This is a genomic window from Saccharopolyspora sp. NPDC003752, assembly GCF_053605825.1.
Map to the genome: position 1 here is coordinate 170,505 of NZ_JBSGJZ010000014.1, position 50,417 is coordinate 220,921.

Below are 50,417 nucleotides of genomic sequence, written 5' to 3' on the forward strand. Positions count from 1 at the left end.
GATCCGCGAGCCCCGCGGGCCCGGCGTCGAGCGCGGTGGCCTTCGGCGCCCGGCGGACCATGCCCGAGGCGCCGTCCAGGCAGAGCACGCCTTCGATCCATTCGCCCAGGAGGTAGAACGGGCCTCCACCACCGGGGAGTTCGGCGCCTTGAGACTGCTCCCAGTCGACTTCCTTTAGTCCTGTCGCCGTCAGCGGCAGGGTGTTGAGGCCGAAGAAGAACTCGATCTCGGGGAAGCCGACTTCCTGCAGGAAGTCTCGTGAGGACTGATGGGTGAGGCTGTCCGGGATGCGGGAGCCGGTCAGCCTGTGCGTGCGGTCGGCGCCGAAGACCGCACGCAGGCGCTCGTAGGTGGGTCGGCAGTCGTCTTCACGGTAGGGGCGGGTGGCGATGCAACCGTGTGGGGCGAGCATCGGCAGCGCAAAGGCCGTTGCCGGGGAAGGCGCCGTACGCGCGCCGCTCTCCGGTACGGTCACGGCGTAGAGGCCCTGAGTTCCGCCCAGCACCACGACATCCCGAACCGCGGCTGCGGCGTTCACCCCGGGGATGCGCAGCGTGAGTCAGTGCTCGTCCGTGGCCGAAGCCCGGGAACTGCGTAGATCCACCTTGTTCCAGCCGGTGTCCGCTTCCCAGACGGGTGCGCGTGCCGGCGTCGCACCCTGCGACTCGCCAGGTGAATCGGCCGGGGTCCCGGTCAGGGCGTTCCACAGCCGCCGGGTGCCGGTGCTCCCTGTGCTCTCCACCAGGACCGCACCAGGCGCGGCCGCCAGGGACTCGACCTCTCCGACGTGATCGGGTGAAGGGGTGAACTGGCCTCCTCGCCGCCAGTGAGCCCATTCCGTTCGCCAGGGAAGGTCGACGGCTCGGTCGAGGGCTTGTGCCGCCTCAATGTCGTTGCGGCACATGGCGTTGCGGTGCAGGAACGCGATCCACTCCTCGTGCGAATCCGGTGCGACGCCCAGCTTGTCGAGGTAGTGGATATCCGCGGCGAGCGATCCCGCGGGTATTCCGTCGGGAAAGGCAAGCGGAAGTGGCTCCAGCAGGGCGGTTCGATCACAGGCGGCCAAGACGCGCGGGTCGGCGATCACCTGCTCGAAATTCCCCGCTCGGGCCGAATGAGCGGGCAGCGCGCGTTCCGCATACGTGGCGAGCGGTCCTGGCGGCAGTTGGTGCAGCGCTGCCACGATTCGGTCGTTCAGTTCCCGTCCTTCGTCCGCCATGGCGCGACGGATGCGGTGCGCGCATCCCTCGTGGAGGAAGCGGGCCGCATCACCGTCGAGCGACAGCGAACCGAGTTCCGCGGCGATGCCCCGCACTTGCTCGACGTTGAGGTCAACGCCGATGATTTCGCCCAGCGCGCACCATTCCTCAAGACGCAGGGTGCGAAGTTCCGCCTGCGCCAGGGTCCGGAGGGCAGCGCTTTCCGCGGTTCCCGGATCGGGGAGCGGCGGGTTCTCCTCCCGCATCGCCCCGGCACCGTCGAGGGAAATGGACGGGGCGTTCTCCGGCACCGGTGCGACAGCGGAATCCACCTCCGCGATCAGCCGGACGCCGGTGCGGGCGGCGCCGGCGCCGAGTGACCAGACGACGGACCGCATGACGCGGCCAGGTTCGGACGAGGTCCGCACGCTGCCCGCCAGATGCACATTGCTCACTGCGACGATCCGCCTGATCTTGGCACGTCGCAGCGCGTTGGCGTACTGGACGGGGTTGCGCTCGTGCAGGTCGTGCGGGACGTCCAGCAGCTCGACGATCTGGAGGAAGACCTGCTCGGCCGAGAGCCCTGCCGCATCGACCAGGAGGATCTCATCGGACCGGGAATCCAGGGACCGCAACAGGCGGGTCTTCCCTGAACCGGCCGCCCCGGTGAGGAAGACGAACCCGCTCGCCTGGGCCGCACCCTCGACCCATTCCTGCACTCCTTGGCAGGGCGATGTGCCGCCTGATTTCCCCGGTTCGAGGTCCGTCATGCTTCGCCTTTCAAGTATTGCCGTCGGGGTGGCGCCACCACACGGCCCGTGCTTCCCGTCCACACCACCGAGCTCAGGTCGAGGTTCACCGCACCTCCCATTGCACGGGGAGTTCGGCTGGGCCGCGCAGCGCGGTACCGACCTGGCTGGTGATGCGAGCGCGTTCGGTGGCGTTGTCCCGAATTCGCAGGCCGGGGAGGCGGCGTAGCAGGATCGAAAGGGCCGTTCTCAGCTCTGCCAGGGCGAGCCAGGTGCCGGCGCAGGTGTGCGGTCCTTGGCCGAATGCCAGCATGTCCGCCGCTCGTCGGGTGATGTCGTAGCGATGGGGGTTCGGGTAGGCGGCGGGATCGCGCAGAGCCGCGTTGATGGAGAAGATCATCGGGGTGGACGCGGGGATCTCGATTCCCCGCCACGTGGTGCTTTCCGGGCAGATGCGGGGTAGCAGGCCGACCGGAGGTTCCCATCGCAGGCCTTCCCAGATCGCCCACTGCACGTGCTCGTCCGGGGCTGAGCGGACCAGGTCGAGCTGGCCGGGATGGGTCAGGAGGGCGACCAAGGTGTTGGCGAGCGCCAGCATCGTGGTGTCGGCCCCGGCGGGGAAGAGCAGTCGCAGGAATGCCAGCACCTGGTCGTCATCGAGCCGTTCGCCTTCGGCGGTCGCGGTGACCAGCGTGGACATCAGGTCGTCACCGGGGTTGCGGCGGCGGTGTTCGAGGATCGGCGTGAGGTACTCGGTGAACTCCTGCGAAGCCGCCAAGGCGGAGTCGGGATCGAACGGGTAGCAGAACAGGTCGTGAGCCCAGCGCCGGACGATGTCTTCGTCCTCGACCGGGAGCCCGAGCAGTCGGCTGATGACCAGCACCGGGTACCGGGTCGTGAACTCGGCGACCAGGTCCGCCTCGCCGTGGTCTGCGAAGCGGTCGATGAGTTCGTGGGCGAGCGGTTCGAGCACCGGCTCGATGTGCCGGGCGACTTCGCCACGCCGGAACGGCGGTGACGCGATGGCGCGGTTGATCCGGTGCTCACGCCCGGACATGCACTGCAGGGTCTTGCCGAGCACGGGCCCGGTCGTCAGCGGGTAGATCGCCGAGGCGGGGAAGGTGGCCTCATCCCGGAACGCGGCACCGACCAGCTCGTGAGTGAGCAGGAGCACCGCGTGCTTTCCGGCGAACGGCACGATCGCGTACGGCTTCGCCGCGCGCAGCCCGGCGAGGATCTCGTGGAGGTCGGTGGTGTCGTCCACGGCGAAGTCGAAGCCTTCCAGGTCTGCTCCACCGGCGAGTGGCGAGGCGGTCATCGGAACCTCTTTCGCGTGCGACCCGAATATTCGTATCATCAACGCAAATAATTGTGTTCAGCAGATTAGGGGGCTGCATGGTGGTGGGCAAGGACCGATCGGCTTCGCCGCCGACGGAACGAGCGATCGCGGTGGTGGAACTGGTCGTGGAGCGGGGAGCGCCGATGACGGCCGCCGAGGTCGCCGACGAACTCGGCCTGAGCCGGTCCACCGTCGCGGCCGTGCTTTCTGCGCTCGACGAACGTGGCTGGGTGCGCCGGCTGGCGGATCTCAGCTACCAGCCGGGATCGAGGCTCGCCGGACTTGCGGCCACGGCGCGCCACTCGCTGGCGGCGCCTGCCGGGGTCGAAGAGGTGCTCCGCGCGTTGTCCCAGCGCGTGGGGTGTGGAGCGGCGTTGAGCCTGGTGACCAGAACCGAGTTGACGTTCCTGGCCGTCACCGAAGGCAACGGCAGGCTGCCGGCGGGAATCACCACCGGAACCAGTCTGCCGCTACGTGCGCCGGCCGGAGCGGCCGTGGTGGCCTTCGCCGATGAGCAGGGGCAGAGCGCGTGGTTGGCCACCGCGGCTCCCGGACAGCGCCCAGCGCTCGCCCAGGTGCTCGATCAGATTCGGGCCACTGGAACCGGTTTGTGGGGTATCGGGGCGGCCGATCCAGTCGTGCTCGACGTGCTCGCCGACGTGGTGGAGCAGCTTGCCGCTGACGCTGTTCCGCAGCACCTGCGGGGTCGCGTCCTGTCCCTGCTGGCCAGGATCAGCGGGCAGCCCTACGGATTCGCAGACCTGGGTGCCGACGAACCGCTGCCCTTGAGCTACGCGGTGGCTCCCGTCTTCGACAGTGCCGGCCGCGCGACCTGGGAACTTCAGGTCGGACCGCTGCGGGAGGCTGTCGGTCTCGCTGAACGCGAGCATTACGCCGGAGAACTCCGTCATGCGGCCGAGAAACTCAGCATGAGCCAGAAGAACCAGCCCAGCAGGCACTGACCCACGCGGCGGCGAAAGGGCTCATCGCGGCCCGTTGATCTGTTCGCGGGTGAAACTCTCGGTGGACTTCAAACCGATTCGGAACAGCCATTCTTCGAGGCCCGTGTCGGGAAATGCCCGGTTGCCCGCGGAGCCAACGGCAACCCCGCGCACCCCGCCGGCAAGCGCACCGAAAAGAACGTCACGCCCGGTGGTGCCCGGGTCCCGGCTGCCGTTCGCGATTCCAGCTGCCGACTGCGCGGCAGAGCCGGACGCGCCCTTGGCGATGTCGCGCACGCTCTCGTGGAAGACGATCGACTGCCAGGGCTTGGCGGTGCCGAAGGAGTCCCGCCAGTCGTTGTGCCGCCACACCTCTCGCAGCTTGTCGTCGAAGGTGCCATGCATGTTGAACTGGATCGCCGCCGCCCTGACTTCGTTGGACGCGGCCAGCATCCGCCGCAGCTCGTTGACCACGTCCTCGGTCTGCTCCACCTCGCGAAGCGCCACGCCCGCCGAGTCACGTGCCCTGTCGAGTGCCTGCACCGCTCCGTCGTGCTGCTCGTGCAATGCGGTCACCTGTTGGGTGGCGGCGTGGTGCTCCGTTCTGGCCTCCCGGACGGAAGTCTCCGCATCGTCCTGCCAGCGCTGGTTTCCCGATCGCTGGTAGACGGCGAGGAGGCTTTCCGCGCGCCACAGTCGCTGTTCGGCGTTGTCGACGCGGCTCCGCGCTGCTTGCAACGCCGTGTGGGCTTCCGCCCCGCCGATTTCCGCGTCCTGCAGCGCAGATCGTGCGGTGGAGAGCTTCTCGCGGGCGTCGGAGGCACGTTCGTGCGCGGCGCCCAATTCGTCGATGAGGTGGCGGTGTTCGCGCGGGTTTCCCCGCAAGCCAAGCACGCGGGCGTTGGCCCGAGCATCGTCGAGCCTCCAGATCGCCTGTTCTCGGTGTGCATGGGGGCGCGGGGCAGGCGGGTTCGGTTCCGGCGGCGTTGTGGCCTGCCGCCGACCCGGCGAGTTCCACCGCAGCGATTGCACAGCGGCGTCGATCTGACCGCTGAACGGGACGAAAGCAGGCCGCCCGTCCGGCGTGCGCAAGATCTCGCCCGAGCTGTCGACCTTCCTCTTCAGCCCACTGGCGCTCACTCCGCCGAAGACGCCCCCGACGCCGAAGCTGATCGCCGCGTTGGTGAACAGGTGCTCCGGGTTGATGTCTTTGCCCGTGATCCCCGCTGCCGTGCTGCTGGCGGCGATGTCGATGGCGAAGTCGCGGAAACCCTCGACCAGCGCGCGACCATAGCCGAAGCTGAAGCTCTCCCCCCGCCAGCTCGCCGCCGCCAGCCGCTGAACGGCGGCCCGCACCGAGGCGAGCCAACGGGTGAGCGTGGCGAGTATCTGGGCGAGCAGGGCGAGCATGCGGTTCGACTGCGCGATCAGCGTCGCGATGTACGCTTCCGCGGTCGCGATCAGTGCCGGAAAGAATGCCGCCGCGGCGATGTAGGCGATCAGTGTCGCGATCTGAATTGCGATTTCTTGGAGGATCTCCGAAATCTGCTTCTGCTGCTGCGCGTGGTGACCCAGCGCTTGCGCCATTTCTTCGCAGAAGGTGGACAGCGCGTCGATGCGCCCGGTGAGGCCGTCGGTCGCGTTGTGAAAGGCGTCCGCTGCGGGGCCGGTCCAGCCCTGCGAATGGGCAAGCCGGGAATGAAGGTCCGCTTCGTGGCTGCGCAGGGCTGCGGCGAGCGTGCTCCAGGCCTGCGCCTGCGCTCCGAGCACGGCGGGGTCGCCGGTCTTCGCCGCCGCGTCGTAGGCGGCGTCGTAGGTCATGAACCCTCTCCGTTGACCGCGTTCTGCTCGCCTTCCGAACTCATAGACCGAGGCCCAGCCTGGTGGCGGCCTGCTCGGCATGGTTCTCGGCCGACCGGTAGTCCGAGGCCTGCCGGTCCAGCGCGTCCGCGTGCCTCAACAACTCGTCCGCCTGCCCGCGCACCCCGTCGAGGACGGCCTGCACGACCGCCCAGGTCTGCGCTGCGGCCTCGTCGGATTCGGGCAGGTTCCCGTATCCGCTTTCCTGGAAGCTGCCGGCGAACTGATCACCCGAACTGCGCATGCCTTCGGCTACATCGCGGAGAGCCCTCGCCGTCCTCGCAATGTGTCCGGAGTCCACCGAAACGCGGTCCAACCTGCTGCCTCCTCATGCGCGTCGCGGTCTATCGACCGACACACCGGAAAAGGCTCCTGGAGAAGATCGTCGTGGCGCAAGCGAAAGGGGGGATGGGTGATCGTCCTAACATTCCCGCTTGCGGGCGTCGTCAATTGTTCAGCTTCTGGAAAGCAGCAATAAACCCGGCAGTTGCGGAATGTGCCTTGCGGAGATCGGCTGAGTCGGCCTTTCCGGGTACCGGTTCGTCGCCGGAGGGACGCGGTCCCCGCGAGCGAGGATCTGCTCCGCGATTTCGGGACCGATGCCACGCGAGGCGCTGGCGATGAAACGGGTTTTCGAGTGCTTCCGCCCCGCGTAGGCGTGGTCAGTTCAGCCCGGCGATGAATTCGCTGAGCAGCCGGTTCGCCGAGCCGGACTCGAACAGGCGCGCGATGTCCGCTCGGGCGATCTGATGCCGGAATTCACCTTGGTGCGAGGCGTCTCCGGCGTTGTGCACCAGTTCGGTCCACCACGTCGCGAAGGCTTGGTAGTTCCACACGTGACGAATGCACGTCGACGAGTAACTGTCGAGCAGGCTGAAATCGTGATCCTCGGTCTGGTAGTGGACTACGGCGTTGGCGAACACTTCGGCGTCGTGCAGGGCGAGGTTCATTCCTTTCGCGCTCATCGGGGGAACGATGTGGGCGGCGTCCCCGAGCAGGTACGGCCGGCCGTAGCTCATCGGGCTGTACACCACGCTGCGCAAGGGCACGAGTTTCGTGCCGACGATCGGGCCCTTGGCGGCCACGGGCTCACCGAAGCGGGTCTCGAGTTCGTCCCAGATGCGTTCGTCCGTCCACTGTGCAGTGACGCTGTCGAGCGGGCACTGCAGGTAGAACGCCGTGATCATTCGCTCGAGCGTGAGGGTGCGTGTCTCCCCGTCGACGCGGAAGTTCAGCACCGGCTCGGTCGGGACGCCGCCGACCACCCGGTCTTCGAGCCCCCACGCGCGGAACATGCGTGCCGCCCGGGTGTCGATGACCCCGGCTCGCTGTCGCTGCTCGACGTATTCACGGCTGTGCTTCTCCACGATGACGCAATCAATCCCGCGCCGCAGCAGGAAATTGCCGAGCGCCATCCGGCGACTCCCGCTCCCACGATCACCACGGTGGTGTCATCGTCCACTTCGGACGTCGCTCGGTTCGTTGGCATGCCCCCATGGTCACCCGCGCCAGGGCTGCCTGGTACCAGCATGTCGACACGATGTTCCGGAAACCCGCCAAGCCCGTGGTGGTCACCGGTCCCTGCGGCGCAGCTCCATCTGATACCGCCCAGGTGTCTGGCCGACGATGGCGGTGAATGCTTCGATGAAGCTGGTCGGGTTGGCCCACCCCAGCCGGGCGGCCGTATCGATGACCGCGGCTCCCTCGGCCAGCCTGATGAGCGCATGCTGGACCCGCAGCAGGCTCCGCCACTGGTGGAAGCTCATCCCCAGTTCGGTCTGGAACAGGCGGCTCAAGGTCCGTTCGCCGGCCCCGGCCACCCGCCCCAGCTCCGCCAACGTCAACGATGCCGCGGGATCGGCATGCAGCAGGTCCGCGACCGCACGAAGGCGATCATCGGTCGGCTCCGGAAGATGCAGCGCCTCCTCGTGGCCATCCACCAGCTCGTCCACGACCACCTCGCGAAGCCGGTCCCGCGCCTCCGGCCGAAGCTCACGACCACTGGTGAGCACCAGCAACGCCTCCCGCAGCAGCGGGGACACCGCGAACACCATCGGCTGATCCGGCAACGACGTGCACAGCGCCCCGGCAACCTCCAGCACCCGGACCTCGGTCTGTCCGTACGCGCGGTGGTAGTGCTCGAAACCCGGCGGCGTCCACGAGACCCGGTTGGCCGGGGCGACCCATGTGCCCCGCTCTGTCGTAGTGGCGAGAACGCCCGCCGAGGGATACAGCAACTGCCCCTCGGCATGACGGTGCGGCGCGATGCCGTCCCCGTGCACGAGCAGCCCCCGCTTCTCCACGATCTGCGTGACCAGAGAGGGCCTCTGGTGGATATCAGGCACGATATCGAGCCTACCGACCGGCGCGCGCTGCGCGACCTGATCACGCGCGGCACGCCGCCCGCGGCACCGGCCTGTCCGCCGTCGCCACCAACCCCACCAGAAGTCCACAGTGGAGCCGCCATGTCCGCGTAGGGCTGTGCTCATCGGCCAGCCGGCACCTATGACCTGCGGAGCCCGTGCTCCTGAAAGGAATCCCTACATGTTCGGTTCACCGCTGCGGCTCCGGAACCGGGTGAACGTAATCTCGGCCCTGCAAGAAACCGGCTAGGCCATTGTGGCCTCGTACATCAGGAGAGGTGTGTATGAAGGTGCGGCGTTCCCTCATCGCTGCTGGTCTGACCCTCGGCGCCGCCGTGGTTTCCCTTCCGCTGGCCGTCGGCTCCGCTGCCGCGTCCGGCTGGGAGACCGTCGGCGGTGGGCCCGCGGTGTATTCCTCGATGGACCAGTGCAATGCGGAGGCTGCGCAGCTCAAGGCCGACGGCACCTACAAGGACGCCAGGTGCTACGTCGGCGACAAGGGCTGGATCTTCCTCGAGGTGCTGAGCTGACGCTCGGCGCGCATCGGGGGCAGGGGCGAAGCCATTGCCCCGAAAGGCCCCCGTCGCGAACCCGATAGTCCCGGGCCCGCGTCCCGGACGTCCTGCTGCCCCGGTGTGCTGACACCGGGGCAGCATTGTGTCCGCGGTGCGTACGGGTGGTGGTGCGATCACGACCGAAACGCGCGAGCTGGTGCGGCTCGCAGAAGAGATCGGCCACGGGTCATCCCGATGTAGCAACGGGGACCGGTCTTCCCGTGGCAACGACCGGTGGGGCCCGGCCTTCTCCGGGGCCGAGCCGCGAACAGCTTGCAACAGTTTGTTTATTTTTCGGGCGGATGGTGCTAGCTTGCTGGCTGGCACCAGTTCGGGAGTGATCTGCGCCGGGTCCGTAGTCGCGTCGTCGACTTCCGGAGCGGGATGGCGTTTTCGGCCGTACCCCTCCCCTCCCGACCGTCTGTGCGAGGAGGCCGTCCATGGCTCCGGAACTCCTGGAACAACCCTGCGAAGACGAGGCCCTGCTCGACCTCTGGCACCCGCTGGGTGCCGTCGAGACGATGCCCCGGAACCGCACCTGGAAAGACCAATTGCTCGGCGTTCCGCTGACGCTGAGCAGATCGTCCGAGGGCAGGATCGCCGCGTGGCGACGGCGGGACGGCGATCCCGAGTCGGCGGCATGGCCGGCTGACGGGCCTCCCGCTTCGACCCTGCCGGTGATCGAGCGGTACGGCTACCTGTGGACGTCGCTGGGCACGCCACGCCCGTTGTTCGAGATTCCGGAGGCCGGCGAGAGAAATCGACGCGTGCTGCACGCCATCTCGGTCACGGCCCACACATCCGCACCCCGCGGCATCGAGAACTTCCTCGACATGGGCCACTTCCCGTTCGTCCACACCTCCGTCCTCGGCGCTGAGCCGCACACCGAGGTCAAGGACTACAACGTCGAGGTCTCCGTCGCCGGGGAGATCCTCGCCACGGATTGCGTGTTCTACCAGCCCAAAGCGGCTCTCGCCAGCCAGGGCGGGGCGGAGGTCGACTACGTCTTCCGGGTTCCGCATCCGCACTGCTCCGTGCTGTACAAGTCGAGCCCGGGGTCCGAGGGCCGGTTCGACGTCATCGGTCTGTTCGTGCAGGCCCTCGACCAGGAACACATCCGCGCCCACATGTGGCTGTGCCTGCTGGACGACGACCAGCCCGACTGGGCCCTGCGCCGGTTCCAGGTATCGATCTTCGGCCAGGACAAACCCATCCTGGAGAACCAGCTGCCGCGCCGCCTGCCGCTCGACCCGAGAGCGGAGACGCCGATCCGGGCCGACAAGTCCGGGGTCGCCTACCGCAGGTGGCTGGGCCAGTTGGGGGTTCGTTATGGCGTCATCCCGGGAGCCGCGTGATGCGTGAGGACCTGCTGCTGCGCGCGGAGAAGACCTGGCACCCGGTCGCGTCCGAAAGCGATCTGGTCTACCGGCACGTGTTCCACGGCCAACTGCTGGGACAGGAACTGGCCGTGTGGCGGGCCGACGACGACTACGTCAACGTCTGGGAGAACAGGTGCCTGCACCGCGGTGTCCGATTGTCGATCGCGATGAACGACGGCCGCGAGCTGAAGTGCCAGTACCACGGCTGGCGCTACGCCAACCGGACCGCGGCCTGCACGTACATCCCGGCCCATCCCGCAGATGCGCCCGCGCGGACCATCACCAATCGCACCTACCCGGTGCGCACCAGCGGCGGTCTGGTGTGGACCGCGTTGGCGGAGCCACCTGACGAGCCACCGGAACTCGGTGCGGGTCTCGTACTCCGCCCCATGCCGGTGCGGGCACGACCGGAGGACGTGTTGGCCCTGCTCTTGGAGCAGCCGCCCGCGCTCCCGAACGCCGAGCCGCCGGCGACGAGACGACGCGGGGACTTCGTCGTCGAGCTGGAAGGGGTTGGTTTCTTCGCGGTGCAGCCCACCGATGCCGATCGCGCGATCATCCGGGGAGTGCTGAGCAGCCCCGCGCCGGTGGGCGGGCGGCTGCGGCTGCTTCGGCACTTCGACCTCGCCCTGACCCGGCTTCGTGAGTTCGCCCAGGACCGGGCTGCGGAGGAACCCGCCCCTGAACCGCTCTTGCCCCGCTACGAGCCGGTCCCGAAGCACTTGGCGTCGATGCCCGCCCGCAGCGGCCACCACGAGCTGCCGACGCGGGTCCGGGTGGTACGGGTGTGGGAGGCGGGCGCAGGCGTCCGCGGCCTGGAGCTGGGGCCGGTGGGCGACGGTCCGCTCCCCAGCGGCCAGCCGGGTGCTCACCTCGACGTCGCCCTGCCCGGTGGCCTGGTCCGGCAGTACTCCCTGGTGAACGGGCCCGGTGAGACCGGGCATTACGTGATCGGCGTGAAGCTGACCGCCGACTCCGCAGGCGGATCGATATCCGTGCACGAGCGGGTGCGGAAAGGTGACGTGCTCGCGGTGTCCCTACCGCGCAACGGTTTTCCGCTGCGGCAAGACCGCGAACGCACGCTGCTGGTCGCGGGCGGAATCGGGATCACGCCGCTGCTCGCGATGGCGCAGGCATTGGAGCACCAAGGTCTCCACTACGAGCTGCACCACTTCGTCGCCCGCGAAGCCGACGTGTCCTTCGGCGACCGCCTGTCGCGGCTCGGCAACGTCCGGACCGTCATCGGCCTGGATCCGGTGGAGACCAGGGCCGAGCTGGAGCGGATCCTCCGCGCCGCGGACGATCCGGATCGCCAGGTCTACATCTGCGGGCCCCCGCCGATGCTCGACGTCGCCAGGGATGTCGCTCACCGGGCCGGCTGGCCGCGCGAGGCCGTGCACTTCGAGTACTTCCGCAACGACCAGGAGATCGACGAGAGCAGCCGTTTCGAGATCGTCCTCGCCCGGTCGGTCATGAACCTGACGGTGGAGCCCGGGCGCAGCATCTTGGAAACCGTGCGCGAGGCCGGGGTGACGGTTCCGTCCTCGTGCGAGCAGGGAGCCTGCGGTACGTGCCGGGTTGCGGTCATCGACGGCGAGCCGGACCACCAGGACGTCTACCTCGACGAGGCCGAAAGGGCGGCCGGAGGCTCGATCATGACGTGCGTCTCCCGGTCGCTCACCCCCCAGCTGACCCTGGACCTGTGAGGAGTTCGCGCCATGATCGTCCTCTACGACGACGAGACGTCCGCGGAGTGCTACCAGGTCCGCGCATTGCTGGGCGTCCTCGGGTTGGAATTCCGGTCGGTGGCCTTGGAGGAGTACGAGTTCGCCCCGGACGATCGCCGGCCGGCTCTGGTGCTCGTCGACGAACAGGTGGACCCCGCGGCGGTGGCGCATCATGCCGAGTCGGCCGTGCTGTACCTGGCGCGGGTCTACGACAGCGATGGCGCGCTCGTGCGCGGTGAGGACCCTGCTGGTCACGCAGCGGTGCTGGACTGGCTGGCGTTCGGCCGTGCTCTGGCCGCGTCCGCGGGCGCGGCGCGGAGGCACGAAGCCTTCGGCGAGCCGACGGACCTTCCGCAGGTTCAGGCAGAGGCGCATCGGCTGCTGCGCGTGTTGGACCGCCACCTGTGGTTCGTGGAACGGCAGGGCGAAGACTTCCTGGTGGGCGCGTTCTCGCTCGGCGACATCGCTTGTTTCGGAGATGTCGCGCTCTGCGAGGAAGGCGGCATATCCCGCCAGGACTATCCCGCCGTGCGGCGCTGGTGCGATCGGGTCCAGCGGGTACCGGGACTGCCCTTGATGCCCGGGATCTTCCGCGTCGCCGCGGGACATCCGTCATGAGCGGCGACGCGCGGCCTCGCCGCCACCCCGTGGACGAGGTGCCGTCGGTGGCGAAACTGGCCATCTTCGGGTTCCAGCACGTGCTGGCGTTCTTCGCCGGTGGGGCGATCGTCATCCCGACCCTGCTGGCGTCGTCCCTGGGCCTCGACGGCGGTCAGCTCGTGCACCTCATCAACGCGTGCCTGCTGACCTGCGGTATCGCCTCCATCATCCAGTCGGTCGGGTTCTGGAAGGTGGGCGTGCGGCTCCCGTTGCTCCAGGGGGTGTCGGCGGTGGCGGTGGCGCCGATGGTCGCCATCGGGCTGGGTGCCGGCGGTGGCGCGGAGGGGCTGCGGATGGTCTACGGCGCCGTGATCGTGGCCGGGCTGATCACCTTCGTGATCGCACCGGTCTTCGGGCGCATGATGCCGTACTTCCCGCCGGTCGTGACGGGGTCGGTCATCGCCATCATCGGGTTGAGCCTGCTGTCGGTCGCGGCGACGAGCGCGGCCGGAGGTGAAGGTGCCGCGTTCCATCCCGGCAGCGGCCGGAACATGGCCTATGCCCTCGGCACGTTCGCCGTCATCGTGCTGGTGCACAAGGTGTCGCGGGGTTTCCTGTCCACAGTGGGCGTTCTGCTCGGGCTGGTGCTCGGCACGTTCGCGGCCTGGGCGCTGGGAGACACCGACTTCGACGACGTGGGACATGCCTCCTGGATGGGGTTGTCGACCCCGTTCCAGTTCGGCATCCCGATGGTCTCGGTGGGCGGGGTCGTCTCGATGATGGTGGTCATGATGATCACGGCGATCGAGACCACCGGCGCCGTGACCGGGGTGTCGGAGATCGTCGACAGGCGGGTGCGGGGCGACGACATCACCCGCGCGATGCGGGCGGACGGGCTCTCGGGGGTGATCGGCGGGACCCTGAACTCGTTCCCGTACACCTGCTTCAGCGAGAACGTGGGCCTGGTGCGGCTCACCGGGGTGAAGAGCCGGTGGGTGATCAGCGCGGCCGGGCTTTTCATGATCGCGCTCGGTTCGGTGCCGAAGTTCGCGGCCGTCATCACGGCGATCCCCGCACCCGTGCTCGGCGGCGCTTCCCTGGCCATGTTCGCCATGGTCGCCGTGGTGGGGCTCCAGATCCTGTCGCAGGTCGACCTCCGCGATCAGCGAAACTCCGTGATCGTCGCGGCCAGCATCGGGATGGCCATGTACGTCACGATGGTGCCCGAGGTGAAGAACGCCGTCCCGGATTGGGCGCAGATCTTCGGCGGCAGCGGGACCACGCTGGGCGCCATCACGGCGATCGTCCTGAACCTGGTCTTCCACCACTTCGGCAGACGGCGCAAGGCCGCGGACGACGAGGCGTCCAGTGCCGCGTGATGGCCTACGAATGCCGCCGCGACGGGGTACGGCGTGCCCGGCGGGATCCGCTACCGGGGCTTGACTTGCCGACCTCCTCCGATACGCTCAAGCAAGCGTTTGGTTTTTTCGCCGTCGCAGTCGACTCGTGCGTCAGGGACCGGGAGCGGGTACATGGCCGATGAACGAACGTCCGGGCGGGCGATGCCGAGCGGTCTTCGCTCGGCGTTGATCACCGGGGTCAGGCGCCGCAAGCCGATGTCTTCGGCAGAAGCGATTCCCCGCTCGGATGTCGACGATCTCGCGGTCGTCTCGTGCGGTGGGCCACTCGGCATGGCGGGCGAGCTGTGAGCGGCGGCCGGGTCGCGGTGGTCACCGGCGCGAGCCGGGGCGCGGGCAAGGGAATCGCGCTCGCGCTCGGCCGCACCGGCGCCACGGTCTACGTCACCGGCCGGACTCGGCGGGAGGGCGAGGCGTCGCTTCCGGGCACGGTCTTCGCCACCGCCGAGGAGATCGACCGCAGGGGCGGCACCGGAGTTCCCGTCGTCTGCGATCACCGCGATGACGCCCAGGTCGCGGCGCTGTTCGAGCGGGTGCGCGCCGACCACGGCCGGCTGGACATCCTGGTGAACAACGCGTTCATCGTGCCGGACGAGCTCGCGACCAAGGGGCCGTTCTGGTCCAAGCCGCTGGCGTTGCAGGAGATGTTCGAGGTCGGGCTGCGTTCCAGTTACGTGTCCAGCTACTACGGTGCGCCGCTGCTCGTCGCCACTGGTGGTGGCCTGCTGGTCAACACCTCGTCCTTCGGCGCCACCTGCTACATGCACGGGCCCGCCTACGGTGCGGTGAAGTCAGGCGTGGACAAGATGGCGCACGACATGGCGGTGGACCTCAAGCCGTTCGACGTGGCGGCCGTGTCGATCTGGATGGGACTGCTGCGCACCGAGCGGACCGAGGCGGTGTTGAACTCGGATCCCGGGCGCTACGGCGAGCTGACCGCGATGGCCGAGTCGCCGGAGTTCACCGGGCGGGTCATCGCCGCGCTCGCCGAGCACCCCGATCGGATGCGGTGGACCGGGCGGGTGCTGGTCGGCGCCGAGATCGGCGAGGAACTGGGAGTGGTCGACGTCGACGGCACCTCCCCGGCGTCGCACCGGGAGTTCCTCGGTTCCCCGGTCGAGTTCAGCGACTCCGTTGTGGATTGAGGGCAGCGCGATCGGCGTTCGTCGCCTGATGGATCCGGGGCTCGGTCAGGACCCCCGCTGTTGACATGCTGAACCGCCGAACGCGGGATGGCCGTTGACGAGTCCGGCGGACGAGGAGGCAGAAGTGTTCGATGACGGCGACGTGGATGTGCGCGATCTCGCTCGCAGGGTCGCGCGCCTGGAGGCGATTCAGGAGATCGAACGCCTGAAGTACCGGTACTGGCGAGCATGCGACAGCAAGGATCCCGATGCCTTCCGGGAGTGCTTCGTGCGCGAGGGTGCCGACATCGACTACGGCCCCGGCCTCGGCGGCTTCGACGATCGCGAGAAGCTCGTCGAGCTGTACAGCGGGCTGGCCTTGCGCCGCGACGGCGACCGCTGGCTCTACAACGACATCCACCACGGGATGCACCCGGACATCGAACTGATCGACGCGAACACCGCGGTCGGCAGCTGGACCTTCTGGTTCATGAGGGTCAACCTCGCCGACGGTGTCGTCGAGCAGGCGTCGTTGGAATATCGCGACCGATACCTGGTCGAAGACGGGAAGTGGAAGATCCAGAGTTCGCACGTCACGCCTTTGACGGGGGTGAACTTCCCGATCCCGGAAGGGGCGAACGTCGCTCCAGGGCCCGCGGTGCCGGAATGATGCGGCCGGGCGGAACGCGCGCCCGCAGAGGCTGTCCCTGAGCGACCCCCAGCGTGAGTTGTCGGTTGCCGAGCCGGCTGATCGACGTCACCGCGAGGGGGCCGCCTGGGCGCGCCACTGGGCCATCTGGAAGTAGCGGGTCTCCTGGAAGTACTGCTTCGAGGGCTTGCGGCAGACGAGGACGATGAACGTGATGGTGCCGGTCAGAGCCAGTGCGCGGACGAGCCAGCCCAAGACGACCATCCCCAGGGGAAGTCCGAGATCCCACGGCATTCCGAGTGCCATGTACGCGACGGGTGCCAGGAGGCTGCCCAACAGTTCGAAGCACAGCCAGACCGCAGCGAGCACGATGAGTGTCACCCGGGCCCAGTTCCGGCCCGCCCGCAACTGGAATCCGAATGCGATCCACAGCGCGACCAGAACAGCGTACATGACTGCGGTGTAGATCCAGTCCGTGTCCTGGGCTGGTACCGGTTCTACGCCGTACTGCTCCAAGGCGGCGTTGAGACCCGCGGTGACCACATCGTTCGTCAGGCGGACGAAGACGGTGTCCAGCGCGCTGACCAGCAGCGGTACGACCATCGCGATCCAGAACGCCATCTCGATCGTTCGCGGCCGACGCGGCTCGGTCAATTCTTGCGCGGGCACCGGTGGAGCCGCGAACGGATTCCCGTGCGGCGCGTGCGGGAAGCCGGTCTGCGGTTGCGGCGACTGCCCGCCCTGGCCGGATGGCTCTGGCTCGGGAGGCCCGTCCTGGGGCTGTCCGCCTTGCCCTTGAATAGGTGGCAACGTCACGAATGAACAGTAAGAACGTCGCAGGACCCCGCCTACAGAATTCCGGCAATCGTTACAGAACCGCCGAATTCGATCGTATCCGCCGTCACCGTGCGGTCCTGCGACGACTGATCCGTCGACGGGGGAGTGCATTCGGGCAATGTGAGGGCTGTGTGGGCAGGGCGCCCGGTGACCGCTGGCGAAGGTCACGCCCTCGGGGCGGTGTGCACGGGCGTGAACGTCTCGGTCTGCTGCGGTGTCAGCCGCAGGAGGGTGAGGAATGGGGCCGTCATCGCGGTTGTGCTCAGCGCCATGAGCGTCATGAGGGTGAACAGGGGGCCGTCGATGATGTGCAGTTGGCGGCCGATGTCCAGGATGACGAGTTCGGTGAGACCTCGGGTGTTCATCAGCACACCGAGGCCCGCGCTGTCGCGCCAACTCATGCCGGTCAGCCGGGCGGGGACCACGGCGCCGACCAGCTTTCCGGCGCAGGCGGTGGCGAAGATGAGCAGGGCGTCGGCCGGGCCGGTGGCGCCGAGCGCCGTGATGTCCACCGACAGTCCGGTGACGATGAAGAAGATCGGCAGCAGCAGGGTGCTGGTGTTCCGGGCCGGGACCTCCACCGAGCGGCGCAGCAGGTCGGCCGGGGTTCGCGGCATGACGAGGCCGAACACGAACGCGCCGAAGATCGCGTGGACGCCGAGCAGCGACGTCGTGTAGCTGCAGAGCAGCACGCCCGCGCTGACGATGATGAACAGCGGCAGCGACGACGTTCCCCCGGCCGCGCGGCGCACGAGTGCCGCGAGCATCGGCCGGAGGATGAAAACGCAGGCCAGCACGAAGAGGGCCGTGCCGGCGAGCGCGACGACCAGCGAGCCGGGGCCCGACGACTGGACGATGATCACCACCACGGCCAGCAGGGACCAGGCGAGCACGTCGGCGGCCGCGGCGCAGGCCAGCGCCAGCGTGCCCAGGGGGCTGGTGTGCATGGCCTTGTCGGACAGGAGCCTTGCCAGCACGGGCAACGCCGTGACGGCCAGCGCCGTTCCCATGTAGAGCAGGAAGGCCGTCCGGTCGACCGGTTGTCCGTCCACATCGGAATGCGCTGGGTACAGCAGCAGTGCCGCGCCGATGCCCAGCCCGAACGGGACCAGCATCGAGGAGATCGAGGTGAACGCGATCGTGCGCGCTCGGCGGCGCAGGACGCCGAGGTCGAGCTCCCAGCCGGTGACGAACATGAACAGCATCAGGCCGATCTGGGAGATGGCGTGCAGGTACGGGCGGATGTCCGGGGGGAACAGCACTTCGACCGGATTTCCGGGCAGCATTCCCAGAACGCTGGGGCCGAGCGCGATCCCGGCGAGGATCTCGCCGACGACCGGCGGCTGGCCGAGCTTCGTCACGAGCGTGATGACGATGATGCCGGTCAGCAGGACCAGGGAGATGGTGGCGAGCAGGGCGGTTTCCGGTGGAACTGCTGAAGGCGTGGTCATGAGGTCCTTCCGGGAGGCGGGAGTCCCGGCGGCACCGGGCTCGGCGCGACCGGGAAAGCCGGCGTGGCGCATGAGCGATCAGGCGCGCGGGAGGGGGGAACCTCGTGTCTGAACGCAGACCCGTACTCGTGAATCTAGCAGTCCGGTTTGCGGAACCGGCCTATGGGGTGAATCACGACAATCGAGGTAACGATTTCACTTGGTCTCGCCGACGAAGCCTTTCAGGTCCGCTGTGGATTAATTGTGAAATGTGGCAACCATGATTCGCCGTGGCGCGCGGATGCTTTTTGTGTTATGCACTTAGGCTTTTCGGGTGGTATTCGTCGATCTGCGATCGCCGCGCGAAGAAGACGGCCGGGCGGTCTCCGCAGAATGGGTGGCCGGCCACTGCGGCATGTCGCCACGCCCTCTGGTCGTCAGGCCGCCGAGCCGATCAGTGGTGTCGTCACCAGCGGAGATCCAATCCTCAGGTATCGACCCCCGGTCGGGCGCGGGGTGCGGGGAGTCGCGCCATTCGCCACTCGATAGCGTTCGGAGTGCGAGTGCGCCGGCCGTGGCGGAGGGTGGGCGAAGGAAACGGTTGCTCTGATCGGGGCATTGTTGCGGATGTCCGCAATGTGGAACGGTTCTTGCCGGTTTGCGAGTGTGCTGCGACTGGGGAGAAGGGAACCTGTGCTGCTCGAACAGGGAAATTCTTCGAGAGCCGCTGCTGCGGTCAGGAAAATCGCATTATGGGGTATGGACGAATTGTCCAGAGCGGGTCTCCGGATGGCCATTGACGGGGAACCTGATCTGAACGTGGTCGGCCACCTGGCCGCGCCGGAGAAATCGCTGTGGCGCCTCGACCAGCGCCTGAAGCCCGACGTCGTGGTAGCCGAAGTCGCGGATCCGGTGCTCGACCTGGCGGCGGTCAGCTCGGCCTGCGGTAGGTCGGTCTCGGTGGTCGCGCTGGTCGACGGGTGGTCCGCCGACGACGTGCTGGCGGCGCTGCGCCGCGGCATCCGCGGTCTGGCGGTCAGGGCGGACGGACTGCCGATGCTCGTCCAGACCGTCCGCGTCGTGGCCGGAGGGCGGTCCTTCTGCACCCCGTCTGCGATCGAGTGCGTGGCGACCGAGCTGGTGCGCAAGGTCCCGGTCGTCGACCCCGATGCGGCGGCGAAGCTCACCGGACTGACTCGCAGGGAGCGGGAAGTGCTCGGACTGCTGGCGCGGGGCAAGACGCCGTCGGCGATCGCCGTGCTGTTGTCGATCAGCGACTCCACGGTGAAGTCGCACGTCTCCCGGCTGTTGGACAAACTGGGTCTGGACGATCGCGCCCAGGCCGTCATCCTCGCCATGCGGGCGGGATTGATCACGGAAGATCCGGACCTGGCCTGATTCCCCGGCGGGGCGGCTGCACGACGACGCCGAGGCGTCCCGGATCGGGCGGCACCGGCCACTGTGGACCTCGTAGTCGATCGGCCTGGGGTTGCTCACCTTCGTCGCGCCCGTGTTCCTGGAGCGCTGGCGCGATTTCCGCGAACCGCCTCCCGGGAATCTTTCGCGTCCTGTGGAAGTTCCCGCGGCGAGTGCCGGGATAGGCATCTCAACGATGCGCTAGACGGCCTCAACCCCGGTTGAGTTCTCCCCGGACATTTCAACCGGGGTTGAAGCGAATACGTCCGTGAGCCGATGACTTCGCCGGTCTCGAGATCTATGTTTGTTCCACGGGGAATCAAGTTTTCGTGTCGGCGCATCCGCCAGTATCTCGGTCTCGGTGATGAGGAAGGATCGATGACAGGTGCCCGGATCAGCTCAGGACGTCACGTTCGACCCGCCCGCGCTCGTCGACGACGCACTCCGCGCCACCGGCGGTGATCCCGGGGAACTCGCGCACGACCCCGAGGCGCTGACCGAGCTGTGCCGCGCGGTCGAGGCGGAAGCGCAGCTGACGCCGCGCGGCCGGGTCCGGGCAAGGGGCTCGCTGGTCAAGGCGCTCGTCGAGCAGGTGCACGTCCGGCGGCGGATCACCGAGCGGCCCGAGATCGATGCGATCGAGTTCCAGCCGGTCGTCATCACCGGGCTTCTGCGCACCGGTACGACCTTCCTGCAGAACCTGCTGGCGCACCATCCGGATCTGCGTTCTCCGGCGCTGTGGGAACTGATGGCTCCCGGTCGCGTGAACCCCCGTTCGGAACTCGTCGCGGAATGCCGCTCCTACATCGACGAGTACTACCGGCTGGCCCCCAGGTTCAGATCCATCCATCCGCTCGACGCGACGATGCCGGAGGAGTGCCATCGGCTGACCGCCAACACCTTCCGCGACTCCATCTTCGCCCTGCGGTACCACGTTCCGAGCTATGCGGAGTGGCTCAGCCGCCAGTCCATGGTGGACTCCTACGATTTCCACCGCACCCAGCTGAAGTGCGTGCTCGCCCGCGACTCCGGCGATCCCGTGGTGCTGAAGAGCCCGACGCACCTGTGGCACCTCGACGACCTCGCCGAGGTGTACCCGCACGCCAAGCTCATCCGCATGCATCGCTCGCCGGCCGTGGCGGTGGCCAGTGTGTGCAGCCTGACCTCCGTCGTTCGCGGCGCGAGTTCGGACGCGGTCGACGACCACGAGATCGGCCGGTACTGGCTGCGACGCGTGTCCACGGCGCTGGACGGGATGCGCAGCGGGCAGGCGCCGTTCGCGACGCCGCCGCTGGACCTCCGGTACGACGACCTCGTCGCGGACCCGATCGGCGTGGTGGCACAGGTCTGCGACTACGTCGGTGTCCCGCTCACCGCCGAGGCGGAGCAGCGCATCACCTCGTACCTCGGTGCCGGATCCGGCGGCGGAGGGCACCACTACGAACCGGAGCAGTTCGGCCTCGACGAAAAGGCCCTCGACGACCGGTTTTCCGGCTACAGCAACGAGTTCGGCCTCCCGAGTGACAAGTGAAGGACGAGAGGACCTGACATGGCACGGCCAGACCAGACCCACGAGCAGCGGGCGCGCGAGAACGTCCGCGCGGTGAACGAACTCGCCGGTGAGAACCCGATCCGCATCGGGCTGATCACCCCGCTCAACGAGCCGGGGGACCCGACGGCCGGTGAACTCGTCGTGCGCGGCGCCTGCCTCGGCGCCGAGTACGTCCGGGAGCAGGGCGGCGCGCGCGACGGCAGGCAGATCGAACTCGTCCTCTACGACGACCAGGCCACCGCGCGCGAAGAGGGCATGTACCGGTCGGCGGCGGGGCAGATGGCCAAGCTCGCGCTGGTCGACGATGTGATCGCGGCGATGGGGCAGTGGCATCTGCGCACCACCCCGTGGGTGGTCGACGTGGCCACCCGCTACGACGTGCCGATCTTCGTGGAGAACGGTTTCAGCGCGATCACCGCGCAGAAACGCCGCAACGTGTTCCGCTCGTACTTCAGCATCGCCGACCGGGTTCCGGTCATGCTGGACTTCGCCGCCGCGCAGGGCATGCGGCGGATCGGCATGGTTTGCGCGGACACCGCCTTCGGCCGCCAGACCGGGGACGAGCTGGAGCAGTACGGCACGAGCCGGCACGGCATGGAGTTCCTGCGCTTCGACTTCCCGCAGGACGACACCACCGACCTGACCGAGGAGCTGCGCAAGATCCGCGAGTTCGGTCCGGACCTGTTCATCAACGGCGGTGTGATCCGGACGAACTACCTGATCATCAACCAGGCGGCCGAGCTGGGCATCCTGCCCTCGACCCCGATGATGGTGCCCTTCGGATATCCGTTGCGCTCCGCGGACTTCTGGCGCCTGTCCGGTCCGGCGGGGCTCGGCGCGATGTGGCCCGCGATGCGCTACCGCCCGTCGTGGGAGGGCATGACCGACATCGGCCGGTGGTTCATCGACCGCTACGCCGAGCGCTACGGCGACTTCCCGCCGGACACGGCGCTGACGCACTTCACCGATGTCACGATCGTCGCCGCCGCGAGCAGGGCGGCGCGCTCGGACAGCCGGGAGGACGTGCTGGACGCGCTGGAGGCGATGGAGTTCGACACCTGGCGCGGCCCGATCCGGTTCGAACGCGGCCCCGCGCACTGGCACCACGCGGCGCCCGAACTCGTGCTGCTGCAGTACCAGAAGTTCGAGCAGAGCTTCGACGACAGCGCGATCATCCATCCGCGGCCCAGCGCGACCGCCGAGTACTTCCCGCCGCCCGCGTCGTGACGCTGCCGATGGCAACGACCGGAACCGGTGCCGCGCCGCCGCAGCGGGCCGCCGACACGTTGGTGGCGAGCCTGCTCGGGCACGACGTCGACCGGGTGTTCTGCGTGGCGGGGGAGAGTTACCTGCCCGTGCTCGACGCGCTGCACGACGTCAGCGGGATCGACGTGGTGACGTGCCGGCACGAGGGTTCGGCGGGCTTCGCCGCGCTGGCGGACGCGAAGCTGACCGGGCGGGCGGGAGTCTGCCTGGTCAGCCGAGGCCCCGGTGCGACGAACGCGGCGATCGCGGTGCATGCGGCGGCAGAGGACGCGACCCCGCTGGTCGTGTTGGTGGGCGGCGTGCCTACGCACAGCATCGATCGCGAGGCGTTCCAGCACATCGACTGCGGGCGGCACTTCGGCGAGGTCGCCAAGGGGGTGTGGACGCTGCACGATCCGCGCGCGATCGGCGAGTTCATGCGGCGTGCGTTCCGCATCGCCGAGTCCGGCACGCCCGGGCCGGTGGTGCTCACCCTGCCGGAGAACCTGCTCGACGAACCCGACGCCGCGGGCGTCCCGGCCCAGCGGACGCCCCTGGCGCGGACCGAACTGGCGAGCGCGGACCTCGCGGAGGTCAGGCGTCTGCTGGGGCAGGCGGAGCGGCCGGTGTTGCTGGCCGGGTCCATGGTGGACACCCCGGTGGGCAGGCGGCTGCTGCGCGAGGTGGCCGAGCGCCACAACCTCCCGGTGATCGCCAGCAACAAGAACCAGCACCTGCTCGACAACCGGCACCCGTGCTATGCGGGGCACCTGCACAACGCCACGCAGCCGAGCCAGTTGGCCGAGTTCGCGACGGCGGATCTGCTGCTCGCGGTGGGAACCCGGCTCGATCATGCGACGACCAGGGGAAAGCGGTTCCCCCGGGCCCCGGAACCCGGCCAGCCATTGGTGCACGTCTATCCGGACGCTGCGCGCATCGGGCGCTACGTCGACACCTCCGTGGGTGTCGCGGCGGACCCCGTCGGTTTCCTCGCCCAACTGGGAACGGGGCCGAGCAGCGACCCGTCGGGCCGCCGATCCGAGTGGATCTCGGCGCTGCACCGGATCGAGGCGGACAAAGCGGTGTGGGAGCCGGTCGAGGCGGCAGACGGTGTGGTCTTCGGCGAAGTGGTGGCGGCGCTCGACGAACTCACCGGCGGCGTGGTGACGGTGGTGGTCGACTCGGGCACGTTCACCAGCTGGACCTACCGCTACCTCCGGTTCGCGGAAGGCGGACGCTTGCTGGGGATCAGCTCCAGCGCGATGGGCTTCTCCGTCGGCGCGGGCGTCAGCGCCGCGCTGCGATCCGGCGGTGCGCCCACGGTCGCGGTGGTTGGTGACGGCGGTTTCCTGATGAACGGCGGGGAACTGGCCACCGCCTGCGATCTCGGTGCGCCGGTCGTCTTCGTGGTGTCCAACAACAACAGCTACGGAACGATTCGCCTGCACCAGGAGAAGGACTACCCGGGCCGGACGGTCGCCACCGACCTGGCCAACCCGGACTTCGCCCGGATGGCCGAGTCGTTCGGCGCGCTGGGCCTGACCGCGGTCACCCCGGCCCAGGTGCGGCCCTGCCTGCGCAAGGCGCTCGACCACCACGGCCCGGCGGTCGTGGAGATCAGGACGAGCCTCCACCACATCACGCCGTACCGAACGCTGTCCTAGGGAGACGTGGTGCAGTTTCACGAGTCGGTCGTCGATCTGATCGGCGACACCCCGCTGGTGCGCCTCACGAAGGTCACCGGCAGCGCGGGGCCGATGGTCCTGGCCAAGCTGGAGCAGTTCAACCCGGGCGGTTCGGCGAAGGACCGCATCGCGCTGTCGATGGTGACCGGGGCCGAGCGCTCCGGGCTGCTGGCGCCCGGTGGCACCCTCGTGGAGCCGACGTCGGGCAACACCGGTGTCGGACTGGCCTTGGTGGCGCAGCAACGCGGTTACCGCTGCGTGTTCACCTGCCCGGACAAGGTGTCGCCCGACAAGATCGCGGTGCTGCGGGCCTACGGCGCCGAGGTGGTCGTCTGCCCGGCGGCGGCACCCGTGGATCACCCCGACTTCTACCGGAACGTCGCGATCCGGCTGGCGGCGGAGATCCCCGGCGCCTGCCGGCTCGACCAGTACGACAACGAGAACAACCCCGCCGCGCACTACCTGGCGACGGGGCCCGAGATCTGGTCGCAGACCGATCACCGCGTTACGCACTTCGTGGCGGGAGTCGGGACGGGCGGCACGATTTCGGGAACCGGGCGCTACCTCAAGGAGGTGTCCGGCGGTCGCGTCCGGGTCGTGGGCGCGGACCCGGAAGGTTCGGTCTACTCCGGTGGGCAGGCCCGCCCCTACTACGTCGAGGGAGTGGGCCAGCCGAGCCTGCCCGGCTCCTACGACCCCGGGGTCCCCGACGAGATCGTCATGGTCTCCGACCGCGAGTCGGTCGAGTTGACCCGCCGGCTGGCCCGGGAAGAGGGGATCCTGACCGGTGGTTCCGGCGGGATGGCCGTCGCGGCGGCGCTGCGAATCGCGGAGACGGCGGAGCCCGACGCGGTGATCGTGGTGCTCATCCCGGATTCGGGTCGCGGATACCTGTCCAAGATGTTCAGCGACGACTGGCTCGCCCGGTTCGGCTTCGAGTCCTCGGTGGAGCCCGGACCGAAGGTGTGCGACGTGTCGCTGCCCGACGGGATCACCTTCCTGCCACCGGACGAGACCGTTTCCGGCGCGCTGAAGATCATGCGGGAGCGGGGACTGGGCCACCTGCCGGTGAGCGCGGCGCCGCCGCCCGTGCGGCTGCCCGAGATCAAGGGATTCGTGACCGAGGCGGAGCTGGTGAGGCGCGCCGCGTCCGGAGAACTGCGGTTCACCGACGCCGTCGCCGAGCACGCCCGCGTCGAGCTTCCGACCGTCGGCTGGTGGCAGCCGGTCGCGGAGGTCGCGGACGCGGTGGCCGGGGCAGGTGCGGCACTCGTGCTCCGGGACGGCCTGCCGGCGGCCGTCATCACCCCGCGCGACATCGCCGGAGCACTGGAATCCCACGTCGATGGCGACCAATGAGATCGGAGTGGCCGGAGATGAGTCATGTGATCGAGTTCCAGGACCCGGTGCGCGGAGTGCCCGGATTCCTCGTCTACGACGGGACGGAACAACCCCTCGCGGCCGGCGGGTGCCGGGTGCAGCCGGGGGTGGACGCCGACCAGCTCCGGACGCTGGCCGGCCGGATGACGCTCAAGCAGCGCGTGCTCGGCATCAACGTCGCGGGCGCCAAGTGCGGGCTCGACCTCGACCCCGCTTCGGAGCACAAGGCCGAGGTCCTGTCCCGGTTCTTCGCCTTCCTGGGCGAAGAGCTGCGCTCGCGCTACAGCATGGGCGCGGACATGGGAACCGGGTGGCAGGAGCTGAACCGCCACGCCGCAGGGATCGGCCTGCCGTCGATCAAGTACGCGATCCGGAACGCGCAGCTGCTGTCCGATGAGGATTTCCACGCGCGGATGGCCGTGCTGGAAACCCGGGTCGGCTCGTTCTCGGTGGCCGAACGCCGCGCGGGGCACGCGCTCGGGCACGCGGCCATCGGCGCGGCGCACACCATCGGCGTGGGCGAACCGATCCGGGTTGCGATGCAGGGCTTCGGGAACCTCGGCCGCGCCGCGGCCTGCGCGTGGTTCGAGGAGGGCGTGCGGCTGGTCGCCGCCGGTGACGAGCACGGCACCATCACCTCGGCCGGTGGTCTCGACATCGCCGCGATGGTCGACCATCCACTGCGGACTCCGGTGCCGGACATGGGGGTCGGCGGACAGCGGGTTCCGCGCGGCGAGCTCTTCAAGGTCCCGGCCGACGTGCTGGTGCTCGCGGGTGGCGCGGACGCGCTCAGCGTCGACCAGGCGGCGGCCGTGCAGGTCGGTGCCGTGGTGGTCGGCGCCAACTGCGGGCTCAGCGAGCAGGCCGAGGCGGCGCTCAACGACCGGGGTGTCGTGACGATTCCCGACTTCGTCGGCGGAATCGGTGGGTCGGCGTCGATGGAGGCGCTGTTCGGGCCCCGACGACCTCCCACGCCCGAGCAGGTCCTGGGCAATCTCGCGTGCCTGATGCGCGACCTGGTCGACGACATCACCGACGAGGCCGGGCGGACGGGTGCGAGCCCCCGCCAAGCGGCGCTGCGCCGTGCGGCCGAGAGCGTCGTGGCCGCCGATTCCACGCCGTACGGGAGCTGCCCCTACCTGACGGCAACGAGTTCCTGAACCGCTCCGACGACAGAGGAGGCGCACGATGCAGGACGATGGGCAGCACGCGGTGGAGGACTGCCGGCACGAACGCGGGCACATCACCGACTCGCGGTTCTACGGAAACCGCTATGCGACCGACGACAGCCGCCGCATCTTCTGCGACACCTGCCGGAAGCAGCGCTGGCTGGACATCGAGGCAGCGCTGGCGCTGGCCCAGGCCGACCTCGGCGTGATTCCGCAGGACATCGCCGACCAGATCGCCCGGTCGGCGCGGGTCGGAGTGGTGGACCTGGACCGAGTGCGGGAGGAGACCTTGCGGGCCGGGCATTCGCTGGTCGGGCTGCTTCGCGTTTTCGAAGCGGCGTGCGGAGATCCGGCCGGGCAGTTCATCCACTACGGCGCCACCACGCAGGACATCCAGGACACCGGCCAGTCGCTGGAGGCGCGGGACGTCCTGGACGTGCTGCTGCCGCTCCTGGACGAGATCACCGCCTGCCTGATCGACGTCGCCGAGCAGCACTCCCGGACCGTCGCGCTCGGCCGCACGCATGCCCAGCCCGCGCTCCCGATGGCCTTCGGCCTGAAGGCCGCGAGCTGGATCGACGAACTGCTGCGCCACCGCGACCGCGTCGAGCAGATGCGCGAGCGGGTGCTGGTGGCGCAGTTGTTCGGCGGGGCGGGAACGATGGCGAGCTTCGACGGCCGGGGGCGGGAAACCCTCCGGCGCTTCGCCGAGCGCCTCGGGCTGTCGGTTCCGGCGATCGGCTGGCACGTGGCGCGCGACCGGGTCGTCGAGTTCGTCAGCGGGCTGGCGATGATCACCGGCACGCTGGCTCGCATCGCCGACGAGATCCGCACCCTGTCGCGGCCGGAGTTCGGCGAGGTCGAGGAGGCGTGGATCGCGGGCAAGGTCGGCAGCAGCACCATGCCGCACAAGCGGAATCCCGAACGCTGCGAGCAGGTCGTGGTGATGGCCCGGCTCGCCGCCGCGCAGGCCGGGCTCGCGCTGACCGGGATGGTCGGCGACCACGAGCGCGACGCCAGATCGCTGCGGCTGGAGTGGGCGTGCGTTCCGGACGTCTCGCACTACGCCTTGGCGGCGGCCGAGATCCTCCGCGAGATCGTCGGCGGGCTCATCGTGCACTCCGACCGGCTCGCCGCGAACGTCGAGACCGTCAACGGCCAGGTGATGTCGGAACGTCTGATGTTCGCCCTGGGCGAGCACATCGGCAAGCAGGACGCGCACGAGTTCGTCTACGAGCTGACCCAGCGCGCTCGCGACCTGGGAGTCCCCGTCCGCAAGCTCGCAGCCGACGATGCCGCGATCACCGAGCGGTTCAGCGCGCACGAGCAGGACCGGATCTTCGAGGCCACCCACTACCTCGGCGAGTCGCCCGAATTGACGTCGCAGATGGTCGCCGAGGCCCGCAAGCGGCTCGGCACCGACAGCGCTCGGCAGAACTTCTGAAGCGGTGGAAGGGGATACCCGGGATGAGCAGGTTGGCGGTGGTCTCCGGCGGGGCGACCGGAATCGGGTTGGCGGTGGCGAAGCGCCTGGCCGACGACGGGGACGAGGTCGTCATCATCGGCAGGCGGGCCGATCGCCTCGCGATGGCGGTGGAGGCGATCGGTGACCGCGCGGTGCGCAGCGTCGTGGCGGACCTGAGCGAACCCGGCGACGTGCGCCGGGCCGCCGCCGAGATCGTCGGTACCGGCAGGCAGGTCGACGTCCTGGTCAACAACGCGGGCGGCAACGCCGATCCGAGCCGGGTCGACGATCTCGACGGGATGCGGGACGCGTGGCTGGCCAACGTGCGCGGCAACGTGCTTCCCGCGGTCCTGCTCACCCAGGCGCTCCTGCCGTCGATCCGGCGGCCGAAGGGGCGGATCGTCACGGTCGGCTCCGTGGCGGCGGTGCGCGGCCCGGCGACCTACGGCGGGGCGAAGGCGGCGCTGCACCCGTGGTCGGCGGAGTTGGCCGCGAAGCTGGCGCCGGACGACGTGACGGTCAACGTGGTGGCGCCGGGTTACGTGACCGGCACCGAATTCTACGGAGACCGGATGTCGCCGGAGTTCCACGCGGGCCGGTCCCGGTTGTCCCCGATGAACCGCGGCGGTTCACCCGCGGAGGTCGCGGCCGTGGTCTGCACCCTGGCGGCGCCCGACGCGGGATTCATCACCGGTCAGGTCGTCCACGTCAACGGTGGCGCCCTGCTGGCCAGGACGTGAGAGCCCGCTTCGGCTTGGAAAGGGCAGGTCTGACGATGATCGGGACCTACGCGATGTCGCATCTGCGGATGCTGGAGGCGGAGGTGGTCCACGTCTTCCGGGAGGTGGCGGCCACCTGCGCCCGTCCGGCGCTGCTGTTCTCCGGCGGCAAGGACTCGGTGGTGATGCTGCACCTGGCGGCCAAGGCGTTCTGGCCGGGGCCCCTGCCGTTCCCGGTGATGCACGTCGACACCGGTCACAACTTCGACGAGGTCATCGAGTTCCGGGACCGCACGGTCGACCGGCTCGGCGTGCGACTGCTGGTCAGCCACGTCCAGGACGACATCGACGCGGGGCGGGTGGCGGAGGAGACCGGTCCGCGCGCGAGCCGGAACCGGCTGCAGACCGTCGCGCTGCTCAGGGGCATCGCCGAGCACGATCTGGGCGCGGTGTTCGGCGGTGCGCGGCGCGACGAGGAGAAGGCCAGGGCGAAGGAACGGGTGTTCAGCTTCCGCGACGAGTTCGGGCAGTGGGATCCGCGCAACCAGCGGCCGGAGCTGTGGAACCTCTACAACGGGCGCCACCACAAGGGCGAGCACATCCGGGTGTTCCCGCTGTCGAACTGGACCGAGCTCGACATCTGGACCTACATCAGGGACGAGGGCATCGAGCTGCCGCCGCTGTACTACGCCCACGACCGCGAGGTCGTCGAGCGAGACGGAATGCTGTTGGCCCGCACCAGGTTCCTCCACCTGCTCGACGGCGAGGAACCGTTCACCGCCCGGGTGCGGTTCCGCACCGTCGGGGACGCCACGTGCACGGGATGCGTGGAGTCCACAGCGGACACCCCTGGCGCGGTCGTCGCCGAGGTCGCCGCGACCCGGGTCTCCGAACGAGGTGCGACCCGCGCCGACGACCGGATCTCGGAGTCAGGCATGGAGGACCGGAAGAGGGAGGGGTACTTCTGATGACCGAGCTCGTGCGCATCGCCACCGCGGGCAGCGTCGACGACGGCAAGTCCACCCTCATCGGGCGGTTGCTGTACGACTCCAAGGCGCTGTTCACCGACCAGTACGCGGCGCTGGAGGCGGCCGGCCGCGACTCCGGCGACGGCCGGCCCAACCTCGCGATGGTGACCGACGGCCTGCGCGCCGAGCGCGAGCAGGGCATCACGATCGACGTCGCCTACCGGTACTTCGCCACGCCGCGGCGGAAGTTCATCATCGCCGACACCCCCGGTCACGTCCAGTACACCCGAAACATGGTGACCGGGGCTTCCACCGCCGATCTCGCGCTGATTCTCATCGACGCGTCCACGGGCGTCGTGGAGCAGGCCAGGCGGCACGCGTTCCTGGCCAGCCTGCTGGCGATCCCGCACTTCGTCGTGTGCGTGAACAAGATGGATCTGGTCGACTTCTCGCAGCAGCGGTTCGCCGAGATCAGGGCTGAGTTCGAACGTGTCGCGGCGAAGCTGGACGTTCCCGACCTGACGTTCGTGCCGATGTCGGCCCTGCACGGCGACAACGTCGTCGACCGGGGCGGCAGCATGCCCTGGTACGAGGGGACGTCCCTGTTGCACCACCTCGAAGAGGTCCACGTGGCCTCCGACCGCAACCTGATCGACACCCGGTTCCCGGTGCAGTACGTCGTTCGCCCGCAGCAGGTGACCGGCGAGGAGCGCGGCTACGCGGGCACGCTGACCGGTGGCGTCCTGCGGTCGGGGGACGAGGTGGTAGTGCTTCCCTCCGGCCTCGGCACCACCGTGCGGGAGATCTTCGGGCCCGGCGGCGAACCGCTCGCCGAGGCGTTCGCCCCGCAGGCGGTCAGCCTGCGGCTGGCCGACCAGGTCGACGTGAGCCGGGGCGACATGATCTGCCGTCCGGGCAACCGGCCCCACGTCGGGCACGAGTTCGACGCGATGGTGTGCTGGCTGACCGACGAGTCGGTGCTGAGCCCGCACTCCCGCTACACGCTGCACCACACGACGCGCGCCACCAAGGCGGTCGTGCGGGACCTGACCTACCGGCTCGACGTCAACACCCTCCACCGCGACACCGCTGCGGATTCGCTGGCGCTCAACGACATCGGCCGGGTCCGGCTGCGGACCCAGCAGCCGTTGATGTTCGACCCGTACCGGCGCAACCGCGAGACCGGCAGCTTCATCCTGATCGACGACGCCACCAACAACACCATCGCGGCCGGCATGATCACCGACGCCGTCCGGCGGCAGTCCTCGGTGGTCTGGCACGACACGTCGCTCGGTCGCGCCGAACGCGGAAGCAGGGGGATGACGGTGTGGCTGACCGGGCTTTCCGGTTCGGGCAAGTCCAGCGTCGGCGCGGAGCTCGAGCGACTCCTGGTGGCGTCGGGCCGACCGGCGTACCTGCTCGACGGGGACAACCTCCGGCACGGCCTCAACGCCGATCTCGGCTTCGGCGCCGACGACCGCAGCGAGAACGTCCGGCGAGTGGGCGCGGTCTCCCAGCTGTTCGCCGACGCCGGTGTCGTCTCGGTCGCCGCTCTGATCAGTCCGTACCGACGTGACCGGGACCGCGTCCGGCAAGCGCACGACAGCGCCGGAATCCCGTTCGTCGAGGTCTTCGTCGACACCCCGCTGCCGGTGTGCGAGTCCCGTGATCCGAAGGGCCTGTACGCGAAGGCCAGGGACGGTGGCATCCGCGGCTTCACCGGTGTCGACGACCCGTACGAGCCACCGGAGTCCGCCGACGTCGTCCTGCGGCCCGGCGACGGTGATCCGCAGGAACAGGCCGCGGGGCTTCTGGAGCACGTGCTGGCGATCCTCGACCGACGAGGATGTGGTTCTGAATAGCGAGATCAACGATGCCGTGTTCGTCCTGGTGAGAATCTACGTATTGGATGGCCTTGATGGGTGCAGTCAATGATCTGGTCGATGTGCGAGTGGATGATGCGACGAGCGAGACCCGGGACCTGATGGCGGGTCTTTCGGAAGCTCCGCGCGTGATCCCGACCGTATACGGGTACGACGAACGGGGATCGGATCTGTACGCGCAGATCTGCGACTTGGAAACCTACTACCCGTATCACGCTGAATGGGCACTGCTGAAGCGCAATGCCGATGCTATTTGTGATCTTGCGGAGGTGGACGAAGTAGTCGAATTGGGCTGCGGTACGGCCACGAAATCCGAACTGTTGTTGAATCGAATGGCCGTCAAGTCGCAAGCGCCGCTGAGGTATGTGCCGATCGATGTGTCGGAAGAAATGCTGAAACGGACGTCTGATCGGCTTTCTGATTCCATCGAAACCCTCGATATTTGGCCCATCGCCGGTGACTACCACAGCAGTCTGAGCGTTGTCGGGCGGCGGCCGGAAGCATCGCGACTCTTCCTGTTCATGGGCAGCTCGCTGGGGAACATGAGCGAACAGAAGCGACGCGAACTGCTGGCGGATATAAGGTCCGCGGGACGCCGCGGTGATCTCCTGGTGGTCGGTGTCGATTTCGACAAACCCCGCTCGGTGCTAGAGGAAGCGTACAACGACCCGCCTGGGGTCGATCTGTGGCATAATTTCTTGACCAATAGGTTGACATCCCTGAACCGCGCATTTGATGGCGACTTCGACCCGTCCGTGTTCGATAGCAGATTGGTTTACAACACGGATGCCCGCCGCATGGAAGCGCGGATCTGGCCAAGGGTCGACGTCGAATTCCGCCTTGCCGACTTGAATCTGCGCGGGGTTATCAAGGCGGGCGAGGTCGTGACCGTCGACACGTCGCACAAGTTCACGATCGACGAGCTCGATGAATTGCTGGAAACGGCGGGGATGCGCATCAGGGAATCGTACGAAGAATCGACTGTGAAGTACTCCCTGCTGGTACTGGAAATGATGTGATGTTCCTTGGCTCGGCCAGGTGATCTCGGGTCGGCCGGCGCCGGGCATAGGTGAAGCCCCTGGTGGAAGGGTTGTCGATCAAGATCACCCAGTACGCCGGGGGCTTCACGTGTTGTGATCATCGACGGGATCTTGGTGCCAGGATGGAAAAGGATCCGGCACGCGGACGAGCGCGTGTCGGCCGGAGCGCCTGCCGAGTGCCGAAGGGACCGTGATCACCTGTTCGGTCGATGAAGCGATGTGGGCGTCCGAACCGACGGATGATGTGGACTGGCAGATCGTGAGGAGCTACGCGTTGATCATCGGCAGAATCGTGCAGCGCCGGGGTGGTGGGCGGACCGGCGTGGCGCCTCCTGATCGCACTGTGTTCCTGCTGCTCGCGCTCTACGCGTGCTGGGGCTCGGCGATTCCGGCGATGAAGCTGATGGTCGACAGCGTGCCGCCGCTCGGTGGGGCGGCGCTGATCTTCTTGCTCGGCGGGCTCGTGCTAGCTGTCGTCGCGCGTGGGCGTCCTCGGCCTACGCGGGTGCAAGTGCGGCACCTGGCGGTCGCCGGCGTGCTGCTGCTGGTGGGCGGGCAAGGGCTCGCCACGGTCGCGCTGACCGCGGTGACCGCCAGTCTCGGGGCGATCCTCGCCGCGGCGATCCCGCTGTGGGTGGTGCTCCTGAGCGGGTTGATCGGAACCCGCGTGTCGGTCGCGTCGCGGGTGCGCCTCGTGGCGGGTTTCGGTGGCATCGTGGTCGTGGTTCTGACGGCGCCGGGTAGTGCGATCGGCGGGGCGCCGTGGGCGGTCGCGGCTTTCTGCGTTGCGCCGATCCTGTGGGCTGCGGGGAGCCTGTTGATGGCGAACGTCGCCGGGACGGTTGACCGAGTGGTCGCCAGCGCGGTTCAGTTGCTCGCCGGTGGGACCGTGTTGCTGCTGGTTGCGTTGTCGCTCGGTGAATTCGCCCCGGCCCGGTGGTCGGGCGTCAGCTGGGCCTCGGCTGGGGCGGTGGTGTTTCTGCTCGTCTTCGACTCGCTCGTCGGTTTCATGCTCTACACGCGCCTGTTGGAGAGCGCACCGGCGCCGCTGGTCAGTACCTACGCCTACATCACGCCGCTCGTCGGCGCCGCGATCGGCGCGACCGTGTTCGGCGAGTCGCTCTGGGCCGGTGCGTTCGTCGGGGGCGCCTTGGTGCTCGGCGCGGTCGCACTCGAACTGCGCGGGAGATGAGCCTCCTCGGTCCCGGGGACCTGATCATCGGCGTGGCGATCGAAACGGCTTCGCGACAGCCGGAAATCGCTTCGGTCCGAGCCGCTGGCGAGCGGCCCGGCCGACAAGTGTCCACAAAGGTCCGGGCCGGGTCACCCGCGGGTGGCCCGGCCCGGACGTGTCGAGGGCCAGGCGCGGGACGCGCTGTCGACCCGCAGGCAGCCGAAGCTCGCCCCGGCTCGCGTTGCGGCCCGGGGCGAACTGGCGATCACGGAGTGCGTCAGGGCACCTTCGTCATCCAACACAGCGGTCTGGCCGAGGGAACCAAGCAGAGCAGCTACGGGGCCATCGTTCCGGGTTCCGGAACCGGGCGGCTCACGGGCATCTCGGGCCATGCGAAGGAGGTTCAGCAGGAGGTTCTCACACTGGTCTACACGCTATAAGGGGCACCGCCGGAATACGGGCGACAGGGGCAATGGCCCACTGACCCCGCTGACCCAAGTCCAAAGAAAGTTAGGGCAGAACATGACTTCCAACAGGCACGACGGAGACACTTGGGACCTGGCATCCAGCGTCGGCGCGACCGCCACCATGGCCGCGGCGGCCCGGGCGATAGCGAACCGCGCGGATCGTCCGCTCATCGACGACCCGTTCGCCGAACCGCTCGTCCGGGCGGTCGGCGTAGACCTCCTCACCCGGCTGGCGACCGGCGAAGTGGCCCCCAACGACTTGGTAGAGCAGGTATGGATCGACGGAGCCGTGGTACGTACCAAGTTCTACGACGAGTTCTTCCTCGATGCGACGAACGCGGGCATCACGCAGGTCGTGATCCTGGCCTCGGGGCTGGATTCCCGCGCGTACCGACTGCCCTGGCCAACCGGGACCGTGGTGTATGAGGTCGACCAGCCGCAGGTCATCGAATTCAAGACCCGCACACTGGCCGAGTTGGGCGCTGCGCCTACCGCCGACCGGAGAGTGGCCGCGGTCGATCTGCGCGACGATTGGCCCACCGCACTGCGCACCGCCGGATTCGACCCGGCCCGGCCGACCGCGTGGAGCGCCGAAGGCCTGCTGGGCTACCTGCCGCCCGAGGCGCAGGACCGCCTGCTGGACACCATCACCGAACTCAGCGCGCCGGGAAGCCGGGTGGCCACCGAAAGCAGGCCCAATCCGCAACCGGGCGAGGAGGACAAGGCGAAGGAAGGCCTGCACCGCATCTCCGAACGCTGGCGTGCGCACGGTTTCGATCTCGACCACGCGAGGCTGCGATATTTCGGTGAGCGCAACGAAGCGGCTCCGTACCTGACCGACCGCGGCTGGGCGCTGAACGGAATCAGCATCCGAGACCTGTTCGCCGCCAATGACCTTCCGCCCCTCAAGGACGACGACTTGCGCATGGGCGACGTGCTCTACGTCAGCGGCGCCCTCAACAAGACCGCGAAGTGGCAGCAAACGCGGCGGTGAGTATCAGGGTCGCGACCCCAACGGATACGGGCTGCACAACGTGGCGGGCAACGTGTGGGAGTGGTGCGCCGACTGGTTCGACGGCAGCGCTCGGGCGCGGTCCATGCGCGGCGGTTCCTACCTGTGCCACACCTCGTACCGCAACCGCTACCGCGTCGCCGCCCGCACCGCCAACAGCCCCGACAGCTCCTCCGGAAACCTGGGTTTCCGCTGCGCCGCCGACCTATCCCAACGCGACTGATCCCGCTGGCGTGTCACGGGCCGAATCCGGCCGTCGCACCCCTCGCGGTGCGCCTACAGTCGGAGGTGGGTGCGGCCGCCGCGGTGTCGCGGTGGTGCGCACGGATCGGCCGACGGACTGCGGGATGAGGTGCGAGCGCTGGTGCGCAAGGTGAAGGATCTGACCGGGCCGGGGCTCACGGATGGTTTCGGGATCGGGGGTACCGACCTCGGGGTCACCGCCGTCGCGCCGGACGGGCGGCTGGTGTCGGTGTTCGGCGACACGTTCGAGCGGGCGGGGGTGGGCGGGCCCGGCTGGCGGTCGCCGGTCGTGCTGTTCGGCGATCCGCGGACCGCCACGTCGGGGATCAGGTGGACCGGTTCGACCGGCGCGCACCCGTACGCCGAGCAGGCGCTGCCGTACCGCCACGACTCGATGGTCCGCGGGCGGCGCGTGGGCACCGTGATCCCGACCGACGTCATCACCATCGGTGACGAGATGTACCTGCACGTGATGGTGTGCGAGGGGCTCGGCAACGTCCACTGGACCGAGGTGCACCGCTCGACCGACAACGGTGAGTCCTGGGCGCACACCGGTGCGTGGTGGCCCGGTGACCACCACGGCGGTCTGTTCCAGATGTTGACCTGGGAACTGGGCGACGACGGCTACGTCTACGCCTTCTCGACCGGGTTCCAGCGGGACAAGGGCCTGGTCCTGCAACGCGTCCCGGCCGACCGCCTCACCGATCCCCGTGCGTGGGAGGGCTGGGGTTTCCGCGATGGCGCCTGGGCGTGGGGAAATCCGCCGACCATCGCGCTCACCGGTGCCTACGGTGAACTGTGCCTGCGCCGGGTCGACGATCGTTGGTTGTTGTCGTTCTTCGATGCCGGCAACTACCGCATCGACGTGATGAACCTCGACGGGCCGACGTCGAACCTGTACGAAGCGGTCCGCAGCACTGTGCTGCAGGGCTGCTCGTGGCACGGCGAGAACCACGGCAGCGGGCATGTCGCGCAGCTCTACGGCGGTTACATCGTGCCCGGCTCGACGCTGGACGACCTGCACCTGGTCGTCAGCCAGTGGAACACCGAGCAGAACTGGCCGTACCGGGCGATGCAATTCGCGGGTAGCGCTCCCCGCCCGATCCCCGGGGCGGAGGAAACGGGCGGCGGTACCGGTCGCCGGATCCAGAGGGCAGCCCATGACCTCGTCCTGCGCCGTCGCCGTTGAACGGCATGGGGCCTCGTCGTTCTCGCCCTTCGCCGATCACGACGACTCCCCGCATCGGCACGGTTCCGATCTGCTCGCGCTTCGTTCGGTGTCGGTGGAGGCGTTCGGCCGGTCGGTTCGCGGCGCATGGATCCCGTTGTTGGGCGCGATGGCGGAGTTGAGGACGGCGGTGTTGGGCAGCTTGATCATGCCGTCGTCGCTTTCCAGCGTCAGGTAGACGAGGCCCACTTCGGCTACGCGGCCTTCCAAGGGCCCACCGAGCGTCCCCGAGTGGACGATCAGGTGGTCGCCGACGTTGAAAGGGCGCGCGGTGGCGAGCATCAGGCCGGCGAACACGTTGCCGAGCGACTGCTGCGCAGCGATGCCGATGATCACGCCGGTGACGGCGCCGCCGAGGAGGAGCTGGTCCACCCGCACGCCCAGCTCTCCCAGCGTCAGGACCGCGACGAGGGCATAACCGGCCAGGGAGATGACCAATCGGATCGCCCCGGCATGGCTTGCGCTGAGCCGAACCCTGGCGCGGCGGCCCGCTTCCCTCGCGAGGCTCTGCACGGCGACCGATCCCAGCGCGACGAACACGATCGCGCCCCCGATCGCAGCGGCTTTGTACAGGGGCTGGCCGTCGCGGAACCACGCGGCAGGATCGATCAGGGCTGCCGCCACCAGCATCACCACGGCGAAGAACGTCGCGCCCACGCCGCGTTTCGTGTCGGCGCTGAGCTGTCGTGGCTTCAGGGCCAGCCGGATGTTCCGCCGCCGGCTGCGGTTACCGGTGTCGGGGTCGCTGTTCGGGGAGTCCATGTGTTTCGATTCTCAGGGAGTCAGCCACAAGATCAAGGGTTCGGCCGCCTTGGATTGCGGAATCGACATCCCCCACGGCGGTGCCGTGCTCGGACGAGAAATTTCGCAGCCGCACGGTTCATCGCGACCTAGCGCCAGGTGGTGAGCAGTCGGGTCAGCGCCTCGGTCGCTTCGCGGATCGCCGTGACGGAGCACGTCTCGTCGCTGACGTGCGCCTGATCGGGGTCGCCCGGCCCGTAGATGACGACCGCGGGCGAGCCGAGGGCGGTGGCCAGCACCGAGGCGTCGGTGAAGTACGTGGCGTACTCGGGACGCAGGTCGGAATCCGACGGGCGCAGGGCGTCGATGATGGTGCGCGCCAACGGGTTCTCGGGGTCGGTGGCGACGCCGGGCAGGTCCAGCTCGGTGGCGAAGTCCGTACCGGGCAGCGCGAGCTCGCCGATCGCGGCACGTGCTTCGGCGGCGGTGAACTCCGGCGTGGTGCGGATGTCGAGCATCAGCTCGGCCCGGTCCGGGACCAGGTTCGGCTGCACGCCGGAGCGGAACGCGCCGACGTTGACCGTGGCGGGGCCGTGCGTCGGGCTGGTCGGCCAGCCCGCGTGCCGGTGGATGCGCACGGCCGTTTCGGCTAGTGCGGCGAGGGCGTTCTCGCCGAGTTCCGGGCGGGATCCGTGGGCGCTGCGGCCGTGCGCGGTCAGCCGCAGCCACAGAACTCCCTTGTGCCCGAGCACGATCCGGTTGGCGGTCGGCTCGGCGACCAGCAGCGCGGGGCTGGGCGCGAGCTCGGGGAGCAGTGCCGCGCCTTCGCAGCCGGTTTCCTCGCCGAAGGTGAACACCAGCTGCACGGCCAGGTCGTCGGGGCTGGTGCGGGCGCAGTGCATCGCGGCGGCGGCGATCGCCGCCACGCCGGCCTTCATGTCGCTGCTGCCGCGGCCGCGCAGCCGGTCGCCGTGGATCTCGCCGCTGTGCGGGTCGAACGACCACGTCGCCGGGTCGGCCGGCACCGTGTCGAGGTGTCCGGTGAGGGTGATCGGGGTGCCGGTGCCGAACCTGGCGACCAGGTTGGCCCGGTTCGGGCGCGGTTCGTCGACCGCGACCTCGAAACCGGCCGACGTCAGCATCGGGGCGAGCAGGTCGGCGGCGGCCTTCTCGCCGGCCGCGCGGGTGTCGAGTCGGACGAGCTGCTGGGCGAGCGCGATCGGATCGGTCACGGGTCCTCCGTGGTCAGTGCTGGGGCGGGGTCGCGGAACCGCGGATGACCAGTTGCAGCGGGAGGGTCCGCCGCACGGTGCCGGTCTCCGGTTCGGCGATGCGGGCGTGGACCAGTTCCAGGGCGCCGTGGGCCAGGTCGGCGACGGGCTGCTGCAGGGTCGTGAGCTTCGGGCGCAGCCATTCGCCGACCCGGATGCCGTCGCAGCCGATCACCGACAGGTCCTCCGGGATGCGCAGGCCGTGCAGTTCGGCGGCGCCGAGGACGCCGACCGCGGCGATGTCGCTGCCGACGAACACGGCGGTGGGCGGCTGCGCGGCGCCGGTGAGGTACGGGAATGTGCTCGCGCCGAACTGCTCGGTGTAGGGGCCGTGCAGGATCAGGTCCTCGTCGACCTCCAGGCCGGCGTGCAGCATCGCGTCGCGGTATCCGCGGAGGCGGTCGCGGGTGGTGGAGAGCTCCCGCGGTCCGGCTATGTGCGCGATGCGCCGGTGTCCCAGCTGTGCCAGGTACGCCGTCGCCTGGTAGGCGCCGCCGTAGTTGTCGACCCCGATGGTGTCCACCCCGGCGGTGTCGGCGATCTCCTCGTCGAGCACGACCACCGGTAGCCCGTCGGCGATGGCCTGGAGCAGACGCGGGTTCTCCCGGTGCATACCGACGTAGATCATCCCGTCGATGTCCTCGGCGCCGGCGACGAAATCGCTCACCTTGGCTTCGCGCTGCGCCTGCCGGCCGGTCACGCCGATGACGAGCGAGGCGCCGCTGACCGCGGCGGCCGTGGCGATCTCCTCGGCCAGCGCCGCGAAGAACGGGTTGACCAGTTCCGGGACGATCAGCGCGATGACCGGCCCGTGGTCGCGCGCGGCGTCCGGGGATGCCGACGGGCGGACCTCGTAGTGCAGTTCCCGGACGGCGGCGTCGATCCGGGCAGCGGTTTCGGACTGCACCTTCAGCTGGCCGCGCAGGTAGCGCGACGCCGTCGAGGTCGACACTTGCGCAAGTTGCGCAACGCGCGTCAACGTCATCGCCGCCCCTTTCGTCGAGTGCTCGACCGCAGTGTATCGGCAAGTCTTCGGGGAGCGCTCTTGACGCGCCGAACGGGCCCGCTTATGTTTGCGCAACATCGAGCGCAAAGTTTGCGCAAAGTACTTTCACCAGGAGGCGGAATTGAGTCGGGTGCTGCTGGCCGGGGAGTCCTGGGTCGCCCGGACGACCGACGTCAAGGGCTTCGATGCCATCGACCGGGCCCAGCTCGAGATCGGCGCCGAGGTGTTGCTCGCGGCGTTGCGCGCCGAGGGGCACGAGGTGGTGCACCTGCCGTCGCACGCCGTGGCGACCGATTTCCCCGCGTCGACGGCGGAATTGGACGAATACGACGTGGTGATCCTGTCGGACATCGGCGCGAACTCGCTGCTGCTGCACCCGCAGGTGTTCAACCAGGGACGCCCCTTCCCGAACCGGCTCAAGCTGCTGGCCGAGTGGGTGCGGGGCGGCGGCGGGCTGGCCATGGCCGGCGGCTACCTGAGCTTCCAGGGGTTCCAGGCCAAGGCGAACTTCCACGGCACGCCGATCGAGGACGTGCTGCCGGTCGAGATCCTGCCCTACGACGACCGGGTGGAATGCCCCGAAGGCGTCGCCGGTGAGCTCACCGGAACCGCGCACCCGGTCACCGAGGGCATGGACGCGCAGTGGCCGATCCTGCTCGGTTACCAGCGGCTGATCGCCAAGTCCGACGCGACCGTGCTCGCCACGGTCGAATCCCGGCCGCTGCTGGCCGTGCGCGCCGAAGGAGCCGGCCGGACCCTCGCCTTCGCCTCGGACATCTCGCCGCACTGGGCGCCCACCGAGTTCATGGAGTGGCCGGGGTACCGTCGGCTGTTCCACCAGGCGGTCACCTGGTTGGCCGGCGACCGGTAGCCCGGTCCGCGCCCCGCCGGGCTGCCCACATCACCCGCGGTGTGCCTCGGCGCGACAACGACGTCCAAGCCTTGCCCCCGTCTCACCTGCTCCGGTGCACCACGGACAACTAGGGAGTGCGCACCGCCATGACCAATACACCCGCTCCTCCGGTGGCCCCGCCGGCGACGTCCGGCCGGGCGGCCCGCGGCGTCACCACGACCGCCCTGGTCATCGCCACGGTGCTGGCCGGCATGCTCAGCCCGCTGCAGTCAGCGGTCAACGGCGCGCTCGGCGAGACCGTCGGCGACGGCAACAGCGCGGCCGTGATCTCGTTCGGCAGCGGCCTGCTGCTGATGCTCGTCATCGTGTTCGCACGGCCCGGCACGCGCCGGCAGGCGCTGGGCATCCCGCGCCTGATCCGCAGCCGCCGCATCGGCTGGTGGAACTACCTCGCCGGTCTCTGCGGCGGCGCGGTGGTGCTCTCCGAGGGCGTCTCGGTCGGGGTGCTCGGGGTGGCGGTCTTCCAGATCACCCTGATCGCCGGTCTGATCATCTCCGGGGTCATCTGCGACCGGATCGGCGTCACCGCCACGGTCAAGCAGCCGATCTCGGTCGCCCGCGGGCTCGGCGCCGCGCTGGCCGTCGCCGCTACAGCGGTCACGATCTCGCCGAACTTCCACGTGCCGCACGCGATCGCGCTCGCCGTCCTGCCGTTCGCCGCCGGGCTGCTCGCCGGGTGGCAGCCGGCGGGCAACGCGGCGGTGGCGCGGGAGAGCGGCTCGATGCTGGTGTCGATCACGTTCAACTTCCTGGTCGGCTTCGTCGTCCTGCTGGCGGGCCTGCTGGTCCGGCTGGCGATCGGAACGGCGCACTTCTCGCTGCCGCCGACCTGGTGGATGTACACCGGCGGGGTGCTGGGCCTGCTGTCGATCGGGTTCATGGCGCTGCTGGTGCGGGGTCTCGGCCTGCTCCTGCTCGGGCTGGGTTCGGTGGCCGGGCAGCTCGTCGGTTCGCTGCTGCTCGACCTCGTCGTGCCCGCGGTCGGCCACCCCATCCACCTCGTCACCGTGATCGGCACCGTGCTCGCGCTGGTCGCCGCCGGGATCGGGATGATCCCCTCCCGCCAGGCCGGCGAACCGGGAGCCGCGCGGTGACCGGCGGGTTCGTGCAGACCGTCACGGGCCCGGTGCCCGCGGGCGAACTGGGGCTCGTCCTGCCGCACGAGCACCTCTTCAACGACTTGTCCGGGGTGCTCGACCCGCCGAGCTACCGGTTCACCGAGTTCCTGGCCGGTCGCGCCGTCGATGCATCGGCGGCGTGGGCGCTCCGGCAGGACCCGTACTGCTGCGCGGACAACCTGGCCGCCAAGCCGGTCGACGGCGTGGTCGACGAAGTCGCGGCCTTCCAGGCGGTCGGCGGCCGGACCATCGTCGACGCCACGTGCAGCGCGGCCATCGGCCGCGACCCCGACAAGCTGGTGGCGGCGGCCCGCCGCACCGGCCTGAACATCGTCATGGGCTGCGGCGCCTACCTGGAGAAGTTCGAGGGCGAGCGCATCACGGCGAATTCGGTCGAGGCGCAGGCCGCGAGCATCGGCGACGAGCTCGCCCGCGGCGTCGGCGAGCACCGGGCGCGGCCGGGGATCATCGGCGAGATCGGTGTTTCCCCGGACTTCACCCCGGCGGAGTCGGCCTCGTTGCGGGCTGCCGCGCTCGCCCAGCGCGAGCATCCCGAGGTGGCGCTCATGATCCACCTGCCCGGCTGGCAGCGCCGCGGGCACGAGGTGCTCGACATCGTGCTCGACGAGATCGGCGTCGACCCCGGCCGGGTGGTGCTGTCGCACATGGACCCGTCGGCAGCGGACACCGCCTACCAGGCCGGCATCGCCGACCGCGGGGTCTGGCTGGAGTTCGACATGATCGGCATGGACATCACGTTCCCGAAGGAGGGCGAGGCCCCGGCGAGCCGGGTGAGCGCGGCGGCCGTCGCGGGGCTCGTCGAGGCCGGCCACGGCCACCGGGTGCTGCTCAGCCACGACGTCTTCCTGAAGCAGATGTGGACGCGCCACGGCGGGAACGGATTCGCATTCGTGCCAACGGTTTTCGCCGAGATGCTGCGGGTGCTCGGAGTCGGCGACGACTGGATCGAGACGCTCACCCGGACCAATCCGGCCCACATGCTCTGCGGGCGGTAACAGGGAACCGGCATGGATGCCTCCGGTCGTCAGCGAGGCGCCCACAGCTGGTCGGCATCTCCGGCGTCGAGGCGGCCCCGGTAGACGTCGATCTTGTGGCCGATGAGCTCCAGATTCTCTTGGAGATCGGAGATCTGGGCGAGCACTTGGTCGCGGTGCGACTCGAGCAGGTCCAGGCGGTCGTGCTCGTTGCCCCTGCCGGCGGCCACGAGCTGGGCGTAGCGGCGGATGCCTCTGATGGGCATGCCGGTCGCGCGCAGCCTGGTGCAGATGGTGATCCACTCGAGGTCGAGCCTGTGGTATCGGCGGCGGCCTCCGCGGGTGCGGTCCACGGGAGTGACGACCAGCCCGGCTCGCTCGTAGTAGCGCAAGGTGTGCGCGCTGACGCCGCTACGACGCGCGGCTTCGGCGATGCTCAGGCCCGCCTCGGGGATCGGATCCGGTACGTCTCGGTTGACTTCGAGCACGCTCTAAAACGTAGCGTTCCTCCACATGAATCTCCCAACCCCGTTCTCGCCGCCGAAGAGGGGTACCGATCAACGGCGCCGACTGCTGGTGCTCGCGATCTGCTGCGCCAGCGTGATCGTCGTGGTGATGGACATCTCGATCGTCAATGTCGCGCTGCCGGCCATTCGACGCGACCTGGCTGCGTCGGCGGCTGGTCTTCAGTGGACGGTCGACGCCTACACCCTGGTGCTGGCGAGTTTTCTCGTTCTGGCGGGCTCGATGGCCGACCGCCTCGGCCGACGACGTGTATTCCTCGTCGGACTCGCCGTCTTCGGACTCGGGTCACTGTTGTGCGGGCTGGCGTCGACGATCGAGTGGCTGATCGCGGCGCGAGCGCTCCAGGCCGTCGGCGGCACCATGCTCAATCCGGTGGCGATGGCGATCGTGGCCAACACGTTCACGGAGCCGGCCGAGCGGGCGCGGGCGATCGGTGTGTTCGGTTCGACGACCGGCCTGTCCCTGGCTCTGGGGCCGGTCCTCGGTGGCGCGCTGGTCGATGTCTTCGGCTGGCGCTCGGTTTTCTTCGTCAACGTGCCGATCGTGGCCGCCGCGATCGCGTGCGCCACCATCTTCATTCCCGAGTCCCGCGCTGCCCGTGCCCGCCGGCTCGACCCGGTCGGCCAGATTCTGGTGGCGCTCCTGATGGGATGCGTCGTCTACGCGGTCATCGAGTCCAGGTCGCTGGGCTGGAGCTCACCGGCCATCCTCGGCCTGTTCGCCGTCGCCATCGCGAGTGCTCTGGGCATCGTCTTCTACGAACCGCGTCGGGCAGATCCGCTGCTGGAGTTGCGCCTGTTCCGCAGTGCGCCGTTCAGCGCGGCGATCCTCATGGCGCTCTTCGCTCTGTGCGGGTTCAGCGCCTTCCTGTTCGTGACCACCCTGTATCTCCAGGACGTGCGCGGCATGTCGGCGTTGTCAGCGGGACTGTGCCTGGTTCCGGTCGGGGCCCTGGTCGTGGTGCTCTCGCCCTTCACCGGACGGCTGGTCGGGGCACGTGGTTCGCGGATCCCGCTCGTGATCGCTGGAGCGGCCCTCGCCTCGGGCGGAGGGGCATCGATGTGGCTTTCACCCGAGACGCCGCTGCCATTCGTACTCGCGGTCTGCCTGCTGATCGGCATCTTCCTGGGCATGGTCAACCCACCCATCACCAACACGGCTGTCGCCGGCATGCCCCGGTCGATGGCCGGGGTGGCCGGATCGCTGGCCTCCGCCGGCCGGCAAACCGGCACCACGCTGGGCGTCGCGATCGCCGGCACGATCGTCGGCCCAGCCCTGACGGCTGGGCCGGCCAGCTACACCGAAATAGCGCGAGGCGTGTGGTGGATGGTGCTCTGCCTCGGCCTGGGCGTCCTGATGTTGGCCCTGCTCAGCACTGGATCATGGGCCCAGTCCACCGCAGCGAATGCGGCGGCGCTGTTCGGGGAGCTCGACCACGGCCCGGATAGCCCGCAGCGGTCTCGCCGTGCACGAGGAGCGTTCGATGTCCCGCACGATCCGGACCGGACGAGTGATTCCCGGTGCTGACGGTACGTCAGCTCTGCGCGACCGGCAGGGGCGCCGCGAACTTGAGCTCGGCTGCAGGACCAAAGCCCCACGTCGATGCCCCGCCGCCAACGGCATGCTGGAGCCGGTCATGGCGTTAGCGGCTTCTTCCTGATCCTTGCCGTACGACCGGTCATGCCCCGGTCCGAAGGGCTGAGCGGATCCTCCGCATCCCGTCCCTCGGGGAGGTCTTTCCATGCCAGACATCGAGTCGACGAACGACAGGCAGAAGCCGCGATCGAACGCGTGGCAGTCCGCGGTCACCGTGGTGCAGGAGGCGGAGCCTCCCTTCATCCCGGCGGGTGCGCACGTGACGACCATCGTCGTCGAGTTCCCACCGGGCGACCCCGGCACCCCTCCGCATCGGCACCCCGGACCGGCCTTCGGCTACGTGCTGGACGGCGAGATGGTGTTCGAGCTCGAAGGTCAGCCGGCGCGCGTCGTCCGGGCCGGCGAGGCGTTCTGGGAGCCAGGTGGCGACGTCATCCACTACCAGGACGGCAACAACCGCGACGACATCCCGGTGCGCTTCACCGTCACGATGTTCTGCGAACCGGGCAAACCCATGCTCACCTTGGTGGACGAGGAAGAGCTCGTCCGGCGCAAGAGCCGCCGGGCCCCGCGCACGAGCTGACCGCGAGACCCGTCGTGTTCAAGGCTCGGACACCTCATCGCCGGGAACACGGAAGGTCGACGAAATGAAGATCGCTGTCATCGGTGGCACCGGGCGCATCGGCTCGCAGGTGGTCAAGATCCTGAACGCGAGCGGGCACCAGGCGGTGCCGCACTCGCCGTCCACCGGTCTGGACCTGCTCAGCGGGCAGGGCCTGCCGGAAGCGCTGGACGAGGCCGACGTCGTCGTCAACTTGACGAACTCGCCGACCTTCGACGAAGCCTCGCTCGAGTTCTTCCAGAAGACGATGGACAACCTGCTGGCGGCAGCCAAGGCCGCTGGCGTCGGCCACGCGGTCATCCTCTCGATCGTGGGCGCCGACCAGGTGCCGGACCTGGTCTACTACCGCGCGAAGGTGCTGCAGGAGGACATCCTCAAGGCCGGCCCCGTGTCGTACTCGATCGTCCGCGCCACGCAGTTCTTCGAGTTCATCGACGCGGTGCTGTCCTGGACAGCCGACGAGAAGACCGTCCGCCTGCCCGCCACTCTCGTCCAGCCCATGGCCGCGGCCGACGTCGCCCGGGCCGTGGCCGACGTCAGCCTGGGCGACCCGCTGCAGGGCACCCGCAACGTCGCCGGCCCCGAAGTCTTCGCGCTCGACGAGCTGGGCAAGATCACCCTCGCCGCCCGTGGTGACCATCGCACCGTCGTCACCGACAACAGCGCCGGCATGTTCGCCGCCGCCCCGCGCGACGTCCTCATCGCCGAGGGCGACGCCGTCATCGCCACGACCACCTATCGGGAGTGGCTCGCGCGCTGACTCGGCTCGGCGACGACGCAGGTGCTGCGCACGCTCGTGGACGGGGTCTTTGGCGTCTACCGGGGCTGTTCCCATTCGGTCCGGGTGAGTTCGTACTCGACTTCGCCGTGCTCGGAGCCCTCGATCGCCTCCGGCCAGTCCCCGGTGAAGTTCCGGACGAAGGACAGGCCCGACTTCTCCATGACACGACGGGAACGAGAGTTGACGGCCATCGTGTTCGCCGTGACGCGCTCGACCTCCAGATCCGTGAACCCCTTGTGGATCAGGGCCCGGGAGCCTTCGGTGGCGTAGCCGTTCCCCCATGCCGCCTGGTTCAACCGGTAGCCGAGTTCGACCACGACGGGGGTGTGCTCCTCCAGCGGCCGGAACTCGAACCAACCCAGGAAGGTACCGCTGCTCTTCTCCTGCGCGGCCCAGTATCCGCGAGTCTCCCAGCACGGGTAGTCGTGCAGGAGCCGCGGCAGGGTCCGCGTCTCGATCGCCTCGCGGCTGGTGGGGCGGCCACCGTTGATGAAGCGCATGACCTCGGGATCGTTGTCCAGGGCGAGCAGGTGGTCGGTGTCGGCCGCTGTGAATGCGCGCAGGACGAGCCGGCCGGTTTCCAGGAAGTTGGTCATGCCGCGATCTTCACCAGGGCGGTCCGGGCCTGCCACCGGTTTTTCCGGCCGGCGGCGGTCTTCGGAAGTCGAGGAGTGGACTGCCGGCTCAGGCCTGGGCAAGTCCTCCGTCGACGAAGAGTTCGGCACCGGTGGTGAAACTGCTGGCATCAGTTGCCAGGAAGAGCGCGGCCGCGGCTACCTCGTCCGGGTCTCCCAGCCGGCCGAGGGGCATGCCGGCCAGGAGCGCCTCCTCGAAGTCGGTTTCCCGAGCCGGACCGGCCGTGATGCCGGAGAACATCGGAGTCTCGATCGGACCTGGGCTGACCGCATTGACCCGGATGCGGCGCCCCGCCAGCTCCACCGCCCAGGTCCGCGCGAAGTTGCGAACGGCGGCCTTGGCGGCGCTGTAGACGCTCGACGCCTCGACGCCCTTGGACGCGGCGATGGACGACGTCAGGATGACCGATGCGCCATCCGACAGCAGCGGCAGCGCCTTCTGCACCGTGAACAGCAGTCCCCGGACGTTGACGCCGAAGATGCGGTCGAAATGCTCCTCGCTGACGTCTTCCAGCCGCGCGAGCTCGGCCACGCCCGCGTTCGCGAACAGCACGTCGATGCGGCCGCTGTGGTCACCGACCTGGGCGTAGAGGCGGTCGAGATCTTCGAGCGAGGACACGTCGCTCCGCACGGCGATGGCTTGTCCGCGGTCGTTCTGCGCGTTGATCGCCTTCGCGGTGGTGTCCAACTCGGCCTGTCGCCGACCGGTGACGAACACGGTCGCACCTTCCAAGGCGAAACGCCGAGCGGTGGCCGCTCCAATACCCTCGGAACCGCCGGTGATCACGGCGACCTTCCCTTCGAGCTGCCCCATGAGACGTCCCTCCCCGCCCGCTGATGAAGCCCCGGTCACATGGCCGTTCGCCCTCAGAACGCATGCGCACACCTCGTTCGTCCACTATGGATTCTTCGTGCCGTTGCGAGGAATGCGCCGAGGTTCCTAGGTGTCCAGGTGCTGGCGCAGGAATTGACCGGCTTGCGCGATCGCGGCGCGGGGCGCCGGTGTGTCCGCGATCGGGTTGAGGAGCGCGAAGTCGTGGATCGTCCCGCCATAGCGCACCTGGGTCACCGGCACTCCCGCCTGCGCGAGCTTGCTCGCGTATGCCTCGCCCTCGTCGCGGAGCACATCGTCGTCGGTGACCACCAGCGCCGGCGGCAGTCCGCGCAACTGGTCGATCGACGCCTCCAGCGGCGAGACCGTCGGCTCCCAGCGCTGCTTCTCATCGGGCAGATACGCATTCCAGAACCACTGCATCGCGGCACGCGTCAGCCAGGGGCCCTCCGCGTACTGCCGGTAGGAGTCGGTATCCAGATCGGCGTCGGTGACCGGGTAGAACAGCACCTGTGCCGCGATCCGCGGACCACTGCGCTGCTTGGCCATCAGCGTCAGCGCCGCCGTCATGTTGCCGCCGACGCTGTCGCCGAACAGCGCGATCCGCCTCGGGTCGGCGCCGAAGTCCGCAGCGTTGGCCGCCACCCATTCGAGCGCGGTGTAGGCCTGCTCGTTCTGCACCGGGTAGTGCGCCTCGGGTGCCGGGGTGTAGTCGACGAAAACGACTGCCGCTCGGGCTGCGTTCGCCAGCTCCCGCACGAGGCGATCGTGGGTGTCCTTGTCCCCGAGAATCCAACCGCCTCCGTGCGAGTGGACGATCACCGGCAGCGGGCCGGTGGTGTTCTGGGGCTTGACGATGCGAATGCTCACCTCGCCGGTCGGTCCACCCGGGATCACGCGATCCTCGACATCGGCGGGCATCACCTCGACCGGAACGCTGGTCTGGGCTCCCCGCAGCACCTCGCGCGCGTCCTGCGGCGACAGTTCGTAAAGCGGCGTGCCCCCGGCAGCGGCAAGCTGGTCCAGCCATTCCTGCGTGCGAGGCTCGACGAGCGTTGTCCCGACGGGCTTGGCGCCACTGCTCATCGTGATCTTCTCCAAGGGGTTTCCCGGCTTACCGCCCGCTACCGACGTCGATCCGGAACCGGCAAGCCCAGCACGTACCCGACGAGGCGGCATTCGATGGCTGACCGTGGACCGCCGATCGGCGGCTGACGACTGACCCGTCGAGAGTGGATCGATGCAGCTCGCACTTATAGAGCAGAAGGTCCTTGCGTCTAGTGGTCCTGGTTTGCCGGCAAGTGGCGGTGGAAGGGGAGTGCCTCACGGTCCTTCTTGCCGGCTGTTGAACTCTTCGCGCCGTTCTCGTACGTATTGCTCCACCGTTCGGGCGGCTTGGCCGGTGAGCTGCTCGACGTCGGTGGTGGCGCGGTCGTAGCGGCCGTCGCGGTGAAGTTTCGCCATCGTGGCGATGTGTTGCTGCACATGGGGATTCAGGTCGGCGCTCGTCAGCTGGTCGAACCACTCGTCGTAGGAGACGTGTGCCGCGGCGATGGGCCGGCCCAGCGCGCGTGAGTACTCGTGGGCGAGTTCGTCGATGTCCAGGGCTGCGGGGCCGGTCAGTTCGTACACCGAGCCGATGTGGCGTTGCGGTGCGCGCAGGACTGCGGTGACGACGTTGGCGACATCGCCGGCGGCGATGGGGGAGGTGCGGCCCGTTCCGAAGGGCAGTGCCAGCGCGTCGTGGTCGCGGATCGATTGCGCGGCGAGCACGGAGAACAACGGGTTTTCGAGCAGCACCGTGGGTCTGATGTGAACTGCCGGCACCGCGGACCAGTCGATGACGTGTTCGGCCAACCAGTGCAGGCGTTGCTGGTGGGATTCCGCGGTGCTCGTCGCCGTCATCTGGGAGACGGTCATCTGCGACATGTTGACCAGGACTTCGAGTCCGGGTGGTTCCCGGACCGCCGCGCAGACGACGGCGGTGGCTTCGAGGTAGTCCGGCGAGACGCTCATGCTGAAGAACATCCGGCTGATGCCATCGATGGCTGCGGAGACGTGCACGGGGTTGGTGAGGTCGCCGACGACGACTTCTGCGCCGAGTTCGCGCAGCGCTTCGGCTCGGGCGTCGTCGTGGTGGACCATGGCCCGAACCGCCAGCCGGTGGGCGAGGAGGCGTTCCACGACGAGCCGGCTGATCCCGCCGACTCCGCCGCCGGCACCGGTGATCAGGTACGTGGGTTCGGTGGTCATCGAAACCCCTCGGGCCAGTCGCAGCAGCACGATCGATCGTCATGTCGTGGCGTTCGGCAGAAGCGGGAGCGCCGGCTGCGCTGGGGCGGCCGGCGTTGAGGCAAGAAAGCGGCGGTTGTGCTGTCCGGTAGGAACGGCAGCACAACCGCCCATATCTGTTTGCTTCCAGTCGGCAGCAGGGTGTGACTCCTTCTGGGTGGGAGCAACCGGTTGAGCACGCTAGTGTTCTGAGTCGTTAATGGTTTTATTGATTCTGGTGCAGTAGTGGGCGAGGCTGGCGAGGATCTCGTCAGCGGTTTTGGTCCACACGAAGG

Annotated in this window: 48 protein-coding genes and 1 pseudogene (1 of these 49 only partly in view); 32 read left to right on the forward strand and 17 right to left on the reverse strand. The window is 68.9% G+C overall.

Annotation, left to right across the window (positions count from 1 at the left end; all coding sequences use genetic code 11):
• Nucleotides 1-508 carry the 5' portion of an SUKH-4 family immunity protein gene (locus ACWEV3_RS20310; RefSeq protein WP_452615382.1) on the reverse strand. 488 nt of this gene lie to the left of the window's left edge, so only the first 508 of its 996 coding nucleotides appear in the window; the start codon lies at nucleotides 506-508; its stop codon lies off the left edge, out of view.
• Nucleotides 509-559: 51 nt separating this feature from the next.
• A complete protein-coding gene (locus tag ACWEV3_RS20315) occupies nucleotides 560-1,465 on the reverse strand; it encodes a hypothetical protein (RefSeq protein WP_452615383.1) in 906 nt (301 codons plus the stop codon).
• 252 nt (nucleotides 1,466-1,717) lie between these two features.
• On the opposite strand from ACWEV3_RS20315, the gene ACWEV3_RS20320 reads away from it, so the two are divergent.
• A complete protein-coding gene (locus ACWEV3_RS20320; RefSeq protein ID WP_452615384.1) occupies nucleotides 1,718-1,852 on the forward strand; it encodes a hypothetical protein in 135 nt (44 codons plus the stop codon).
• 202 nt (nucleotides 1,853-2,054) lie between these two features.
• On the opposite strand, the gene ACWEV3_RS20325 is transcribed toward ACWEV3_RS20320, so the two are convergent.
• Nucleotides 2,055-3,266, reverse strand: coding sequence for a cytochrome P450 (locus ACWEV3_RS20325; RefSeq protein ID WP_452615385.1), 1,212 nt, complete (start codon nucleotides 3,264-3,266; stop codon nucleotides 2,055-2,057).
• A gap of 77 nt (nucleotides 3,267-3,343) precedes the next feature.
• Here ACWEV3_RS20325 and ACWEV3_RS20330 point away from each other — a divergent pair, with 77 nt between their 5' ends.
• Nucleotides 3,344-4,249, forward strand: coding sequence for a helix-turn-helix domain-containing protein (locus tag ACWEV3_RS20330; protein WP_452615386.1), 906 nt, complete (start codon nucleotides 3,344-3,346; stop codon nucleotides 4,247-4,249).
• Between the two features lie 21 nt (nucleotides 4,250-4,270).
• Here ACWEV3_RS20330 and ACWEV3_RS20335 read toward each other — a convergent pair whose 3' ends face one another.
• The 4 genes from ACWEV3_RS20335 to ACWEV3_RS20350 form a co-directional block, all read right to left on the reverse strand.
• Entirely contained in the window at nucleotides 4,271-6,049 is a 1,779-nt protein-coding gene (locus ACWEV3_RS20335) for a hypothetical protein (RefSeq protein WP_452615387.1), read from the reverse strand.
• Nucleotides 6,050-6,089: 40 nt separating this feature from the next.
• Nucleotides 6,090-6,332 (reverse strand): hypothetical protein, encoded by a 243-nt coding sequence (locus tag ACWEV3_RS20340; protein WP_452615388.1) that lies wholly within the window; start codon nucleotides 6,330-6,332, stop codon nucleotides 6,090-6,092.
• A gap of 418 nt (nucleotides 6,333-6,750) precedes the next feature.
• The gene (locus ACWEV3_RS20345) at nucleotides 6,751-7,503 is read right to left on the reverse strand and encodes an FAD-dependent monooxygenase (protein WP_452615389.1); all 753 of its coding nucleotides are present in this window, start codon (nucleotides 7,501-7,503) and stop codon (nucleotides 6,751-6,753) included.
• A gap of 156 nt (nucleotides 7,504-7,659) precedes the next feature.
• Nucleotides 7,660-8,433 (reverse strand): AraC family transcriptional regulator, encoded by a 774-nt coding sequence (locus tag ACWEV3_RS20350; protein WP_452615434.1) that lies wholly within the window; start codon nucleotides 8,431-8,433, stop codon nucleotides 7,660-7,662.
• Between the two features lie 302 nt (nucleotides 8,434-8,735).
• Here ACWEV3_RS20350 and ACWEV3_RS20355 point away from each other — a divergent pair, with 302 nt between their 5' ends.
• The 8 genes from ACWEV3_RS20355 to ACWEV3_RS20390 all read left to right on the forward strand — a co-directional run bounded on the left by ACWEV3_RS20355 (nucleotide 8,736) and on the right by ACWEV3_RS20390 (nucleotide 15,923).
• Complete coding sequence (locus ACWEV3_RS20355) at nucleotides 8,736-8,981, forward strand: hypothetical protein (protein WP_452615390.1); 246 nt, start codon at nucleotides 8,736-8,738, stop codon at nucleotides 8,979-8,981.
• 464 nt (nucleotides 8,982-9,445) lie between these two features.
• Complete coding sequence (locus ACWEV3_RS20360) at nucleotides 9,446-10,360, forward strand: aromatic ring-hydroxylating dioxygenase subunit alpha (protein ID WP_452615391.1); 915 nt, start codon at nucleotides 9,446-9,448, stop codon at nucleotides 10,358-10,360.
• Entirely contained in the window at nucleotides 10,360-12,090 is a 1,731-nt protein-coding gene (locus ACWEV3_RS20365) for a Rieske 2Fe-2S domain-containing protein (RefSeq protein WP_452615392.1), read from the forward strand. The genes ACWEV3_RS20360 and ACWEV3_RS20365 overlap by 1 nt, the downstream gene beginning before the upstream one ends.
• A 12-nt stretch (nucleotides 12,091-12,102) precedes the next feature.
• Complete coding sequence (locus ACWEV3_RS20370) at nucleotides 12,103-12,729, forward strand: glutathione S-transferase family protein (protein ID WP_452615393.1); 627 nt, start codon at nucleotides 12,103-12,105, stop codon at nucleotides 12,727-12,729.
• Complete coding sequence (locus ACWEV3_RS20375) at nucleotides 12,726-14,090, forward strand: nucleobase:cation symporter-2 family protein (RefSeq protein WP_452615394.1); 1,365 nt, start codon at nucleotides 12,726-12,728, stop codon at nucleotides 14,088-14,090. The genes ACWEV3_RS20370 and ACWEV3_RS20375 overlap by 4 nt, the downstream gene beginning before the upstream one ends.
• Nucleotides 14,091-14,243: 153 nt before the next feature.
• On the forward strand, nucleotides 14,244-14,420 hold the full coding sequence (locus ACWEV3_RS20380) for a hypothetical protein (protein ID WP_452615395.1): 177 nt from the start codon (nucleotides 14,244-14,246) through the stop codon (nucleotides 14,418-14,420).
• Nucleotides 14,417-15,274 (forward strand): SDR family NAD(P)-dependent oxidoreductase, encoded by an 858-nt coding sequence (locus ACWEV3_RS20385; RefSeq protein ID WP_452615396.1) that lies wholly within the window; start codon nucleotides 14,417-14,419, stop codon nucleotides 15,272-15,274. The genes ACWEV3_RS20380 and ACWEV3_RS20385 overlap by 4 nt, the downstream gene beginning before the upstream one ends.
• A gap of 124 nt (nucleotides 15,275-15,398) precedes the next feature.
• Nucleotides 15,399-15,923 (forward strand): nuclear transport factor 2 family protein, encoded by a 525-nt coding sequence (locus ACWEV3_RS20390; RefSeq protein WP_452615397.1) that lies wholly within the window; start codon nucleotides 15,399-15,401, stop codon nucleotides 15,921-15,923.
• 87 nt (nucleotides 15,924-16,010) lie between these two features.
• Here ACWEV3_RS20390 and ACWEV3_RS20395 read toward each other — a convergent pair whose 3' ends face one another.
• Together ACWEV3_RS20395 and ACWEV3_RS20400 are read right to left on the reverse strand one after the other, a co-directional pair.
• Nucleotides 16,011-16,523: a hypothetical protein gene (locus ACWEV3_RS20395; protein WP_452615398.1), complete on the reverse strand. Its 513-nt coding sequence runs from the start codon at nucleotides 16,521-16,523 to the stop codon at nucleotides 16,011-16,013.
• A gap of 380 nt (nucleotides 16,524-16,903) precedes the next feature.
• On the reverse strand, nucleotides 16,904-18,190 hold the full coding sequence (locus ACWEV3_RS20400; RefSeq protein WP_452615399.1) for a cation:proton antiporter domain-containing protein: 1,287 nt from the start codon (nucleotides 18,188-18,190) through the stop codon (nucleotides 16,904-16,906).
• A gap of 768 nt (nucleotides 18,191-18,958) precedes the next feature.
• Between ACWEV3_RS20400 and ACWEV3_RS20405 the strand changes: the two genes are divergently transcribed.
• From ACWEV3_RS20405 to ACWEV3_RS20480, 16 genes and pseudogenes are all read left to right on the forward strand, one after another.
• Nucleotides 18,959-19,567, forward strand: a complete 609-nt coding sequence (locus ACWEV3_RS20405) for a helix-turn-helix domain-containing protein (protein ID WP_452615400.1) — start codon at nucleotides 18,959-18,961, stop codon at nucleotides 19,565-19,567.
• Between the two features lie 403 nt (nucleotides 19,568-19,970).
• Nucleotides 19,971-21,116 carry a sulfotransferase family protein gene (locus ACWEV3_RS20410; protein WP_452615401.1) on the forward strand — a complete coding sequence of 382 codons (1,146 nt, stop codon included), beginning with the start codon at nucleotides 19,971-19,973 and terminating at the stop codon, nucleotides 21,114-21,116.
• An 18-nt stretch (nucleotides 21,117-21,134) separates the two neighbouring features.
• Nucleotides 21,135-22,364 carry an ABC transporter substrate-binding protein gene (locus ACWEV3_RS20415; RefSeq protein WP_452615402.1) on the forward strand — a complete coding sequence of 410 codons (1,230 nt, stop codon included), beginning with the start codon at nucleotides 21,135-21,137 and terminating at the stop codon, nucleotides 22,362-22,364.
• 8 nt (nucleotides 22,365-22,372) lie between these two features.
• On the forward strand, nucleotides 22,373-24,046 hold the full coding sequence (locus tag ACWEV3_RS20420; RefSeq protein WP_452615403.1) for a thiamine pyrophosphate-dependent enzyme: 1,674 nt from the start codon (nucleotides 22,373-22,375) through the stop codon (nucleotides 24,044-24,046).
• A gap of 9 nt (nucleotides 24,047-24,055) precedes the next feature.
• Nucleotides 24,056-25,426 carry a pyridoxal-phosphate dependent enzyme gene (locus ACWEV3_RS20425; protein WP_452615404.1) on the forward strand — a complete coding sequence of 457 codons (1,371 nt, stop codon included), beginning with the start codon at nucleotides 24,056-24,058 and terminating at the stop codon, nucleotides 25,424-25,426.
• Nucleotides 25,427-25,443: 17 nt separating this feature from the next.
• Nucleotides 25,444-26,607: a Glu/Leu/Phe/Val dehydrogenase dimerization domain-containing protein gene (locus tag ACWEV3_RS20430; RefSeq protein WP_452615405.1), complete on the forward strand. Its 1,164-nt coding sequence runs from the start codon at nucleotides 25,444-25,446 to the stop codon at nucleotides 26,605-26,607.
• A 28-nt stretch (nucleotides 26,608-26,635) separates the two neighbouring features.
• Nucleotides 26,636-28,060, forward strand: coding sequence for a class-II fumarase/aspartase family protein (locus ACWEV3_RS20435; RefSeq protein WP_452615406.1), 1,425 nt, complete (start codon nucleotides 26,636-26,638; stop codon nucleotides 28,058-28,060).
• Nucleotides 28,061-28,083: 23 nt separating this feature from the next.
• Nucleotides 28,084-28,821 (forward strand): SDR family NAD(P)-dependent oxidoreductase, encoded by a 738-nt coding sequence (locus ACWEV3_RS20440; RefSeq protein WP_452615407.1) that lies wholly within the window; start codon nucleotides 28,084-28,086, stop codon nucleotides 28,819-28,821.
• A 35-nt stretch (nucleotides 28,822-28,856) separates the two neighbouring features.
• Complete coding sequence (gene cysD / locus ACWEV3_RS20445; RefSeq protein ID WP_452615408.1) at nucleotides 28,857-29,768, forward strand: sulfate adenylyltransferase subunit CysD; 912 nt, start codon at nucleotides 28,857-28,859, stop codon at nucleotides 29,766-29,768.
• Entirely contained in the window at nucleotides 29,768-31,630 is a 1,863-nt protein-coding gene (gene cysC, locus ACWEV3_RS20450) for an adenylyl-sulfate kinase (protein WP_452615409.1), read from the forward strand. The genes cysD and cysC overlap by 1 nt, the downstream gene beginning before the upstream one ends.
• 56 nt (nucleotides 31,631-31,686) lie before the next feature.
• Nucleotides 31,687-32,670 carry an L-histidine N(alpha)-methyltransferase gene (locus ACWEV3_RS20455; protein ID WP_452615410.1) on the forward strand — a complete coding sequence of 328 codons (984 nt, stop codon included), beginning with the start codon at nucleotides 31,687-31,689 and terminating at the stop codon, nucleotides 32,668-32,670.
• A 364-nt stretch (nucleotides 32,671-33,034) separates the two neighbouring features.
• Entirely contained in the window at nucleotides 33,035-33,883 is an 849-nt protein-coding gene (locus ACWEV3_RS20460) for an EamA family transporter (RefSeq protein WP_452615411.1), read from the forward strand.
• Nucleotides 33,880-34,305, forward strand: a complete 426-nt coding sequence (locus tag ACWEV3_RS20465) for a DUF3224 domain-containing protein (protein WP_452615412.1) — start codon at nucleotides 33,880-33,882, stop codon at nucleotides 34,303-34,305. The genes ACWEV3_RS20460 and ACWEV3_RS20465 overlap by 4 nt, the downstream gene beginning before the upstream one ends.
• Before the next feature lie 82 nt (nucleotides 34,306-34,387).
• The gene (locus tag ACWEV3_RS20470) at nucleotides 34,388-35,326 is read left to right on the forward strand and encodes a class I SAM-dependent methyltransferase (protein ID WP_452615413.1); all 939 of its coding nucleotides are present in this window, start codon (nucleotides 34,388-34,390) and stop codon (nucleotides 35,324-35,326) included.
• Nucleotides 35,327-35,342: 16 nt separating this feature from the next.
• A pseudogene (locus tag ACWEV3_RS20475) lies at nucleotides 35,343-35,567 on the forward strand (formylglycine-generating enzyme family protein); the annotation flags it as partial.
• 141 nt (nucleotides 35,568-35,708) lie between these two features.
• The gene (locus ACWEV3_RS20480) at nucleotides 35,709-36,776 is read left to right on the forward strand and encodes a DUF4185 domain-containing protein (protein ID WP_452615414.1); all 1,068 of its coding nucleotides are present in this window, start codon (nucleotides 35,709-35,711) and stop codon (nucleotides 36,774-36,776) included.
• A 36-nt stretch (nucleotides 36,777-36,812) separates the two neighbouring features.
• Here the strand turns inward: ACWEV3_RS20480 and ACWEV3_RS20485 are convergent, their stop codons facing one another.
• The 3 genes from ACWEV3_RS20485 to ACWEV3_RS20495 all read right to left on the reverse strand — a co-directional run bounded on the left by ACWEV3_RS20485 (nucleotide 36,813) and on the right by ACWEV3_RS20495 (nucleotide 39,911).
• Nucleotides 36,813-37,472 (reverse strand): mechanosensitive ion channel family protein, encoded by a 660-nt coding sequence (locus tag ACWEV3_RS20485; RefSeq protein ID WP_452615415.1) that lies wholly within the window; start codon nucleotides 37,470-37,472, stop codon nucleotides 36,813-36,815.
• Nucleotides 37,473-37,705: 233 nt separating this feature from the next.
• A complete protein-coding gene (locus tag ACWEV3_RS20490) occupies nucleotides 37,706-38,788 on the reverse strand; it encodes a M20 family metallopeptidase (protein ID WP_452615416.1) in 1,083 nt (360 codons plus the stop codon).
• Between the two features lie 13 nt (nucleotides 38,789-38,801).
• Nucleotides 38,802-39,911 (reverse strand): LacI family DNA-binding transcriptional regulator, encoded by a 1,110-nt coding sequence (locus tag ACWEV3_RS20495; protein WP_452615417.1) that lies wholly within the window; start codon nucleotides 39,909-39,911, stop codon nucleotides 38,802-38,804.
• A 52-nt stretch (nucleotides 39,912-39,963) separates the two neighbouring features.
• On the opposite strand from ACWEV3_RS20495, the gene ACWEV3_RS20500 reads away from it, so the two are divergent.
• The 3 genes from ACWEV3_RS20500 to ACWEV3_RS20510 all read left to right on the forward strand — a co-directional run bounded on the left by ACWEV3_RS20500 (nucleotide 39,964) and on the right by ACWEV3_RS20510 (nucleotide 42,880).
• Nucleotides 39,964-40,704, forward strand: a complete 741-nt coding sequence (locus tag ACWEV3_RS20500; RefSeq protein WP_452615435.1) for a glutamine amidotransferase — start codon at nucleotides 39,964-39,966, stop codon at nucleotides 40,702-40,704.
• A 128-nt stretch (nucleotides 40,705-40,832) separates the two neighbouring features.
• Complete coding sequence (locus ACWEV3_RS20505) at nucleotides 40,833-41,840, forward strand: DMT family transporter (RefSeq protein WP_452615418.1); 1,008 nt, start codon at nucleotides 40,833-40,835, stop codon at nucleotides 41,838-41,840.
• Nucleotides 41,837-42,880: a phosphotriesterase family protein gene (locus tag ACWEV3_RS20510; RefSeq protein ID WP_452615419.1), complete on the forward strand. Its 1,044-nt coding sequence runs from the start codon at nucleotides 41,837-41,839 to the stop codon at nucleotides 42,878-42,880. The genes ACWEV3_RS20505 and ACWEV3_RS20510 overlap by 4 nt, the downstream gene beginning before the upstream one ends.
• Before the next feature lie 29 nt (nucleotides 42,881-42,909).
• Here the strand turns inward: ACWEV3_RS20510 and ACWEV3_RS20515 are convergent, their stop codons facing one another.
• Complete coding sequence (locus ACWEV3_RS20515) at nucleotides 42,910-43,347, reverse strand: MerR family transcriptional regulator (protein WP_452615420.1); 438 nt, start codon at nucleotides 43,345-43,347, stop codon at nucleotides 42,910-42,912.
• Between the two features lie 25 nt (nucleotides 43,348-43,372).
• On the opposite strand from ACWEV3_RS20515, the gene ACWEV3_RS20520 reads away from it, so the two are divergent.
• The 3 genes from ACWEV3_RS20520 to ACWEV3_RS20530 all read left to right on the forward strand — a co-directional run bounded on the left by ACWEV3_RS20520 (nucleotide 43,373) and on the right by ACWEV3_RS20530 (nucleotide 46,362).
• Complete coding sequence (locus ACWEV3_RS20520) at nucleotides 43,373-44,911, forward strand: MFS transporter (protein WP_452615421.1); 1,539 nt, start codon at nucleotides 43,373-43,375, stop codon at nucleotides 44,909-44,911.
• Nucleotides 44,912-45,125: 214 nt separating this feature from the next.
• Complete coding sequence (locus tag ACWEV3_RS20525) at nucleotides 45,126-45,563, forward strand: cupin domain-containing protein (RefSeq protein WP_452615422.1); 438 nt, start codon at nucleotides 45,126-45,128, stop codon at nucleotides 45,561-45,563.
• 64 nt (nucleotides 45,564-45,627) lie between these two features.
• Entirely contained in the window at nucleotides 45,628-46,362 is a 735-nt protein-coding gene (locus tag ACWEV3_RS20530; protein WP_452615423.1) for an SDR family oxidoreductase, read from the forward strand.
• A 56-nt stretch (nucleotides 46,363-46,418) separates the two neighbouring features.
• Here ACWEV3_RS20530 and ACWEV3_RS20535 read toward each other — a convergent pair whose 3' ends face one another.
• From ACWEV3_RS20535 to ACWEV3_RS20550, 4 genes are all read right to left on the reverse strand, one after another.
• Nucleotides 46,419-46,979, reverse strand: a complete 561-nt coding sequence (locus ACWEV3_RS20535) for a GNAT family N-acetyltransferase (protein ID WP_452615424.1) — start codon at nucleotides 46,977-46,979, stop codon at nucleotides 46,419-46,421.
• Between the two features lie 88 nt (nucleotides 46,980-47,067).
• On the reverse strand, nucleotides 47,068-47,832 hold the full coding sequence (locus tag ACWEV3_RS20540; RefSeq protein WP_452615425.1) for an SDR family NAD(P)-dependent oxidoreductase: 765 nt from the start codon (nucleotides 47,830-47,832) through the stop codon (nucleotides 47,068-47,070).
• A 126-nt stretch (nucleotides 47,833-47,958) separates the two neighbouring features.
• Nucleotides 47,959-48,936, reverse strand: coding sequence for an alpha/beta hydrolase (locus ACWEV3_RS20545; protein WP_452615426.1), 978 nt, complete (start codon nucleotides 48,934-48,936; stop codon nucleotides 47,959-47,961).
• Nucleotides 48,937-49,173: 237 nt separating this feature from the next.
• Nucleotides 49,174-50,103 (reverse strand): NAD(P)H-binding protein, encoded by a 930-nt coding sequence (locus ACWEV3_RS20550; RefSeq protein WP_452615427.1) that lies wholly within the window; start codon nucleotides 50,101-50,103, stop codon nucleotides 49,174-49,176.
• Nucleotides 50,104-50,417: the final 314 nt, after the last annotated feature.

Excerpts from the sequence above, each read along its gene's own strand:
- ACWEV3_RS20315 (WP_452615383.1), bottom strand. The coding sequence starts at position 1,465 with ATGCGGGAGGAGAACCCGCCGCTCCCCGATCCGGGAACCGCGGAAAGC.
- ACWEV3_RS20325 (WP_452615385.1), bottom strand. The coding sequence starts at position 3,266 with ATGACCGCCTCGCCACTCGCCGGTGGAGCAGACCTGGAAGGCTTCGAC.
- ACWEV3_RS20330 (WP_452615386.1), top strand. The coding sequence starts at position 3,344 with ATGGTGGTGGGCAAGGACCGATCGGCTTCGCCGCCGACGGAACGAGCG.
- ACWEV3_RS20335 (WP_452615387.1), bottom strand. The coding sequence starts at position 6,049 with ATGACCTACGACGCCGCCTACGACGCGGCGGCGAAGACCGGCGACCCC.
- ACWEV3_RS20340 (WP_452615388.1), bottom strand. The coding sequence starts at position 6,332 with ATGCGCAGTTCGGGTGATCAGTTCGCCGGCAGCTTCCAGGAAAGCGGA.
- ACWEV3_RS20345 (WP_452615389.1), bottom strand. The coding sequence starts at position 7,503 with ATGGCGCTCGGCAATTTCCTGCTGCGGCGCGGGATTGATTGCGTCATC.
- ACWEV3_RS20355 (WP_452615390.1), top strand. The coding sequence starts at position 8,736 with ATGAAGGTGCGGCGTTCCCTCATCGCTGCTGGTCTGACCCTCGGCGCC.
- ACWEV3_RS20360 (WP_452615391.1), top strand. The coding sequence starts at position 9,446 with ATGGCTCCGGAACTCCTGGAACAACCCTGCGAAGACGAGGCCCTGCTC.
- ACWEV3_RS20365 (WP_452615392.1), top strand. The coding sequence starts at position 10,360 with ATGCGTGAGGACCTGCTGCTGCGCGCGGAGAAGACCTGGCACCCGGTC.
- ACWEV3_RS20370 (WP_452615393.1), top strand. The coding sequence starts at position 12,103 with ATGATCGTCCTCTACGACGACGAGACGTCCGCGGAGTGCTACCAGGTC.
- ACWEV3_RS20375 (WP_452615394.1), top strand. The coding sequence starts at position 12,726 with ATGAGCGGCGACGCGCGGCCTCGCCGCCACCCCGTGGACGAGGTGCCG.
- ACWEV3_RS20380 (WP_452615395.1), top strand. The coding sequence starts at position 14,244 with ATGGCCGATGAACGAACGTCCGGGCGGGCGATGCCGAGCGGTCTTCGC.
- ACWEV3_RS20395 (WP_452615398.1), bottom strand. The coding sequence starts at position 16,523 with ATGGCGTTCTGGATCGCGATGGTCGTACCGCTGCTGGTCAGCGCGCTG.
- ACWEV3_RS20400 (WP_452615399.1), bottom strand. The coding sequence starts at position 18,190 with ATGACCACGCCTTCAGCAGTTCCACCGGAAACCGCCCTGCTCGCCACC.
- ACWEV3_RS20405 (WP_452615400.1), top strand. The coding sequence starts at position 18,959 with ATGGCCATTGACGGGGAACCTGATCTGAACGTGGTCGGCCACCTGGCC.
- ACWEV3_RS20415 (WP_452615402.1), top strand. The coding sequence starts at position 21,135 with ATGGCACGGCCAGACCAGACCCACGAGCAGCGGGCGCGCGAGAACGTC.
- ACWEV3_RS20420 (WP_452615403.1), top strand. The coding sequence starts at position 22,373 with ATGGCAACGACCGGAACCGGTGCCGCGCCGCCGCAGCGGGCCGCCGAC.
- ACWEV3_RS20430 (WP_452615405.1), top strand. The coding sequence starts at position 25,444 with ATGAGTCATGTGATCGAGTTCCAGGACCCGGTGCGCGGAGTGCCCGGA.
- ACWEV3_RS20435 (WP_452615406.1), top strand. The coding sequence starts at position 26,636 with ATGCAGGACGATGGGCAGCACGCGGTGGAGGACTGCCGGCACGAACGC.
- ACWEV3_RS20440 (WP_452615407.1), top strand. The coding sequence starts at position 28,084 with ATGAGCAGGTTGGCGGTGGTCTCCGGCGGGGCGACCGGAATCGGGTTG.
- cysD (WP_452615408.1), top strand. The coding sequence starts at position 28,857 with ATGATCGGGACCTACGCGATGTCGCATCTGCGGATGCTGGAGGCGGAG.
- cysC (WP_452615409.1), top strand. The coding sequence starts at position 29,768 with ATGACCGAGCTCGTGCGCATCGCCACCGCGGGCAGCGTCGACGACGGC.
- ACWEV3_RS20455 (WP_452615410.1), top strand. The coding sequence starts at position 31,687 with ATGGGTGCAGTCAATGATCTGGTCGATGTGCGAGTGGATGATGCGACG.
- ACWEV3_RS20465 (WP_452615412.1), top strand. The coding sequence starts at position 33,880 with ATGAGCCTCCTCGGTCCCGGGGACCTGATCATCGGCGTGGCGATCGAA.
- ACWEV3_RS20470 (WP_452615413.1), top strand. The coding sequence starts at position 34,388 with ATGACTTCCAACAGGCACGACGGAGACACTTGGGACCTGGCATCCAGC.
- ACWEV3_RS20495 (WP_452615417.1), bottom strand. The coding sequence starts at position 39,911 with ATGTTGCGCAAACATAAGCGGGCCCGTTCGGCGCGTCAAGAGCGCTCC.
- ACWEV3_RS20505 (WP_452615418.1), top strand. The coding sequence starts at position 40,833 with ATGACCAATACACCCGCTCCTCCGGTGGCCCCGCCGGCGACGTCCGGC.
- ACWEV3_RS20520 (WP_452615421.1), top strand. The coding sequence starts at position 43,373 with ATGAATCTCCCAACCCCGTTCTCGCCGCCGAAGAGGGGTACCGATCAA.
- ACWEV3_RS20525 (WP_452615422.1), top strand. The coding sequence starts at position 45,126 with ATGCCAGACATCGAGTCGACGAACGACAGGCAGAAGCCGCGATCGAAC.
- ACWEV3_RS20530 (WP_452615423.1), top strand. The coding sequence starts at position 45,628 with ATGAAGATCGCTGTCATCGGTGGCACCGGGCGCATCGGCTCGCAGGTG.
- ACWEV3_RS20535 (WP_452615424.1), bottom strand. The coding sequence starts at position 46,979 with ATGACCAACTTCCTGGAAACCGGCCGGCTCGTCCTGCGCGCATTCACA.
- ACWEV3_RS20540 (WP_452615425.1), bottom strand. The coding sequence starts at position 47,832 with ATGGGGCAGCTCGAAGGGAAGGTCGCCGTGATCACCGGCGGTTCCGAG.
- ACWEV3_RS20545 (WP_452615426.1), bottom strand. The coding sequence starts at position 48,936 with ATGAGCAGTGGCGCCAAGCCCGTCGGGACAACGCTCGTCGAGCCTCGC.
- ACWEV3_RS20550 (WP_452615427.1), bottom strand. The coding sequence starts at position 50,103 with ATGACCACCGAACCCACGTACCTGATCACCGGTGCCGGCGGCGGAGTC.